Source organism: Halodesulfovibrio sp., from assembly GCF_015482765.1.
GTDB lineage: Bacteria > Desulfobacterota > Desulfovibrionia > Desulfovibrionales > Desulfovibrionaceae > Halodesulfovibrio.
In genome coordinates, this window is the sequence record NZ_JADMLB010000054.1 from 1 (window position 1) to 51,373 (window position 51,373).

General features: G+C 44.9%; 45 protein-coding genes and 3 tRNA genes. 23 read left to right on the forward strand and 25 right to left on the reverse strand.

The genetic code is table 11. The annotated features are described in order from the left end of the window. Positions 1-88 precede the first annotated feature (88 nt). Positions 89-790, reverse strand: coding sequence for a hypothetical protein (locus tag QZY95_RS08995; RefSeq protein ID WP_290922463.1), 702 nt, complete (start codon positions 788-790; stop codon positions 89-91). A 106-nt stretch (positions 791-896) separates the two neighbouring features. Here QZY95_RS08995 and QZY95_RS09000 point away from each other — a divergent pair. Then, positions 897-982: transfer RNA gene (locus tag QZY95_RS09000), tRNA-Tyr, on the forward strand. A 609-nt stretch (positions 983-1,591) separates the two neighbouring features. On the opposite strand, the gene QZY95_RS09005 is transcribed toward QZY95_RS09000, so the two are convergent. Further along, entirely contained in the window at positions 1,592-1,801 is a 210-nt protein-coding gene (locus tag QZY95_RS09005; RefSeq protein WP_290922465.1) for a hypothetical protein, read from the reverse strand. 395 nt (positions 1,802-2,196) lie between these two features. Here QZY95_RS09005 and QZY95_RS09010 point away from each other — a divergent pair. The 12 genes from QZY95_RS09010 (at position 2,197) to QZY95_RS09065 (ending at position 12,997) form a co-directional block, all read left to right on the forward strand. After that, positions 2,197-2,282, forward strand: a tRNA-Tyr gene (locus QZY95_RS09010). A gap of 182 nt (positions 2,283-2,464) precedes the next feature. Next, positions 2,465-2,644, forward strand: a complete 180-nt coding sequence (locus QZY95_RS09015; protein ID WP_290922468.1) for a hypothetical protein — start codon at positions 2,465-2,467, stop codon at positions 2,642-2,644. Between the two features lie 721 nt (positions 2,645-3,365). After that, positions 3,366-4,619, forward strand: coding sequence for an electron transfer complex subunit TmcD (gene tmcD, locus QZY95_RS09020; protein WP_290922470.1), 1,254 nt, complete (start codon positions 3,366-3,368; stop codon positions 4,617-4,619). Between the two features lie 18 nt (positions 4,620-4,637). Continuing rightward, the gene (gene tmcC / locus QZY95_RS09025; protein ID WP_290922473.1) at positions 4,638-5,294 is read left to right on the forward strand and encodes a TmcC family electron transfer complex membrane anchor subunit; all 657 of its coding nucleotides are present in this window, start codon (positions 4,638-4,640) and stop codon (positions 5,292-5,294) included. Positions 5,295-5,311: 17 nt separating this feature from the next. Next, positions 5,312-6,625 (forward strand): electron transfer complex ferredoxin TmcB, encoded by a 1,314-nt coding sequence (gene tmcB / locus QZY95_RS09030; protein WP_290922478.1) that lies wholly within the window; start codon positions 5,312-5,314, stop codon positions 6,623-6,625. A 12-nt stretch (positions 6,626-6,637) separates the two neighbouring features. Continuing rightward, complete coding sequence (gene tmcA / locus QZY95_RS09035; protein WP_290922483.1) at positions 6,638-7,030, forward strand: acidic tetraheme cytochrome c3 TmcA; 393 nt, start codon at positions 6,638-6,640, stop codon at positions 7,028-7,030. Between the two features lie 21 nt (positions 7,031-7,051). Further along, positions 7,052-7,585 (forward strand): hypothetical protein, encoded by a 534-nt coding sequence (locus QZY95_RS09040; protein WP_290922489.1) that lies wholly within the window; start codon positions 7,052-7,054, stop codon positions 7,583-7,585. 3 nt (positions 7,586-7,588) lie between these two features. Beyond that, a complete protein-coding gene (locus QZY95_RS09045) occupies positions 7,589-8,494 on the forward strand; it encodes a universal stress protein (protein WP_290922494.1) in 906 nt (301 codons plus the stop codon). A 28-nt stretch (positions 8,495-8,522) separates the two neighbouring features. Then, complete coding sequence (locus QZY95_RS09050) at positions 8,523-8,930, forward strand: response regulator (RefSeq protein ID WP_290922499.1); 408 nt, start codon at positions 8,523-8,525, stop codon at positions 8,928-8,930. A 26-nt stretch (positions 8,931-8,956) separates the two neighbouring features. Further along, positions 8,957-9,322 (forward strand): DVU0259 family response regulator domain-containing protein, encoded by a 366-nt coding sequence (gene divK / locus QZY95_RS09055; RefSeq protein WP_290922504.1) that lies wholly within the window; start codon positions 8,957-8,959, stop codon positions 9,320-9,322. A gap of 299 nt (positions 9,323-9,621) precedes the next feature. Beyond that, on the forward strand, positions 9,622-11,571 hold the full coding sequence (locus QZY95_RS09060) for a response regulator (RefSeq protein WP_290922507.1): 1,950 nt from the start codon (positions 9,622-9,624) through the stop codon (positions 11,569-11,571). Between the two features lie 298 nt (positions 11,572-11,869). Then, positions 11,870-12,997, forward strand: coding sequence for a hypothetical protein (locus tag QZY95_RS09065; RefSeq protein WP_290922510.1), 1,128 nt, complete (start codon positions 11,870-11,872; stop codon positions 12,995-12,997). A gap of 331 nt (positions 12,998-13,328) precedes the next feature. Here the strand turns inward: QZY95_RS09065 and QZY95_RS09070 are convergent, their stop codons facing one another. Beyond that, positions 13,329-13,934, reverse strand: a complete 606-nt coding sequence (locus QZY95_RS09070) for a hypothetical protein (RefSeq protein ID WP_290922513.1) — start codon at positions 13,932-13,934, stop codon at positions 13,329-13,331. A 493-nt stretch (positions 13,935-14,427) separates the two neighbouring features. Here QZY95_RS09070 and QZY95_RS09075 point away from each other — a divergent pair, with 493 nt between their 5' ends. Continuing rightward, positions 14,428-16,428, forward strand: a complete 2,001-nt coding sequence (locus tag QZY95_RS09075; RefSeq protein ID WP_290922516.1) for a DNA/RNA helicase domain-containing protein — start codon at positions 14,428-14,430, stop codon at positions 16,426-16,428. 67 nt (positions 16,429-16,495) lie between these two features. Here the strand turns inward: QZY95_RS09075 and QZY95_RS09080 are convergent, their stop codons facing one another. The 15 genes from QZY95_RS09080 to QZY95_RS09150 form a co-directional block, all read right to left on the reverse strand. Continuing rightward, positions 16,496-17,650: a hybrid sensor histidine kinase/response regulator gene (locus tag QZY95_RS09080; RefSeq protein WP_290922519.1), complete on the reverse strand. Its 1,155-nt coding sequence runs from the start codon at positions 17,648-17,650 to the stop codon at positions 16,496-16,498. Positions 17,651-17,674: 24 nt separating this feature from the next. Then, positions 17,675-19,948: a PAS domain S-box protein gene (locus tag QZY95_RS09085; RefSeq protein WP_290922522.1), complete on the reverse strand. Its 2,274-nt coding sequence runs from the start codon at positions 19,946-19,948 to the stop codon at positions 17,675-17,677. Between the two features lie 220 nt (positions 19,949-20,168). Then, entirely contained in the window at positions 20,169-20,705 is a 537-nt protein-coding gene (locus QZY95_RS09090) for an RrF2 family transcriptional regulator (protein WP_290922526.1), read from the reverse strand. Between the two features lie 755 nt (positions 20,706-21,460). After that, positions 21,461-21,709, reverse strand: a complete 249-nt coding sequence (locus QZY95_RS09095; protein ID WP_290922532.1) for a hypothetical protein — start codon at positions 21,707-21,709, stop codon at positions 21,461-21,463. A gap of 376 nt (positions 21,710-22,085) precedes the next feature. After that, complete coding sequence (locus QZY95_RS09100) at positions 22,086-24,551, reverse strand: ATP-binding protein (RefSeq protein WP_290922537.1); 2,466 nt, start codon at positions 24,549-24,551, stop codon at positions 22,086-22,088. Positions 24,552-24,563: 12 nt separating this feature from the next. After that, positions 24,564-24,992: an Hsp20/alpha crystallin family protein gene (locus tag QZY95_RS09105; RefSeq protein ID WP_290922541.1), complete on the reverse strand. Its 429-nt coding sequence runs from the start codon at positions 24,990-24,992 to the stop codon at positions 24,564-24,566. A gap of 266 nt (positions 24,993-25,258) precedes the next feature. After that, entirely contained in the window at positions 25,259-25,930 is a 672-nt protein-coding gene (locus QZY95_RS09110) for a GntR family transcriptional regulator (RefSeq protein ID WP_290922544.1), read from the reverse strand. Positions 25,931-26,198: 268 nt separating this feature from the next. Then, positions 26,199-27,422 carry a hypothetical protein gene (locus QZY95_RS09115; RefSeq protein ID WP_290922547.1) on the reverse strand — a complete coding sequence of 408 codons (1,224 nt, stop codon included), beginning with the start codon at positions 27,420-27,422 and terminating at the stop codon, positions 26,199-26,201. 57 nt (positions 27,423-27,479) lie between these two features. Further along, a complete protein-coding gene (locus tag QZY95_RS09120) occupies positions 27,480-28,751 on the reverse strand; it encodes a TRAP transporter large permease (protein WP_290922550.1) in 1,272 nt (423 codons plus the stop codon). Between the two features lie 11 nt (positions 28,752-28,762). Next, the gene (locus QZY95_RS09125) at positions 28,763-29,263 is read right to left on the reverse strand and encodes a TRAP transporter small permease (RefSeq protein WP_290922553.1); all 501 of its coding nucleotides are present in this window, start codon (positions 29,261-29,263) and stop codon (positions 28,763-28,765) included. A 54-nt stretch (positions 29,264-29,317) separates the two neighbouring features. After that, a complete protein-coding gene (locus QZY95_RS09130; RefSeq protein ID WP_290922556.1) occupies positions 29,318-30,310 on the reverse strand; it encodes a TRAP transporter substrate-binding protein in 993 nt (330 codons plus the stop codon). Positions 30,311-30,391: 81 nt separating this feature from the next. Beyond that, complete coding sequence (locus QZY95_RS09135; protein ID WP_290922559.1) at positions 30,392-31,393, reverse strand: D-cysteine desulfhydrase; 1,002 nt, start codon at positions 31,391-31,393, stop codon at positions 30,392-30,394. Between the two features lie 22 nt (positions 31,394-31,415). Further along, complete coding sequence (locus tag QZY95_RS09140) at positions 31,416-31,805, reverse strand: RidA family protein (protein ID WP_290922561.1); 390 nt, start codon at positions 31,803-31,805, stop codon at positions 31,416-31,418. Between the two features lie 561 nt (positions 31,806-32,366). Continuing rightward, complete coding sequence (locus QZY95_RS09145; RefSeq protein ID WP_290922564.1) at positions 32,367-33,368, reverse strand: D-cysteine desulfhydrase; 1,002 nt, start codon at positions 33,366-33,368, stop codon at positions 32,367-32,369. 925 nt (positions 33,369-34,293) lie between these two features. Next, a complete protein-coding gene (locus tag QZY95_RS09150; RefSeq protein WP_066857827.1) occupies positions 34,294-34,575 on the reverse strand; it encodes a peptidylprolyl isomerase in 282 nt (93 codons plus the stop codon). A gap of 317 nt (positions 34,576-34,892) precedes the next feature. Here QZY95_RS09150 and QZY95_RS09155 point away from each other — a divergent pair, with 317 nt between their 5' ends. The 4 genes from QZY95_RS09155 (at position 34,893) to argB (ending at position 40,643) form a co-directional block, all read left to right on the forward strand. Continuing rightward, complete coding sequence (locus tag QZY95_RS09155; RefSeq protein WP_290922571.1) at positions 34,893-36,359, forward strand: 30S ribosomal protein S1; 1,467 nt, start codon at positions 34,893-34,895, stop codon at positions 36,357-36,359. 219 nt (positions 36,360-36,578) lie between these two features. After that, complete coding sequence (locus QZY95_RS09160; protein ID WP_290922573.1) at positions 36,579-38,024, forward strand: DegQ family serine endoprotease; 1,446 nt, start codon at positions 36,579-36,581, stop codon at positions 38,022-38,024. A gap of 321 nt (positions 38,025-38,345) precedes the next feature. Beyond that, on the forward strand, positions 38,346-39,710 hold the full coding sequence (gene hslU, locus QZY95_RS09165) for an ATP-dependent protease ATPase subunit HslU (protein ID WP_290922609.1): 1,365 nt from the start codon (positions 38,346-38,348) through the stop codon (positions 39,708-39,710). A 39-nt stretch (positions 39,711-39,749) separates the two neighbouring features. After that, complete coding sequence (gene argB / locus QZY95_RS09170) at positions 39,750-40,643, forward strand: acetylglutamate kinase (RefSeq protein WP_290922576.1); 894 nt, start codon at positions 39,750-39,752, stop codon at positions 40,641-40,643. Positions 40,644-40,906: 263 nt separating this feature from the next. Here argB and QZY95_RS09175 read toward each other — a convergent pair whose 3' ends face one another. From QZY95_RS09175 to QZY95_RS09195, 5 genes are all read right to left on the reverse strand, one after another. Further along, positions 40,907-42,277, reverse strand: a complete 1,371-nt coding sequence (locus QZY95_RS09175; RefSeq protein ID WP_290922578.1) for a hypothetical protein — start codon at positions 42,275-42,277, stop codon at positions 40,907-40,909. Between the two features lie 283 nt (positions 42,278-42,560). After that, the gene (locus tag QZY95_RS09180) at positions 42,561-43,052 is read right to left on the reverse strand and encodes a nuclear transport factor 2 family protein (protein ID WP_290922581.1); all 492 of its coding nucleotides are present in this window, start codon (positions 43,050-43,052) and stop codon (positions 42,561-42,563) included. Positions 43,053-43,279: 227 nt separating this feature from the next. After that, positions 43,280-44,131 (reverse strand): 2-oxoacid:ferredoxin oxidoreductase subunit beta, encoded by an 852-nt coding sequence (locus tag QZY95_RS09185; protein WP_290922583.1) that lies wholly within the window; start codon positions 44,129-44,131, stop codon positions 43,280-43,282. 5 nt (positions 44,132-44,136) lie between these two features. Next, on the reverse strand, positions 44,137-45,825 hold the full coding sequence (locus QZY95_RS09190; RefSeq protein WP_290922586.1) for a 2-oxoacid:acceptor oxidoreductase subunit alpha: 1,689 nt from the start codon (positions 45,823-45,825) through the stop codon (positions 44,137-44,139). Positions 45,826-45,989: 164 nt separating this feature from the next. Beyond that, a complete protein-coding gene (locus QZY95_RS09195) occupies positions 45,990-46,346 on the reverse strand; it encodes a helix-turn-helix domain-containing protein (protein WP_290922589.1) in 357 nt (118 codons plus the stop codon). A gap of 435 nt (positions 46,347-46,781) precedes the next feature. On the opposite strand from QZY95_RS09195, the gene QZY95_RS09200 reads away from it, so the two are divergent. The 3 genes from QZY95_RS09200 to QZY95_RS09210 all read left to right on the forward strand — a co-directional run bounded on the left by QZY95_RS09200 (position 46,782) and on the right by QZY95_RS09210 (position 49,074). Continuing rightward, positions 46,782-47,936 (forward strand): iron-containing alcohol dehydrogenase, encoded by a 1,155-nt coding sequence (locus QZY95_RS09200; RefSeq protein ID WP_290922593.1) that lies wholly within the window; start codon positions 46,782-46,784, stop codon positions 47,934-47,936. A 200-nt stretch (positions 47,937-48,136) separates the two neighbouring features. After that, on the forward strand, positions 48,137-48,700 hold the full coding sequence (locus tag QZY95_RS09205) for a DJ-1/PfpI family protein (protein WP_290922596.1): 564 nt from the start codon (positions 48,137-48,139) through the stop codon (positions 48,698-48,700). Between the two features lie 92 nt (positions 48,701-48,792). After that, entirely contained in the window at positions 48,793-49,074 is a 282-nt protein-coding gene (locus QZY95_RS09210; RefSeq protein WP_290922599.1) for a ribbon-helix-helix domain-containing protein, read from the forward strand. A gap of 54 nt (positions 49,075-49,128) precedes the next feature. Here QZY95_RS09210 and QZY95_RS09215 read toward each other — a convergent pair whose 3' ends face one another. Continuing rightward, positions 49,129-49,635, reverse strand: coding sequence for a ferritin (locus QZY95_RS09215; protein WP_290922602.1), 507 nt, complete (start codon positions 49,633-49,635; stop codon positions 49,129-49,131). Between the two features lie 273 nt (positions 49,636-49,908). Between QZY95_RS09215 and QZY95_RS09220 the strand changes: the two genes are divergently transcribed. Next, complete coding sequence (locus QZY95_RS09220; protein WP_074217944.1) at positions 49,909-50,115, forward strand: dual CXXC motif small (seleno)protein; 207 nt, start codon at positions 49,909-49,911, stop codon at positions 50,113-50,115. Here the strand turns inward: QZY95_RS09220 and QZY95_RS09225 are convergent. Next, complete coding sequence (locus QZY95_RS09225) at positions 50,112-50,786, reverse strand: phosphoadenosine phosphosulfate reductase family protein (RefSeq protein WP_290922606.1); 675 nt, start codon at positions 50,784-50,786, stop codon at positions 50,112-50,114. The genes QZY95_RS09220 and QZY95_RS09225 overlap by 4 nt on opposite strands. A 508-nt stretch (positions 50,787-51,294) precedes the next feature. Between QZY95_RS09225 and QZY95_RS09230 the strand changes: the two genes are divergently transcribed. Continuing rightward, positions 51,295-51,371, forward strand: a tRNA-Arg gene (locus tag QZY95_RS09230). Positions 51,372-51,373: the final 2 nt, after the last annotated feature.

A 51,373-nucleotide genomic window follows, 5' to 3' on the forward strand; every position in this document is an offset into this window, starting at 1 on the left:
TTCCCGAGTGGCCAAAGGGAACAGACTGTAAATCTGTCGGCGTACGCCTTCGGAGGTTCAAATCCTCCCCCCACCACCACTCAAAAAGTTAGCCAGTCACTAGACTGGCTTTTTTTGTATCTTCTGAAAGCAACTCTTCAAAATTGCGCATCGCATATTGCAAAGCAGAAAAAGCAAACCGTACAAGATACGGAGACTCAGCTGCGATAACAACGACATCTAAATCGCTATCAGATAACATGACATATCGGTAACTGAAGTTATCTTCTGCTTCATAACAATAAAAGTCTTCTGCCTCTTCTGGATCATATCCCAGCCCTGCTACATAGCGTTCCAATTCTTCAGGCGTAATATCAGGCCGAAACGCCATTTGAGAAAGCATCGCCAAGAACTTTACGATAGTCTTACCACCAATCAACTGTACTTGCGTTATTTCCCCTGAACCTTGATCCGCAATCACATTGATTTGCGCATCACCATAGCTATAACTGGATACACCGTCTGAAGACTCATCTACAAACTCGAATGAGTATGGACTCGATTTTTCCTTCCCTAAAATCTCTACAACATCCAAGTAGCTTTCCTGTGGAATATTAAAAGTCTTGGCATCAATGAACAAAGATAAAAAAGAATAGTTTATGCTTCCCAGCAGATCTAAAACAGCCCCTGTTCCCAGCAACTGCGGAACACAACCGGATAAAGACACAACAAAAAATATTACAAGAACATTGTAACCACAAAAACGACTCAATCGTTTTGCCGGACTAACACCTTTCAGATCTCGAGACATACTTCATTTCCAATTAATCTGTTAACAAGATATTTTTGCTTGCAAAACTTACACGACCTGCGTAGAACCCGTCCCTGTTGTTAAAGAGATCTTTCAGCAACGAACAGGTGGGGTTCCCGAGTGGCCAAAGGGAACAGACTGTAAATCTGTCGGCGTACGCCTTCGGAGGTTCAAATCCTCCCCCCACCACCACTCAAAAAGCTAGCCAGTCGCAAGACTGGCTTTTTTTATAGAAAGCCTACTAAAAAAGTACGCTACTCCATCTTACACATGTCTTGTACAACCACTGCCACGCTCCATGTCATACACAACACAGGCCAGCATAAAACATACTCTACACAATATTATTCTTCATCATTAAAGCAATAAGCACAGCATGCCTCTTGCAAATAAGCAGCATCGTGCAATTTTCATTTTTTCTACGCAACTAAAATAGAGTAGGCAATAGTTAATATTGCTTTATGACATGTAAATCAATTACTCCATAGTGCCTAAAAATATTTTTCTTACTTTGTGTTCATATAAAATAAAAAAAGCCAGTCTAAGACTGGCTTTTTCTCATTTCTAAATACTCACTTCAATTTTTTCCGCAAATAACTTGTCTAAGCACTGACTATCGATGTCAAAACCGAAACAGTTACATTCATCGAAATAAGTAGCATGTTTTAACCAGTTCAACAGCAACAGAGATGGTAAACTGATTAAAATAAAAATTGGTACAAAATCATCGCCCCATGAATACGGTAGCTAAAAAATGACAGCCGTAAAATGTAGGGAATGGAACAACGATATGCTCTACAGTTATTGTGGACGTTGGGTTACCGGTACAGAACGTTCAAATTTAGCCTGACTGTATACTTCACTGAGAAGTTGATCAGCCACACCGTTTAAACGCTTTTGCAAGCCGGTTGGCAGTGCTTCAATCTCTTCTGCCAATTCAGCCATCAAACTGAATAAATTGTCCGAAAAGTATCTGCTCTTCGGCTCGGTCTTTTGTGTTGCTTTAGACATTTGCCCCTCCGTAAATTAATTTGGTTCTCCTCTCGTTAACGTCTAAATAATGCCATGCGTAGGGTATGCAGCAAAAAGAACTGGCGAATTCTGATTACCTGTGCAGCATGCCGAATCCGTTAAACGAGATGATGTGCGTTGCTTCTTTTTTATCGCTTCTAGTCTCTAATTTTTTTGATCAAAATCACATAACGAAAAATTCTAACGTGTTGGCTAAAGTTTCTAGTTTAAATTTGCAAACATTATTTTGCATTTTATTCATTTTTCTGTTGTAAACAGCGGTTACCCTAAGGGTAAAGTTTAGAAAAACAAACCTTTTCACTTGCCAAATTCCTCCACCATGCGTAGAGAACTATCCGTTGCCAAGGAACATTGCTCCTAGCAAGACCATACATGGTGGGGTTCCCGAGTGGCCAAAGGGAACAGACTGTAAATCTGTCGGCGTACGCCTTCGGAGGTTCAAATCCTCCCCCCACCACCATGGAACACGTTTGCGGTTAGTTAAAAACTAGCCGCTTTTTTTTGGCCTACTACCTACCTTACTTACACTCAAATCATGCTCTTTGAGCAACCGAGTAAGTCCCTCGAATACAGCCAATCCGGTTACCTTATAATAAAAATCTTTTTTCCGATGTGGCATAAGCAACACTTGGAGATTTTTTTATGCAACAACCTAAGCGCTCTACGGAAGAAGCTAAAAAGCTTATCTGCCCGTTTCAATTGGGAAATGCCGACTTTGCTTTTAGATTCAAGGATGAAAATTCTGATCACGGCAAATGTATGGCAGACCAATGCATGGCATGGAGTAAGGGACGCTGTTTGCTGATTCCATCCTCCACCTAATTCTAAGAAACCTGTATCCATAAGCCTGGACGTATCATTATATATACGCTTCAGGCTTTTTTTTTGCGTTTTATCTACTGCACCCAATATCAGTCAGCGGTCAACCACTAACACACTGAAATTTAATTCATTATTTGTATACCAGACTAGTGCACTTTATTTTTGTCACAGAAGAACTCTCTAATCCAATTTTTTTATTCATATTTCAGGTCACTATTTTGTATTCCAAACTCACTATTCGCTTTATTATACCGTGCTATTCTCTACCTCTTGTGTAGAAAAAAGCTTTTCTCTCTTACTCTTTTTACCAACTAATACAGTGTGATATTCTGTATAATAATGAGAATGTATTTTGTATTTCAAAATAGTTTACTGCATTTATTTACTACCATTATACTCCACTTTGTGCATTTGGTGTCAAAAAGAAACGTAGATCTAACTGCAGAAGGAGTTACATACTAAATAGGTATAGTTATAATCACAATAATAGAGTTTCTAACATGCTGTTTTCAGAGGTATTATAAAGCACCAGTACATAAAAAGGTATTCTCGACTAATTTCGTTACGTATTATTTTCATTTTTTTTGAACGTTTTTTCATACCTATGTGCTATGTTGTGAACGTAATAGGAAAATATAGTTTGCAACTATATTTTCCCCTTTTGCCGTGTGTGTTGGTAAAAGGCACGTCTGTTAACCCTTGGATGGCCAAGGAGGCCAGCATGTATAAAACGAAAACGTGGAATTGGGAGGTCGGTCAGCGCACCATTGCGGACATGACACCCAACAGCGACCACAAATGGCAGGAAGAGATTTTTATTTCTCCTGATGGGGAAAAGGCTTCTGCCGTAGTATGCTTAGATGATGCTGAGTTCTCAATACGGACGAATGACAGTGTTTCTGAGAACACATTCGAAAAATTGTGGGAACTTAACTACACTACCAACGGTGATTTGTGCTGCTATGCAATGCAGGACGAAGAATGGACCGTAATGGTAGCAGACAAACCATGGGAAGAAACTTACGGTTTTGTCTGGTCCCCATTGTTCAGTGCTGACGGCAAAAACGTTGCTACAGCAGTTCAGCAGGACATGGAGTATGGCATGTCTGTGAACGGAGCAATCTGGGAAACCCTTTTTGAAAACGCTAACAACTTCGCGATAAGCCCCGACGGGAAAAAATCTGCAGCTGTTGTTCAGGTCAAGTCTATGGGTCAGGCTGATCTTAAAACATTCCGCAGCGGCATTTTCTCTATCGCAGTAGACGGCGTTGCATGGGATAACAATCTCATGAATTTATGGACACCTGTTTTCGACAACAATGCCTACCGTGTTGCCGCTCAGGTGCGACTCACCCTCTACGATTACAGTATTATTGTAGATAACACTCTCTGGGAAAATACGTATCAGGGTGTATGGGAACCTCTTTTTACTCCGGACGGAAAGCATGTTGTTGCTCCTGTTCGTCAGGGTGGAAAATGGGGAATGGCTAAGGACGGACAACTCATTTGGCAAGCTACCTACGCTAACTGTTGGCACCACCAGTTCAGTGAAGATGGTGAAAACCTCTACGCTATTGTTGCTCCAGAATACGGAAAATTCACCGTTGCAGCTAACGATAAACCTTGGGAAATGCGCTCTCCTGTTGTTACAGATCTTGCTGTTTCTCCTGATGGTAAAAAGGCTGCTGCGTTGGCAAACACACTGAATAAAGACTGGCGTGTTTGTGTAAACGGTTCCGTTTGGGATGGCTCTTACGACATGGCGTGGAAACCGGTGTTCTGTCCGAACAGCGAAGCGGTTGCTGCAAAAGTGCGTAAAAACGGACGCTACAATGTTCTCGTAAACGGCAAACCAGTCGGTGGCGAGTTCGATATGTGTTTTGATCCTATCTTTAACGCAGACGGCAGCAAAGTTCTTGTTCGTGGCCTCCACGACGGAAAAGCTCTGCGTGTTGTCGCTAATGTGCCTAAATAACCGACCGGAGATTTCGCTATGAACAGTCTCTACAATTTTGCTGTAGGACCGTTAGCATGGGCAGCTTTTATTATTCTGGCTGTAACCGCAGTATGGCGCCTGTGGTCCATGTACACCCTTGCAAAACAAAAAGATGCGTCATCTGTAGCCTACATGAGCTGGAAATTTAGTCTCCGCTCAATTGCAAACTGGCTTATTCCCTACAAATCACTTGGTTGGAAGACAAACCCAGTTCTTACTGCAGTTACCTTTGTATTTCATATTTGCTTTGTTGTTCTGGTTATCTTTGTAACCCCTCATCAGATTTTGTTGGAAAACGCGTTCGGTATTACCTACCCGACATTGCCGACAGCTGCTGCTGATGCTCTTACTCTTATTGTTATCGCCTGTTGCTGTTACTTTGTTTACCGTCGCGTAACTAATAAGACTGTCCGCTTTGTTACCCGAACCAACGACTGGGTAAGCCTTGGTCTTGTTGCTGCACCGTTTGTTACAGCAATACTTGGTTCATGGGGCGTAGGCGGAGAAATTATGCCACTGCTGCACGTACTCACAGCAGAAGCTCTTATCGTTGCCATTCCGTTCACCCGTCTTGCTCATATCCTGTTTGCCCTGTTCACCAGAGCCTACATCGGATCTGAATTCGGCGGCGTACGCCACTGCAAAGACTGGTAACGGGACTGGAGGAAATAATGAGTATTCAAGACAGAAAAATTGAGGATGAAGGTCTTGCCTACGGTGTAAGCAAGCTTACTACTGATAAAATTCAGCAGACCTTTCAAGCTCTCATTGATAATGAAACCGGTGCCAAATTAAAGGCTTTTTCTGAAAGCTGCATGCGTTGCGGCATGTGCGCAGAGGCCTGTCACTTCTTCGTATCTCATGGCGATGATCCTTCCTACTCTCCAGTCGGTAAGGTCTCACAAACCATGACAAAGTTACTTGCCAACGACGGCAAAGTAACTCCTGATGACATCTACGGTATGGCACAGATTGCATACACTGAATGTAACCTGTGTCGCCGCTGTGTTCATTACTGCCCTATCGGTATTGATGTGGCATATATTATGACCACTATCCGCCGTTTCTGCCATAAACTTGGCGTAACTCCGCAGTACATTCAGGATACAGCACATTCTCACTCTGCTACCATGAACCAGATGTGGGTAAAAGATGACGAGTGGGTAGACAGCCTTTTCTGGCAGGAAGATGAAGCGCGTGAAGAATTCCCGAACCTTCGTATTCCAATGGATAAAGAAGGCGCAGACTTCTACTACTCCGTAATTGCACCGGAACCAAAATTCCGTACACAGCTCATTTATCAGGCTGCTGCAATTATGAATGAGGCTGGCTGCGACTGGACTATGCCGTCCATGCCGGGCTGGGATAACAGTGACATGTGCATGTATTCCGGTGACTTTGAAATGATGGGTCGCCTGAAGCGTCAGCACTTTGAACTTGCTCAGAAACTGAAAGTAAGCCGAATTGTTATGGGTGAGTGCGGTCACGCATTCCGCTCCATTTACGATAACGGTAACCGCTGGCTCGGTTGGAAAGATTATCCGGTACCTGTTGTACACTCTATTGAGTTCTTTGCTGAGCTCTTTGAACAGGGTCGCATCAAGCTTACTGGTAAAATTCAGGAACCAGTCACCATTCATGACCCTTGTAACATCATCCGCGGCTACGGCCTTATGGACAAACTGCGTTACGTTGCACACCAGTTGTGTGACAACATCGTAGAAATGTACCCTAACCGCGAACACAACTACTGTTGTTCAGCAGGCGGCGGTGTTATCAACTGTGGACCTCCATTCAAAAAAGTACGTGTAGAAGGCAACCTTGCTAAAGCAAACCAGCTTAAAGCAACCGGCGCTAAAATCTGCATTGCTCCGTGTCACAACTGTCACGGCGGTCTTGAGGATGTTATCCACCATTACGACCTTGGAATTGAACTGAAATTCCTCGGTGACCTCATTTATGAGTTAATGGAAAAACCGGAATAAATGGAGAGCACCATGAACAAAGTATTCACTTCGATACTGATGGTCTTCGCCTTGGTGCTGACCGTTCCGGTAGCATCCGCAATGGCTGAAGGCATGCCGGAAGGCAGAATGGATGTACCAGAGCTTGCTCCGTTTAAGTATGCACCAGCAGTATTTGACCATGACCCGCATAACGAAAAAGCCGGTCTGGATGAAAACTGCGAAGCATGCCACCACGGCAGCGAAGACGGTAAAAAAGTTCTTGAATATGACGAAGAACTTCCATGTGCAGATTGCCACACAGTGAAAAAGCAAAAAGGCGTAACTCCGTTGCGTAGAGCTTTCCACTTACAGTGCATCACCTGCCACGAACAACAGAATAAAGGCCCGGTACAGTGTAAAGCCTGTCACCAGCCGGAAAAATAGCATGTAAACAGGAGAAGCAGCATGGAAGAACTCACTCTTGCTCACGATGGATCTCTCCAGCTGAACGGCACTAAAATAACAGATGTTATCAGCTGCCTCAGCCACAAAGTGGTGCTTGAAGATGCAGTGACACTACGCTCGTTCTTCTCCTTGTTTTCTGCGTATCCAGATGTACTTCGCCTGAATCCTTTTTTGCAGGGAGCCTGCGACGACGCGGCTGCCTGCAAAGATTCAGGATGCACGACAGAGGAATTCACGCATTTGGAACTCTATAGACAACTGGAGATGACAGGTGCTCCCGGTACGCCGGAAATGAACATCCATACTCTGGTACGCGGCATAAACACCCAAGGCAGACACGAATTACGGTTCTTCCGTCTCGAAAGTCTGTTGGATATGCCATTTACACTTGGCCAAATGCGTCATGTACTATTCGGAGACAGAACAAGTGAGCTTTACTGTAACACCACGTTTTCTCTCTTCGAAGTAATCGAAGGAATTGCCTGGGAACTCAGTTTTCAAGGCGGCTCCCTTACATGCAGCCTTAGGAGGTAGCATATGTTTAAGAAAATTCTGTTCGCTACATCAGCTTCCCCCGCTTGCGATAACGCAGCCAAGGTTTCTTTTGATCTCGCACAAAAAAACAATGCTAAACTGTTTGCCCTGCATGTTCTTGGCGTTCCATCCCGAGGCTTCAGCAACACTGTTACCGACCTTCGCAGCGGCGAAGAGGAAACTGTAGATGCTGATTACCGTGACTGGGTGATGGAAGAACTCACTACAACATACTCAGCCCAGCTGGCCGATTACGAAAACACTGCGTTGGAACTTGCTGTAGGCGTTCCGGCTACCGAAATTCTGCGTTTTGCTCGCAAAGAAGGTGTAGACCTTATCGTTATGGGCGCCAATACCCGTGACGATGATCCAGAGTCTGCCCGCTCCCGCTCTATTGTTGGCCGCACTATGGAAAAAGTAGCCCGTCTGGCAAAATGTCCCGTACTTATCGTAAACAGACCATGCACAACCTGCTGGAAACTCTTCTCAAACATTGTCTACTGTACTGATTTCTCAGCAGCAGCCGATAATGCTTTCGAGTTTGCACGCACTACTGCTGAGCAAATCGGCGCAAAACTCAACATCTTCCACGCATTCGATATGTCCAGCTCTAAGATGGGTCTTTTCCCGTCTCAAACGGACATCGAACGCCAGCTTGAAACAGCACAGAAGAAAATTGATGAGCGTTATGTTTCCAAGCTGAAAGACTATGACAACTATGATGTAGAAATATGGGAAGGCACCCCGTACGTAGAAATTTTGAAATTCGCACGGGAAAAACAAGCCGACCTTATCATCATGGCACACCATACTGCTGAAGTTCCAGCAGAAGACGCAGAGCTAGGCAGCACCATTGAACAGGTGGTTGTCCGCTCTGCTTGCCCTGTCGCCAGTGTGTCGCGTGCATAAAAAGACACATGCTGGTTAGAGGTGAAACATGCATACACCGCGCGTACTTGTAGTAGATGACGAACTCAGTTTCAGGCTGTTCTTAAAGACGCTGTTCGAAACAAGTGGCATGCGGGTAGAAAGTGCCCGTAACGGCAGTGAGGGGTACGACAAAGCACGGGCAAACAAGCCTTCGCTTATCGTACTGGATGTGATGATGCCCGAATGGGGCGGAATCAATATGTACCGGAGAATTAGAACGACGCCGGAACTGGCAGATATACCAGTAGTAATGCTTTCTGCGGTGGCTCCGGAGGGTTTTACCCATGCGCTTAACATGATAGGCATATCGGAAACGGAATTACCGCCACCGGAAGCCTATGTGGAAAAACCCCCGAGTCCTGAAAAGCTACTTGCTACAGTTCGTGGTCTGCTAAATCAGAGTGTTTCCGAATAACCTGCTACTACCAAGGAGTGACGACAATGCCACATAAAGTCCTTGTAATTGATGACGATCCATATATTGTTAAATACCTCATCGATATTTTAACAGATAATGGCTACGCAACATGCTCAGCTTCTAACGGTGCCGAAGGTATCGAAGTGCTGAAACGTGAAAAACCAGATCTCGTAACCCTTGATCTGGAAATGCCTGAAGAATGGGGCCCACGTTTTTACCGCAAAATGGCAAAAGAGCCGGGTTTTGAAGAAACACCGGTTATTGTTATCAGCGGCTTGCCGGGTATCCATCTCGCAATCAAAAACGCTGTTGCGTCACTCAAAAAACCTTTTGACCCCAACGCTCTGCTTGAAATCATCAAGAAAGCGCTGGCTGAAAAAGACGCTTAGTAATTATTTTTGCCTTCGGCGGTTTTCCCAAATGCTTAGCGGTCAGGTTCGACGAGAAAAAATACTCTTTTCACCGCGAACCAGCTCCCCGTAGCTGCTTTGCTCAAAACTGCGTAACGGCGTCACCAATGGTTGCTACGGCACACTCCCTTTCCATACGGAAAAAGGTACCGCTGCTTCTGGAACGTTGTTAACAACTTTTGAAGGGGGTTGGGAGAAGCTTTTACAAAGTTTCCACCCAACCGCCGGAGGCAAAAAAGAACAAACAAGAAACTCCTCAACCCATGGCTGGAGGAATAATGTTATACACGATTCTGCTTGTGGACGATGAGGAAGGCATTCGAAAAATCTTAGGTCTGTCGCTGCGAGACTTAGGGTATACAGTTCATACAGCAGCAAGCGGTGAAGAGGGTATTGAGCTTTTTAATAAGTACGAACCCGAAATCGTACTTACAGATATTAAAATGCCCGGCATTACCGGCCTCGACCTCCTCGAACGCTTCAAATTTCAAGCTCCGGATACTGAAGTCATCATGATTACCGGCCACGGTGACATGGACCTTGCTATCCAGAGTATTAAGAACAACGCTACCGACTTCATCACAAAGCCTATCAACGAAGACGCTCTGGAAATTGCCCTCAAGCGTGCTCACGAACGCATTGATATGCGCCGTCAGATCAACCAGTATACCTGCGACCTCGAACGTCTTGTTGATGAACAGGCAACACAGATTGTGGAGCAAGAACGGCAACTGGCTGCGCTACAGATTGCAGAAGGATTTGCAGATGGCCTACGCACGATTGTAAGCCATATTGACGGTGGCTCCTCTATGTTCAACCAGCTCCCCTGCTTTGTTTCCGTGCACAACGCGAATAGTGAAATTATTTCAAGTAACCCGCTTTTCAACGAACGCATTGGTCCTGCCACTGGCAAGCCTAGCTGGTGGGCATACAAAGGCGAAACGATCCGTCGTCCAGACAGCTCACCTGTTGAGCGAGTACTTCTTTCCGGCGATGCGCAATCCTCTCAGGAAATTATTACCGATAAAAACGGTAACAAACTTCCTGTTCAGGTCAACGCTGTACCGATTCTTGATAACGACGGAACAATTGAACTCGTACTGGAACTTGCTGCGGACATGACTGAAATTCAGACCATGCAAGAAGAGCTGCGCATCACGCGTCACCGTTACCAGCAATTGTTTGAAGAGTCTCCATGCTATATCAGCGTACAGAATAAAGAATTGAAAATTATTGCGAACAACCGCCGCTTCCGTGAAGACTTTGGAAGTTCGCTAGGAAAAAGCTGTCATAAACTGTATGCGCACCGAGATACCCCGTGTGCGAACTGCCCTGTTCTGAAGACATTTGAAGACGGGAAAACTCATCAGTACGAAACGGTCATCACTACCAAAACTGGTGAGCAACGAAACGTACTTATATGGACAGCTCCTATCTGTGACGTTGAAGGGAATATTGCTGAAGTCATGGAAATGTCTACAGACATCACACAGCTTCGTGCTTTGCAGGATCGTCTCTCTACCCTCGGCCTGCTGCTTGGTTCCACAGCACACGGAATTAAAGGTCTGCTCACTGCCTTGGACGGCGGCATCTATCGCCTTGGTTCAGGCATCAAAATGGACAAGCCGGAACGCGTCCTAGACAGCTTCAATGACCTGACTCACCTTATCGACCGTTTACGCAAGATGGTGCTGGATATCCTGCACTATGCAAAAGAGCGTTCGTTAAATTGGGAAGTCATCATTTTACCAAACTTTGTGCGTGAAATTGAAAGCATCATCCGTCCAAAGGCTGAAGCCAAAAGTGTTACCTTCAACTGTATCGCGCCGGAAGACGGCACCATTGAGGCAGACTACGGCGGGCTTTCTTCAGCTCTTGTAAATATTTTAGAAAATGCTGTTGATTCGTGTGAAGCTGCACGGTCTTCCGCTGAATACTGTGTAGAGTTTACTGTGTGTACGGATGGTAAAACCGTTGATTTCACTGTAACTGACAACGGCACTGGAATGACACAGGAGACAAGGGAAAAACTGTTTACACTATTCTTTTCCTCCAAGGGGTCAGCGGGAACAGGAATTGGATTATTCGTCGCAAACCAAACGGTTCAGCAACATGGCGGAACCATTTCTGTATCATCTGAACCGGGAGAAGGCAGTAGTTTTGCAGTACGAATGCATGCAGCACTTCCTGAACATCTCAAAAAAGAAATCTCTGAAGGCAAGGACTAAGGGTTGTCTTTAAATCAATCCGCTCTGTAAAGAATACCGAGCTGGATTACTTTAGAAATAGCCCATAGCCCACTTACTCTGCAATAAACAGAGTGCCTGCTTGAGGCGGTGTGAAGCCCGCACCGCCTCATTTAGCGTTCTTTCGCACGCTTTATCTCCACAGTAGCCCGCCGCAACTCTCCTGCTATAAACCAATTGTTTTCCCTTGCTTTTCTCATTCTATTCTGCAAGGACACTCCTTCTTTATTTAGCTCTCAAGCTATGTTTGCTTTCATCATGTTCAAGGTGGTTCTACTTCATGTCCCAAAATAAGCTTATAGCCTATGTCTGCATTACAGCCCTCATACTTATTTGCGGAGTAATTGCAGATGACTTTTATTCCAAAAATTTTCTCGCTCCGCAAAACGGATACTATATTATCTCAGAAATACACACTGGTGAGTTTAAAACAGACTATGAAATTCGTCTCGAACGGCGTCCTTTCGAAAAATTTATTTACTCAGTAGAAAAGCAACTCTCCTTGGCCGACCCAATTCTCTATACTCTCATTCCTGGAAAGAATGATGGAATTCCACAGCTACATAACGCTGACAAAAAAGATTCCGCCAACCTTCGAAAAAACTTTTTCTTTTTTGACGGAGAAAACAAACAGATTCATCTGTTTCACAGAAATATCGAAACTATTGTTCCTATTGAGGATGGCAGAGCGCAAAATAAAGATCTTCCCTTCCCAGAAAAAGAATGCCGTTTCCAACGTGAAACCGAACGGTCTTTTACGCTCTTCTACACGTTTTGGTCACCGTCAGGCAGAATTGGCTGTAAAAAAGAGGTATTATTCATAAAAGTGGATAAAAATGACCCGCGTCTTTTGGCTCTCCAAAACTTACAACATCAAGAACATGCCGAAGACCTTGCCTACTACGCTTCTTTACAGGAAAAGTTACTTCCAATGGTCGTTGGAAGCAGCAAAATGCCGCAAATTACGGCTGGTAGCATTACATTGAATGCACCTGCCGGATCAGAGCTAATACGGTATGCATCTCACCCAGCACAACGATTTGAACAAGATCTTGTGCCAACCTACGACAGCGACTGGTATCTGCTTCGAGCAAGAAACTTTGATCTAGGTAATATTCATACCTTCTCTACTCGAAATCATGTTTTTGATTTCAACACAATCACAACCAAAATGATTCCTGATGAACTCATTCTGTTTCAAGATCAGCATGGGATTATCTACTTTGACCGCACGACAAAGAAAGTGGTTGCCATCTACCATGTGTACAATACATCGTCTAAAAAACATATTCTGGCAGAAACACGACTCCCTATTAAAAACATTACGTGGAAAGTACTTCAGCAAATCTACGCATGCTTCCTAACTCTTGATTCAAATTATACCCCACAACCCCATAAGGTTCGATAGCTCAAAAAAAGGCGGTGTTTCTACACCGCTTTTTCTTTGCCCACATAACGCATCATGCGTCCCCAAGAATGCTATACGACCAGATCTCTCTGAAAAAACACCACGGTTGTTTATATATATAAACAAGATGAAAAAAACCCACCTAAAAGCATTCTCATAAAAAAGGCTCCGTTGTGTACCGGTAAAAACACACGGTAGAACGGAGCCTAATTAAAAGGACTGGTAGAACATCATACAAGCCGTTTTTATAACGACAGGGATTTGCATAGGGTTTGCCATTCAAACCGTTACCGTTACGGCAACAGAGCATATAAAAACAGCTTGTACTGTTTTACGCTGTTACACGGATGCTCGATTGCGCAGTAGATGAAACCGCGCGGGAACTCATGGGTTTGTATCCCACAGCCCCGGAGGTACGCGGTACAGGCTGTACAGTCGAAACTGACTGCACACTCTGTACTGTTTGTACATCAAGTGCTGCTTGCGGAGTGGAAACACCCATCTGTGCTGCAATGGCTGCCTGCTTCACTGCACCGGCATGTTGATCGCCCCGGAAGAAAGCTTCATCAGCTGCGCGAGTCATCTTACGCAGTATCACTTTCTTAACGTCTTCCACTGTCGGGGACTCCGGCATGGCATTCATACGTGCCTCAGTGTAGCTGTCGCTCACTTCAACAAAGGTGGGAACCTCTCCCGCAGTACTCATAATTCCCGCATGCTGATTTACATCAAACTGCACACCGGCAACCTCTCCCGCCATCAACGCCTGATATTCATCAGACAACTCAACGGTATCTCTTACAGGAGATACTTCAGCTGAATTGAATTGCGCTGGCGAAAGTGCCTGTTGCTCTTCCTGCTTGGTCATCAACTGAGCGCCAGTCTGTACCAAGGGCTTAGCAAGTACATTTTCTGCATTCAATGTTGCGGTAATCATATTGAACCTCGCATGTATCACATTCTGTCCTACCTCCCTGATCGGCAGGTAGCACTTTTTTTTTATAGTGACTCACTCTTTTTATGTAGTTCATAAGCCACAAAAATCATTAGCTACACACGCATTTTTCATGAACTCCTCATCCCCCTAAGAGTATTTTCCACGATCACTTTATAAACGTTACCGCTTTTTTTTAACAAAAAATTAACCTTTGGATAACAACCAGTAACCATTCCCAAAGAAACAATAAAAAGAGCGACGCACCCCTGCGCCGCTCTTCCCCAACAGCTTTCACGCACAACGTGAAGCCATATGCCTACTTTTCAAGCTTCCTTCTAAAACATACCGAATAGACAAAGCGTAAGCTTCAAGCGAATTGAATTCTCATTACACTTTCGGATAAACACTTGTTGACTATAAAGGAGATTGCTAAAAGAATCCAACCAGCTATAAATATATGCTTTCTACTCACCTGCTGCTATGGAAGTCCACAATGCAACGCGCTTACTATTCTGCCACTCAAGAAGAATTTCTAAAAACTGAACCAAATGCTATTTTAGGCGCACTCGCCAGAAGCCACCCTTTCTCTCTTGAAGATCTTCAAAGAAACGCATGGCTTACCCAGATAAACATTCTTCAAAAACAACTTCACATTATTCCGGATAGCTATATTGCATTTGAATACGCCATTCCACGAATGGGAAAACGCGTAGACGCAGTCATACTACATGCAGGGGTTGTTTTCGTATTAGAATTCAAAGCTGGTGAAAAAAAATATACGCAACATGCCATAAGACAGGCTCTCGACTACGCGTTAGACTTAAAAAATTTCCATGCATTAAGCCACGCGATGCCGATTGTGCCAATTGTTGTAGCAACAGAAGGTGAAGAAAAAGAGCTTTGTTATGAGAAATACGAAGATGGTGTATCTCTTCCCATAAAAGCCAATAAATCTAATGTAGCTGCATGCATTCTTACTATCAGTCGCAAAGAACATGCCCAGCAAATTGATCCTGCTTTATGGTGTAATGCTCAATACCAGCCTACGCCGACCATTATTGAAGCGGCACAAGCTCTTTACAAGGGACATAGCGTCCGAGAAATATCCCGTTCCGATTCCGGAGCCATTAATCTTGAAAAAACATCTGCAGCTATTTCTAAAATCATCGAATCATCAAAACGTAATTCACAAAAATCCATATGTTTTATCACTGGTGTTCCAGGCGCAGGCAAAACACTGGCGGGGTTAACACTCGCAAATGAACGTAACAATACTGATAAAGGTGAACATGCTGTTTTCCTATCTGGGAACGGCCCCCTTGTTGAAGTACTTCAAGAAGCATTGGCAAGAAATGAAGTAGCAGAAAGTAAGAACACCAAAGAAGGCATGACCAAACGACGCGCACTGTCTAAAGTAAAAGCCTTTATTCAAAATATTCACCACTTCAGAGACGACAACCTTCGAACAACTGAAGCACCGATAGAACGAGTTACAATATTTGATGAAGCTCAGCGCGCATGGACAGCTGAACAGGCTTCCTCTTTTATGGCGCGAAAAAAAGGAATTGCAGACTTTTCTATGTCCGAACCTGAATTTCTTATCAGTGTTTTGGATAGACACAAGGATTGGGCTACAATTGTGTGTTTGATTGGTGGCGGGCAGGAAATCAACACAGGAGAAGCGGGACTGCCGGAATGGTTCTCTGCAATAAGTAAACAGTACCCTCATTGGAATGTCTACGTCTCCGACGCATTGTCAGAACATGAGTATACGAATGGAAAAGATATTTATTCCCTTCTCAAAACAAACCAGCTGACGATTAATAATAATCTGCACCTTGCAGTCTCTGTACGTTCTTTTCGATCTGAACAGGTTTCTGCTTGTATCGGAAAAGCGTTAGCGCTTAATCTCCATGAAGCTAAAGAACTCTTTTTGAAAGTACAGAAGACATACCCTATCGTTCTTACCAGAAGCCTTGAACGAGCCAAGCAGTGGCTTCAAGCTCATGCTCGAGGCAACGAACAATACGGCATTACTGCATACTCCGGCGCACTCAGGCTCAAACCTGAAGGCATACACATCAAAGCCAAGATTGATCCTAAGAACTGGTTTCTTAACCCTCGTGACGATGTACGCTCTTCCATGTTTCTGGAAGACGTCGCTACGGAATTCGACATTCAAGGGTTAGAACTGGATTGGACGTGTGTTGCGTGGGATGCCAGCTTGCGTTTAGAAAACGGCAAATGGGAATATAAAGCCTTTAAGGGAACCAAATGGCAGAATGTTAATGACAGCGTACGTCGGAGGTACTTGCTAAATGCATACCGAGTCCTGCTCACACGAGCGCGGCAAGGTATGGTCATATTTATTCCCGAAGGAAATCCGGATGACGAGACACATTTGCCTGAATTCTACTCACCCGTATATGAATATTTCTCAGCCTGCGGAGTGCCGGACATTGATATGGATCTCACCGCTGATAACAAATCATAAAAAAGTACGGCAGACGCAGCCATAAGGCATCAACCTGTTGTTTAGTGGTACATGGACTTCAGATTCTTTATTCTGCCGGAACAAACGGAAGCAAAATTATTGCACGGACTCCGCCTTCAATACCGTTTTCCAGAATGAGTTCACCACCCATTTCCCGAACGGCCTTACGAGTTGCCATAAGCCCGAAGCCGGAACCTCGATCTTTGGTGGTCACAAGCCCTTCTTCCAGCTGCTCGAACAATTCTGAAGAAAGCCCGCGACCATTGTCTTCAACGATGTACCGAACATGCAAAGAATCGCACTCTGTATGCAACATCACCTTGCCATCACCGAACTCTCGACGACCGGATTGAATAGCTTCCTCAACAGCCTCAACAGCATTAGTTGCAAGATTCATAAGGCAGGTATGAATCGCCTGTTCATCCAACAAAGCTGCGCGCTGCGGAACGCAGGCATGAATAATTTTCCCGCCCGCCTCATGCATACGTGCTGTAAGTAGTTCTGCAATTTCACACATCGGCGCACCCGGATCAACACGCTTCGGCTTCAGAGACAACGGACGCGAAAGCTGCAATAGATTCATCGTCAAATCGCGCACTCTGGTCACATCGCGTTTAACCATACCCCACCCTTGTTCAAGGTAGTCTTTACGGTCCAGCTCGAGCCCCTTTTCCAGCACAAACAGCGCACCTTCCAGCCCGCCGGCAATGTTTTTAATCGCATGTGCCAGTCCAGCTACTGTTTCACCCATCACAGCAAACCGCTCAGCACGTACAAGTTCTCTCGTTCGCTGCTCTACAAGGGATTCCAGATGCATTGTATGATCAACAAGCTGCCTACGCATAATGACCCGTTCAACTGCCCGCCGCAACGCAAACTCCAAGAGTTCCACATTTACTGGTTTCGTTATAAAATCCGTTGCGCCGAGCCGGAGACAGTCCACCGCAACAGAAACATCCGCATGCCCTGTTGTTATGATAACAGCAGTCTCAGGCCATCTGCGTTTAATCTCTTTCAGCAGCTCTACACCGTCCATACCGGGCATTCGCACATCTGTAACAACAACTTCGTACGCTTTTTTCTCAAGCTTCTCTAACGCTTCTTCACCACTGTGCACGGTATCCACAACATACCCTAAGTCGGTAATGTAGGCTCCGAGCACCAAGGTGATCCCCTTTTCATCATCAACCAGAAGAACTGAAGAACGCGATGCTACACTCATCTTTGCTGTGCCTCCTGCAATAACCTACCGGCGACTGCTGCTGCGAGGGAAGGTAAGCGTGAACTGTGCTCCATTACCCTCTTTCTTATTTTTAACCCGAATTGTGCCGCCGAAATCTTTTATCAGACCATATGTAATGGAAAGCCCCAAACCTGTTCCCTTACCAACCTTTTTAGTGGTAAAAAACGGTTCAAAAATCTTATCTATCAATCCTGCAGGAACACCTGTTCCGGTGTCATCAACCACCGCAACAACAGCACGTGGCGTGGAATACGTACGCAATGTAATAACTTTTTCTTCTGTGCTTCCGTCCGCTGCAGCTTCTTCTATAGAATCACGAGCATTCAACAGCAGGTTGATGAACACCTGCTCAAGCCTATTTGCAACACCAAGCATCGCAGGCAAGTTCTCTTTCAAGTTCATTTCTACAGAAATGCCACGCAACGTAAGCTGTGAAATAAACATATCCACAGAACGCTGAATCACATCATTCACATTCACCCGCTCGAGGGCATGGTCGGACTGCCTGCCGAAAGCACGCATGTGATCAATAATCTGACTGGCTCTGTCCACGTGAGAATCGATTTCCTCTGCCATAGTTTTCAATATGTCAGGATCAATCGGTTCAGAACGTTTCACCTTGCGCATAATAAACCCGCTGGCAGCTTTAATAACCGTTAACGGCTGATTCAGCTCGTGTGCAACCCCTGTTGCCATTTCACCCAGCGTTGCCATTTTACCGGCCTGAATAAGCTTCTGTTCTGTCTCAAGCCTGTCCGTTACATCAGTTGCCGTCACAAGCAATACGTTCCGTTCATTGTAAATGGCTGGAGACAATCTGAAGTCTACATACAATGTACTGCCGTCTTTTCTCTTCTGGCGAACACGGTTAAGCGCGGTAAAGGCTTTAATATAGGAGCGCGCCTTATCCTGCTCCTCTTTCGGGAACAGTTGGATAAAGGAAGTATTATGCATTTCTCCGGCATCATACCCATAACTTCGCTCTGCCATATCATTACAGTCGATAATGGTATTATCTTCCACGTCCAGAACAAATACCGCGTTAGGAATATGGTTAAAAATAGCATGATACTTTGCTTCTGATGTAAGAAGGCGTTCCTCGACCCGCTTACGGGCAGAAATATCAAGCGCCATCTCCATTGCCGCAACGACCTTTCCGTTTTCATCAAAAACCGGAGCCACATGCACAAGCCAATGCACTTTCGTCCCATCCGGATTGATACGACTTTCTTCGGAGCAATGAGGACGTCCAGACTGGAATGTTTTATCCAGTGGACAATTAACGCACTTTTCAGTCCGTCCTTTATACGCCTCATAACAAAAAGCGCCCGGCTTGGGATTAAACCGCTCTGCAAATTCTTTATTGTATTTGATGATACGCATATCAGCATCTTGAACAGTTATGCTGCATGGTACCTGTTCAAATAATTCCTGATATTCCCGACGCTTTTTATCTAACTCAGCCTGTTTTCCTGCTACGGATTTTTCCATTGCAAGAACAGATTCCACAAGCTGTCCAAGCTCATCTGTACGCGGCATCGCCTCAAGCCGTGACGGCTCGCCTTTACTGATTCTTTTTGTGGATTTGATGATTCGCCTGATTGGCGCCGTGATATACCGCCGCAACCCGAAAACCAGAAGCGATACGGACAAGATATAGATAAGCCCCGTGAGACTGAGAAGCTTGTTTTGAATTTCATCCAGCCCTACAAAAGCTTTGTCCGTCTGCAGGATCAACTCAAGCTCTCCAAGAACAGTATGTCCTGAATTATGGGCATGGCAGGGAGCAGACGAACAGCTCGGCTCATTCATTATCGGGGTAATAGTACCAAGCTGTTCCACACCATCCACAGTAAACGTTCTGGTTCGCTGCTTCAGGGTCAAAGCCGTTCTTGGCGGCTCTACCACATGGCAGGCAGAACAGGCTGGAGTATCCATTGAAACCTGTGTGCCCACTTCGTCTGCTCTGTTGGAAAACCGGATAACACCCTGCTTGTCATAAATCCTCACAGAGGTGATATCCGGATGTTTTGCGATATCAGAAACAATCTGATCTATCTCATTACGTGAATTTGCCATCATCGCATAGCGGGCGGAAAGCAAAATCGTCTTACTCAGTCTGTCTGCTTCTAGAGAAAGTTTAGAGGCGGTATGCTTCTTGAGAAAATGCATGGTTCCCCATGAGTGCAGTCCTAGACAGAGAATAAGTACTACGGCGATAAGCAGAAGAACTTTAGCAGCCAATGAATTGCGTAAACGGGAAAGCCAGAAATACATGCTCAACCCCCAGTAAGGCGGTACACACAAATGAATACTACAGGAACACTACACGATCAGTTTGTTACGATATCTTGACTCTGTCAGTCCTGCTGCCTGCACGCAAAGGTCGATCCCCCCTAAAGAGCGTTACCCAAGCCCCCCTTTTCTATAACTACTCAACTTTATTACAAAGAATTTCATTACCGAAAAAGTACACAGCAGCAAGAGCTTTGATCAATTAGAACGAATCTTCAAGTCCAGTCAGTGAGTACTCACGTAGCAAGTTGAGCCGTTTTTGCTCATCATCCATTGGAGCAGTATTTGCGTTCTGAACAGTACGCACACAGTAGTCACCGAACTTAACGCCTTTTTCTGAGTAGCTTACCAGCTCTGCAAAGGTAAACTTGTCCAAATGGGAATACATGGCAACACTTGCCTCTTTCCAAAGCAGCCTTGTCAGACACCCCGGAGCATCACAGCATGTAGCAGCATCTTGCCCGCACCCTACAATGTCTGTTCCCCCTTCTAACAACCTGACAACTTCGCCGACAGTAATGGAGGCAGGATCTACCGCAAGCCTGTGCCCACCACTAGGTCCGCGTCTGGTTTTCAAGTACCCGCCTGCACGCAGTTGTCTGGCAATTTTTTCAAGGTACTTCTGAGAAATACCTAATCGGGCGGACGATTCTTTCATCAGCACCGGTTTTTCCTGACCATGGGTTGCAATATCGAGCAACAATCTCGTGCCGTATCTGCTATTGGTTAACAGTCGCATAGCAAACTCCTTATGGTAATACCCTATAAAAAAAATATATATACACATTACAAATTCCGACAATATCAGTCGGCTAAGTAACTTCACACCTCCCTATACCCTACCGGAGAGTTTCTAACAACTAATGAATTTTTCAGACTATTTTAATCAACAATAAATTTTTCCAACACTTCTATTCAATTAGAGTGTGAGAAGGCTGAGCGAATATATTTTCTCATTTTACCCTTGAGAATTCGTATACACCTGCTACCTTAATAAGTGGTAATTTGTCTTCGGAGGAATAATGGCACGGTCAAACAACAACAGCTGTAACAGTTGTGTATATCATAGAGGCACTTGCACAATCGGTATTACAGCTAAATCAGGAAAGAGGTGCAGCAACTACCGTCCGCTCTGCGTTTCATGCCCGTATCCAGAATCTTTTTGCCATACTTGCAGCCTGCGACCATTTAATGACCTCAAAAACGCAGTTTATCAGGATACGGAACTGGGAAACCATATGTACGGATGTGTCTGGGACGACTCAACGCCCCTTAGAGCTATGCTAAAAAGTAAATGAAATTGTAACACCGCACAAAAAAGAGCAGCCTACCTTTACGTAGACTGCTCTTTTTTACACCCTATTCAGACGAATATTATAAAAGTAACACATCCTTTTACAAACACGTCCTGAACAAATAAATCTCTTTCGATGTGCCTGCATTCCCACCCTGCAGGTAGAAAACACATCGTTACGCCATGCGTATGCGTACGTCTTACTGCTCAACAAGCTTATCTAAATTATGCACCAGCCCTTCCAGCATCAGCTTTAAACATTCTTTCTGCTCAAGCGGTACTTCTTTCCAAGCCTCGGCATAATTCAGCGTACACTGTTTGTCAGATTCAACGTCAATGTAGAATAAGCCGTCCTTATCCACATTAACCTCAATCCGTTCCCCGCATGCTTTGGTTAAAACGATTTCAACGCGGTTAACTTCCTCAACAACTTTGCCATTGTTGCCCATAACTCACTCGCTCCGTTTGATTTGCCCGAATTCATCCGGTTGGTAAGTAACGTTTAAAATATGGTGTATCTCTTCTCTACTTGCACAACTACTACCGACTTTGCAAAGTAAAAAAATGCTTTGTCTATTCAATCAGTTTTTTATTGAACACTGATTATGAACTTTATCACTCTTCAATTCATCAATTTTGAAAATATCAGCAATTCTAATTACAAAAAAAGATGCTGTACGCAATTCTGCACAGCATCTTTTTTATAGGGCTGTTTCATACACTGTACACTGCTGCACCGACCATCACCAATCGGCAGCACCGCCGACATTATTCTGCCACGCAACAAGCACAGTGTGAGAAACAGCCCCTATTTCAGGAGTCAAGTTACTCTTCAGTATTTTCCTCGTCTTTACCTTTCGCAAAGTCTCTTAAGCCTTCTGCCAAGGTAACAAGACGGGCATCGACAAGACCGTAAATAGAGTCTTCAGGGTACTTGCCATTAGCATCACGCTCACCGGCCGGGACACCAGTCAGGATTTCAATACCTTCATGAACTGTTTTCACAGACCATATAAAGAATTTACCCTCTTTGACTGCATCCACAACTTCCTGCTTCAGCATCAGATCTTTAACATTAGCCTCAGGGATCATCACACCCTGATCGCCCGTTAACCCTTTTGCTTTGCAGACAGTGAAGAAGCCTTCAATCTTTTCGTTTGCTCCGCCAATAGGCTGTACTTCACCATTCTGGTTCACTGAACCGGTAACAGCTACTGACTGCTTGATCGGAACACCTGAAAGGCTGGAAAGAAGAGCATACAGCTCTGTCGTAGAAGCAGAATCGCCATCTACCCCGCCATACGATTGCTCAAAGGCAATGGATGCAGCAAGAGTAAGCGGTTTGTCCTGCGCAAAATTCTGCCGCAAGTAGCCGCTTAAAATGAGCATGCCCTTGTTATGTGTAGGGCCTGACATCTTAGCATCACGTTCGATGTTGATAATACCTTCTTTACCCATTGCAGTGGTGCAGGTAATACGTGAAGGTTTTCCGAACATCAGGTCTCCAGTGGAGTACACGGCAAGCCCGTTAATCTGGCCAACCTCAGCACCTTCTGTATCAATAAAGATACTGCCGCGATCAATCATTTCCTGAATTTTTTCTTCAATCAAACCATCGCGGAAAATCCGTGCCTCAAGTGCTTTCTGGACATGTTCGGCTTCGACCAAATCCGCCGACGCATCTTCAGCAAAGAAGTCTGCCTCGGCCATCACGTCACCTAGAACAGGGAAAGAAGTACTCAGTTTTTCCTGCCTGCCGCTTTTGCGCACACTATGTTCCAACAATGCAGCAACTGCACCATTGGTAAACGGCTTAAGCTTCCGTTTTTCAGCATACGTAGCAACCAGTCTGCATACTTCATTGATACCGTCATCGGTATTATCCATACTGGAATCAAAATCAGCACGTACCTTAAAGATCATTTCCACTTCAGGATCATAATGCTTCAGCATGTGGTACAACTGGCCTGTTGCCAGAACAACCACCTTAACATCCATTGAAATGGATTCCGGCTTAATGCCGGTTGAAGCCATAAAAGAGTATGGATCGAATGTCTGGATTTCCAGTTCTGAGGTTTTAAGAGCGCGTTTTAATGTCTGCCATACACCCGGCTCAGCAATAGCATCCAACAGGTTGATTACGAGGAACCCGCCGTTTGCTTTAATGAAGGAACCCGCTGTAATTTTTTGGAAGTCAGTACGCCAGAGACCGGATCTGTCCATCACGCGTTCGATAGAACCGAACAGATTTCGATAATTAGGGAATGATTCGATGATGACCGGAGGGCCGTCGCTCTCAGCGTTATCCACCAGCAGATTTACACCATACGGATGGAGAACGGCCTCTGCACTGACAGCAGGAAGCTGCATACCGGGCATAGGCCCAGCCTGAGGCTGACCAATCATCTTAATGAGATCAAGTTGCTCGGACATATTAGCAAGCATGTCTTTGATATGCTTAGAAGCTTTTTCATGGTCTTTCCATGCAGCAATCAAACCGACTGCAAGCTCGCTGGCAGTATTCATAAACATTAAGCGATCTACTTCTTCGCTTTTAGTTTTTACGTCCTTCTGCAAGCGGCGGACATCCATAAAAATAGTATCGATTTCGTCCTTAAGCTCTTTGTATTTTTCCTGTAAAGAATCATACTCTTCTTTCGGGAAACGGCCTTTTTCAACCATCTCTTCAAGCTTGAGTAAGTGTGTAGGTTCACCATCTACCACAGGAACGATATCCGGTCGCTGCACCTGCCCCATCTGCATGTTCACAAGCACAAAGCCGGCTTCTTTTACACGCTCTTCCAAACCTTTGAAGAAATCACGCGTTTTTTTATCGTGCTCTTCCAGTAAAGCATTTTTGCTGTTTATGTACTCCTGACTTTCAAACAGCTGTGGAATTTCACGTTTGATATCTTCCAAAAATTCTTCGATATCTTTTTTAAATTTCTGACCATTACCTGCTTCAAACGTAAGCAGAATAGGCTCTTCAGGCGTTTTAAAATTATTAACGTAACATAAGTCTTTAGGGGCGCACTGCTTGCGGACTGAATTCTCAAGCAGCTGCTTAACCATCCCCATAGTTCCTACATCCGCAGCGCCGGTTACGAAAATATTATACCCTTTGGCATCAATACCCATACCAAAGCGAAAAGCATCAACGCCACGCCGCTGACCGATAATTTCAGTCAATTCTTCCAAGTCTGTGGTTTTGGAAAACGGAAGCGTTGCCGGATCGACTTTCCACCGCAGCTTATCAAGAGGAACCAAATTGCGTTCTACAATCTCTGCCATGTGAGCCTCCTATTAATCTTTATCGCCGCGTGTTATTGGAATACTTCGTCTCTCCGGAATCGTGCAGCTAGGCAAAGAGATAATCAGCTTATTATCTTCAAGACTTGCTTCAACATCTTCAATCTTCACTTTGCAGGGCAAACGCATCTGGCTCTCAAATGAGCCTACGGATTCTGAATGCTCGCACTTTTCAGTATAGGTGCATCGTAAGGTAAGATATGCACCGTCTATATGAATCTCTAAATTGTCTTCTGTCACACCGGGAAGCTCTGCCTCGATGCGGTACCCTTCATCAGTTTCAACCAGTCGTAACTCTGTATCCATTAACGGCTGACAAACAGAAGGTAATCCAAACTCAGAACAAATCTGATTGAACATCCGGTCGCTGTCGAGCTTAAGCCGCTGTAGCTGCTGGTTTCTCCATGATTTTAGATTGGACATTGAGACCTCCTGCGCTAACGCGCTTTCATCAATTTCTCGTCGCTCCTTTAGGTTGTATCGCAACAACCACCTTGGTGATATGATTCTAGTAAGTTATATGACATAATACCCGCAAAATAAACAAGCCCCTCATAAAGAGGGGCTTGATACGTCACACCGCACAGAAAGAACATACGGGTGGACACTGAAATCATGGGCACAACAACTGTACCTGTTTCAAACAATTCCGTGCGGATATGACTAAATATAAAAATGGTATGGGCGAACTACGCCTCATCCTCCTCAAAAACATCAACTCCGTAACGCTCCATGCGTCTGCCGGATTCAATGTAGTGCTCACGAAGTGTGTTTTCGATAGCAACCACATCTTTGGTGCGTAGAACATCTAACAACAAGGCATGACGTTCGTACACAGCCTGCAGGGTGAACAGTTCTTTCCAGTAGCGGAAAAGTAAGAATTTAGAAATGCCCTGACAGGAGCGGCGTGCCAATTCTCCAATAAGCTCATTGGTATTCTTGGAAAACAGAATGTCATGAAAACGGTCATCAAGCTCAGCCATGGAAGTACCGTTTTCTCCACGCTCAGCAACCTTTTTCATATCATCTACAACCTTCTGAAGTGCAGAAAAATCTTTTTCTGTAAACTTAGAAATAGTTGAAGACACAGCGGCACCTTCCAGAACACCGCCTGTAAAGTAGCTGTCACGAATCTGTTTTGCAGTAAGTGCTGTGATAAACTTACCACGCTGCGGAATAGACGTAATGAGCCCTTCTTTAACCAACATCTGTAACGCTTCACGCACAGGTGCCCTGCTGATAGCAAGCTCGGTCGCCACTACAACTTCATTAACCTTATCTCCCGGATGTAATTTTCCGGTAAGAATGGCGTCTTTGATATAAACAATAATTTGTTCGCTATAAGTTTTTACGGCGGACATGCTCTTCCTTCTACCAAGCTCTGTTACGAGATTTTATTGCTCAAGTGCAGAAAACGCATTCATTCCCACCACGTTTCCTCTCAAAAATCTGACTTGAACAAGCATATGGTTTTGCCCACTATAAGGACTTGGTACTTATAATAAAGATACAATGCATACGCAAATATCTTCTATTGACGGCATGTTAGCACTCTGTTGGCATCTTGTGTACCGAAAATGCTGCAACCGGCGCACAAGAGAGTCTAACTCTACGTATCAACAGCAAAAATTAAAATGTGTCCGGCGGCATGGCAACTTGCCGCTCACGTACATATCGTGCTGCTTCGTCAATGTTGGCAACCAAATGTGTGATTGATGCGGTTACAACCCGCAAATACTGTTTAACATCCATCGGGGATACTGCCGGGATGTGCCATCGTCGTATATTAACACCGGATACGGCCATGGAGAGCACAGCAGCCATGCCGGGCTGCAACCCTCCACCACCGACAATAGAGTTCAAGTCTGAACTCATAAACGTTACCCCGCCAGCGTCCTGGCTGACGAGCTCGGCCAGCTCGCCAATAAGGGAAACCTTTTCAACTGAGGTTTGCGCGGCAGACAGCGCAATACCCAGTTTTTCGATACGCTCGCCTAAGCGATGCGTCATTGAAGCTAATTCTGTTGTACCGCGAGGGTATGCCGTGTTGGAGCACATGGTAACCACACTCACATCATGTGCTCCACAACACAGAGCTTTACCTACAGCGGGATTATCGGCTTCTTCATTATACCGCACCCACAGCACATCCGCACTTAACTCGCTACATACGGACGGCACATAGGCTTTGCTTTCAAGAATAATGGTAGGCAGCAAATCTAGCCCGAGGCGTTGCATCACAACCCTCTTGCCACCATACGCAAGATTCCCTTCAGCGTCTTCAATAGGCCCCATTCCACCTGTTGTGGCATTCAGCGTTGCCATTACAGATGCATGGTGCCCGTCGATGGTAAGAACTGTACCAAGACAACCACCGCAAGTCCCCGCGAGGCGTTCATCTTCGTACAAAAAATTTTCTGGATACTGCACAAGGAATGTATTCAACACCGCATGACACATAGCGGTTTGCAAAGCGACAGGAACTTCAGTCACGCCCTGTCCGTAAATTCTTCCGAAAGACTCAAGCGTCAATTTCTGGGAAAAGATAGCATCGCCGCCTACCGCGCGCTGTGCAAGCTCGGTTTCGTAGGGGGAAATTCCCCTGCGGGCCTGTGCCTTACCGGTTCCGCCATCTTCTGTTGTAACGGTAACCCAATCCCCTTCCACTACAATTGACTTAATTGCAGTATTTACCGGATACGCTTGCGCCATAAGGGTAACAACAACAGCAAAACCTGCTGTGTCATCCTGAATAAAGCCTGAATGGCTATGAACATGACCCGCGCCTGCGTGCCCCATAATGCCAAAACAGCCTTTGTCCTCGGAAGATCTGGATATTGAATAAGTATGCATAATCCCTTCAAACGGGGAGGACAAAATCCTCCCCGTATATATGCAGTTCGGTCGTTTCTAGAGAAGTCCCAGAGACAGAGCCGGAATAAAGGTGATTGCAAGCAATGCAATACACATGGTGAACAGGAACGGAAGTACAGCTACGCTGAGACGTTCAATGCTCAAGTTACTAATGCTACAACCGACAAAGAGGTTTACGCCAACCGGTGGAGTAAGGAAGCCCATGGAAGCTGCAACAATCATAACAATACCAAAATGGATCGGATCCATACCAAGATGCTTCATTACTGGCAGAAGAAGCGGAGTAAGAATAAGGATGTTTGCCAGTGCGTCCATAAAGGTACCCATAATAAGAAGGAATACCAGAATGATTGGGATCAGGACGTATTTGTTATCAGAGATACCGACAAGAACGTCTACGAGCATGTCAGGTACATTGTAGAATAACAGAATCTGCCCCAATGCGGTAGCGGTTGCTACTACAATAAAGATAGATGCAGAGGTAATAGCAGTATTACGGAATACATCCCATACTTTGCCCCATGTAAGGGTGCGCAATACAAGACCTTCAGCAACAAATGCGTACACTACTGCGATAACGCCTGCTTCTGTAGGAGTAGTAAGACCACCGTAGATACCGCCAAGTACGATAAGCGGAACCATAAGTGCCACAAGTGCTTCGCGAAGAGCAGTCATGCGTTCCATAAAGGAAGCACGTTTACCTCCGCCGTAACCGTGACGACGAGCGATAACATAGCTGCAGATCATAAGGCAGACGCCAACAAAAAGCCCCGGACCGACACCTGCGATGAACAAGTCACCAACAGAAACACCAGCAGTTGTACCGTAAATAATAAGCGGAACACTAGGTGGAATCATAACGCCAAGACAGCCGGCAGATGTGTTTACAGCAGCAGCAAAGCGACGGCTGTAGCCTTCTTTAACCATAGACGGAACCATGATGCCGCCTACAGCAGCTACGGTAGCCGGAGAAGAACCGGACAATGCACCGTAGAACATACTGGTCAGAACGGAGATGTGAGCCATACCGCCGGTAACGTGACCAACAAATGTGTGAGAAACTTTAAGCAGACGTTGCGCCATACTCCCCTTCTGCATAATTTCCCCTGCCATAATAAAGAACGGCACAGCCATAAGTGGGAAAACATCAAGGGAAGTGATCATTTTTTGAACAAGAAAAGCTGGTGGAAGAATATCGCCGAAGACGATGCCCACCGCAACGCAAAGCCCGATAGCGATGCCGATCGGCACGCTAAGTAACAGAAAGAATGCAAGCGATGCAAAAATAATTAAGATAGTAAATTCCATGAGATAAGCCTCTATACTTCTGCGGATGGAACTGGATCGATTTTACCAGTTGCTACGCCGATCATTCTTTCAACGGTACGTAATCCCATCAGGAACATACCGAACGGAAGGCTAAGGAAAACCCAGTACATTCTGATTTCCAATGCTGGAGTTTTCTGGCCGGTAGTTACGAGAAATTGAATCATCTCCACGCCCCACCAAGCACAGGCGAAGCAGAACACTGCTGTAAACGCGTAAGACAAAAGCGTAACCGGTTTTGCAAGACGGCCGCCAGCAATTGTTCGGAAGATAGTAACCTCGAGGTGTTTGTCTTCCTTGGTTGCGTAGCTACAGCCAACATATACAGCCCAGATGAACAAGTAACGGGCTAACTCTTCTGACCATTCGAAAGAATACTCAAGTACGTATCGAGTAAACACCTGAACAGCGATGAGCACTGTCATCACTATAAGACAGGATGATGAGAAAATTTCTTCAAAACGGGCCAAAAACGATTTTCCTTTGTGAGACATGTACTCTCCTTAAGTCTGCCGGTCGAAAAAATTCGACCGGCAGCACCAAGTACTTTATTCTGCTACTGTTGCTTTAATTTTCTCGATAAGTTCTTTACCGATACGTTCTTCAAACTCTTTGTATACACCTGCAGATGCAGCAGCCCAGCGAGCGCGCTCTTCAGGAGTGAGTTTTACAACAGTAACGCCTTTATCAGCGAGCTTAGAAAGAATTTCTTTCTCGCCATCACGGATGAGTTTGCGTTCGTAAAGCTTGGATTCTTCAAACGCTGCAAGAATCATAGCTTTGTCTTCAGCATTGAGGCTGTCGAGGAAACGCTTAGAAATCATTACGAGATGCGGGCTGTAGAGGCTGTTAACAATGGTAACGTTGTTGTTAACTTCAGGGAAGTTGTTGTGCCAAGCAAGGTTGAGGTCGATGTCGATGCCATCAACTGTTTTCTGCTGAAGTGCAGTGTAAACTTCGCCCCAAGACACAGGAGTCGGGTTCATACCAAGCGCACGAAGAGTAGAGATGTGTGCTTTGGAAGGAGTAGAACGAATTTTAAGGTTTTTCGCATCTTCAAGAGTCTTAACTGGCTTCTGGTTGTTCCAAAGGTTACGGAAACCAATTTCGTAGTAACCAAGACCTACGATACCGGAAGGCTCGAGAGCTTTTGTGGCATGCATACCGATAGGACCATCGGTAATTTTGTCAGCAGCTTCGTAGGAAGGGAACAGGAACGGAAGGTCAAAGATAAGGAACTCATCAGAAAACGGTGCAAGGTTTGGAGTCGCAGCGGAACCCATCTGCAGCATGTTGAGCTGAAGACCCTGAACAACACTGTCAAAGTTACCGAACTTAGAGCTGTCGTAGATATCTACTTTGTATTTACCGCCGGAACGTTCTTCAACAAGCTGTTTGAATTTTTCAAACGCCATACCCATCGGGTGCTGAGGTACGTTCGGGTGAGCAAGTTTAATCACTTTAGGTGCCGCAAAAGCGGAGGTTGCGCCAATCAAAAGAACAGCAACAAGCGCAAGAATGATCACTCTAACATTTCTCATACTTCTCTCCTCACTAGGATGTTTATTTACAAAAAGCCGTGCGAAGTCCACGAGCTTCGCACGGCGAAAGGACAATACTTTCTATTTGAAGGTATCGAGGTATGCGTACAGCGCTGGTGAACCACCAGTGTGCAAGAATACTACGTTTGAACCTTCAGGGAAATGGCCTTTACGAACGAGATCGATAAGACCAGCCATTGCTTTACCGGAGTATACTGGGTCAAGCAGGATACCTTCGGTCTGAGCAAGAAGTTTAACAGCTTCAATCATAGAATCGGTCGGGAGGGAGTAACCTGGTCCAACGTAAGAATCGAAGCATTCAACTGCGTCACTAGGAACGCCGCCTTTGATGTCGCCGATGAGTTCAACGGTTTCTTCAACAAGCTTGTATACGTGTGCTTCCTGAACGTCTTTAGGACGGCTTACGTTGATACCGGATACTGGGATACCGGAGTTGGTTGCGTGCATACCAATAGCCATGCCTGCATGGGTACCAGCGCTACCGGAAGGAACAACAACGTGATCAACTTTGAGTTTCATGTCGAAGAACTGCTGCTGAAGTTCCTGAGCACAAGAAACGTAACCAAGAGCACCGATGGAGTTAGAAGCGCCACCAGGAATGATGTATGGCTTTTTGCCTTCTGCACGGAGTGCTTCAGCAACTTTTTCCATTTCGCCCATCATGTCGGAACCACCAGAAACAACTTTAGTGCTCTTCACGCCGAGGAGGTTGAAGAGGAAGTTGTTACCGGAACCTTCAGGTTTGTAGCTGCCTTTTACGCGTTCTTCGAGAACGAGGTGACAATCCATGCCTTCTTTAACAGCCCATGCGAGGGTAAGACAGCAGTGGTTAGACTGAACAGCACCACAAGTAATAATGGTGTCAGCGCCTTTTTCGATAGCATCAGCCATGCTAAAGTCAAGCTTACGTGTTTTGTTACCACCGGAAGTACCAGGAAGCAGGTCATCACGTTTGATGAAGATGTTAACTTTGCCACCTAAAGCTTCAGAAAAAGCAGGAACAGCTTCAAGCGGAGTTGGGGTAGTAACGTAGCCACGACGAGCAAATTTTGCGAGATTCATAATTTTTCTCTTTTAGAAGTAATTAGTTTTTTTTGCGGAAAATAACTTCGATTTCGATGTCTGCTCCAAGTGGAAGAGCAGCAACCTGAAATGCGCTACGAGCAGGGAAAGGCTCGTTGAAATACTCAGCGTAAACGGCATTAACTTCTTTAAAGTCGTTAACGTCGGTAAGAAATACGGTTGTCTTCACAATGTCATCAAGTGTGCAGCCTGCAGCTTCCGCTACAGCTTTGATGTTTGTGAGAGCCTGATGCGCTCTATCTGCAATAGAACCTTCACGCATGTTGCCGGTTGCAGGATCAATCGGAAGCATGCCGGAAGCGAACACAAAGCCGTCAGACTCGATCGCTTGAGAGTATGGACCTACCGCTGCTGGCAGCTGGTCTGTAAAAATTACGTTTTTTGTAGACATGTTGTCTCCAGTCTAACTGGTGTTAAATATATTTGCCATTTTGCGACATGTAAAATGTCGACATTTCACATGGCGTGAATTCGTCTTAAAAAGAATTTACAGAGCTTGTCAAATACATTTTGCGAACTTTTTTGAATTCGTTCTAACGTATGCCAAAAAAGTGGCGCTCCCCCTCTCTGTTGCAATCTCTAACAACTACAAATAAAAGAAAAATTCAGCAGTGCAGCCTACGTGATATTTGCTAACAGAATATTATACGAATTTTGTATATTTCAAGATGGTTATCTGCGGTTTTCGTCACAAAAACCACTAACAATTAAAAAGACTACGCTGAATCTCTACTCTGCTTCTCTTCTATGAGCTTTTGTGGACGTAACAAACAGAAACCAACCCTAGTCTAAGGCTGTTCATTCTCCGCATCTGTGTAATCTTCTCCTACGCTCTCTGTGCCCTATTCAAATCTTCAACGAATCCTGCATAGCATTGTGCTTTTTTTCACATTTCTTGTTAAAAAAAGCCGTGCGAAGTCCACGAGCTTCGCACGGCTTAAGTAACGAGAGATTATTTGAAGGTATCGAGGTAAGCGTAGAGAGCTGGGGAGCCACCTGTGTGCAGGAATACTACGTTAGAACCTTCAGGGAAGTGACCTTTACGAACGAGGTCAATAAGGCCAGCCATAGCTTTACCAGAGTAAACCGGATCGAGCAGGATGCCTTCAGTCTGAGCAAGCAGTTTTACTGCTTCTACCATTGAATCAGTTGGCAGGGAGTAGCCTGGTCCAACGTAAGAATCGAAGCATTCGATAGCATCGCTCGGTACGCCGCCTTTAATATCGCCGATAAGCTCAACGGTATCCTCAACGAGTTTGTACACGTGTGCTTCCTGCACATCTTTAGGACGGCTTACGTTGATACCGGATACTGGAATGCCAGTGTTGTTAGCGTACATACCGATAGCCATACCAGCGTGGGTACCAGCACTACCGGAAGGAACTACAACATGGTCAACTTTAAGTTTCATGTCGAAGAACTGCTGCTGAAGTTCCTGAGCACAAGAAACGTAACCGAGTGCGCCGATTGCGTTAGAAGCACCACCTGGAACGATGTACGGTTTTTTGCCTTCAGCACGGAGTGCTTCAGCAACTTTTTCCATTTCACCCATCATGTCAGAACCACCAGGAACAACTTTTGTGCTCTTCACGCCGAGAAGGTTAAAGAGGAAGTTGTTACCGGAAGCTTCCGGACTGTAGCTACCTTTTACGCGTTCTTCGAGAACAAGGTGACAATCCAAGCCTTCTTTTACAGCCCAAGCAAGTGTGAGACGGCAATGGTTAGACTGAACAGCACCGCAAGTGATGATGGTATCTGCACCTTTCTCAAGAGCGTCAGCAATGCTGAAGTCGAGTTTACGGGTTTTGTTACCGCCGGAAGTACCCGGAAGAAGGTCATCACGTTTGATGAAGATATTTACCTTGCCACCCAAAGCTTCAGAAAATGCTGGAACAGCTTCGAGAGGAGTTGGAGAAGAAACGTAGCCACGACGAGCAAATTTAGCGAGATTCATGATAATTCTCTTTTAAACAAACAGTTAGATTTTGTTATTCCACTGCCCTGCCAGACCTTTTACAGGTATCAAACAAGACAGCTTCACACATGGTTCACTAAAGAACGCGGACAAACGGTATTAACTTCGGTTTGTTGGTTAATATCGATGTAAATTTGTGCTCATGCACCCTGCACCACTAAGCATTCTGTCGCTTTGTACACACTGACCGACTCAAGTGGACAAAGGAATAGCTCCGACAGCAGACACGCTCAACGTTGCAAAAGCCTCTTTGTAAGAGTCAATCAGCCTGCGCAGTAAACGCTCACTTCCAGACTCAAAAAAATTACGTCGCATAGTCATGCTTATGCGGCACATGTATCGACATGTGAAATGTCGACATTTTGCATGTCGCAAACCCCTCTTAATGAGATTCCGCAAAGACTGTCAAATGGATTTTCGGAATTTTCTGCGGCTGTCAATAGATCTCGACCCTAAAAGGCGTAGGAAAATACTTTTAAAGTTCTCGTTAACTTTCTGTAAAAAAAAGACTTTACGAAAAGGAATTTTGTCGCAAGAAGGAAAGAAAAAAGAAGGAATTTTTTTCTGTAAACTTTGACTATCAAGTCATAATCACTTGAAATATCGCACATTGTAGTAGCAACGCTGTCCATAACACAGGCTGTGGTCACAACAAAGAAATACTGACTCGAATGCTGCCCTCTACTTTCTCAGTTATTTTTCTCTACGTTCCGTTAGTATGGTAGATGTTATTCCACATCATAATTCACGCCTATATGCTCTTGAACACATACGAATATACCATTTGCATACAAAAACCCCGTATGCTGGCAGCAATACGGGGCAAAATTAACAAGATAATCAAGGCAGAGTATCTTGCTTCGTGCGATACAGCGAGTATCACTAAGTTTTTACGTATGAAGTACTAATCCTGACGTTCAGTCACTTCAACGAGATGGTAACCGAATTGAGTTTGAACAGGACCATGAACAACACCTACTTCTTCGTTGAAGCAAACAGTGTCGAATTCCGGAACCATCTGACCAGGGAAGAATTCACCGAGTTCTCCGCCACGGCGACCGGATGGGCACTTAGAGTACTCTTTTGCGATAGCGGCAAAATCTTCTCCGCCAACGATACGCGCCTTAAGTTCGTTACAGGTATCCTCAGAATCAACGAGGATATGACGTGCTTTAGCTTTTGCCATGGTAAAACTCCTAATGTATGATATAAGAGGACATATCATGCCAGATGATACAAAATGAATCAACTTAGTAAATGCATACTGCTATTGTGTACAGCGTTACCCAAAAAAATCAGGTTTAGTACCACCTTGCCCTTGTCTGCTTCTATTCCCCTAATACTGAATGTTTTCAAGGCAAAAACAGCATATGCTTTCGCTCGGCGTTATAATTAAGTGACGTCCGGTGCGTTTTCTTTCTTGTATATAAAACAAATGAACGATATAGCGCCCAAAGCGTATTGTGCATCAACCATCTAACCCCCTCTTTCAAGGAGAACTGGATGACCGGTTCCGAAGATAGCCGTCAGAACGGCACAATGGAAAATTTTGAAGAAATGCTGGAAGCGTACACCGGCGCTGACAAAGCTCTGTCTGTTGGCGACAAAGTTTCCGGCCCGATCATCGGCATGTCCGGTGACAACCTTTTCGTAGACGTTGGAGCAAAAATCGACGGCATTGCTGATCGTACTGAGTTCCTCGGCGAAGAAGGTGAACTTACCGTTGCTGAAGGCGATACCGTAGAACTCTACGTTACTGCTGTTAAAGCTGATGCAATCCATCTTTCTAAAGCAATCAGCGGCCCTGCTGGCGCAGCAATGCTCGAAGAAGCTTTCAACGCAAAACTTCCTGTAGAAGGTAAAGTTCTTGCTACCCGTAAGGGCGGCTTTGATGTTGAAGTTTCTAAACGTCGCGTATTCTGTCCAGTAAGCCAGATCGACACCAAGTTCGTTGAAGATGCAGAAGAGTATGTTGGTAAAACATTCTCCTTTGCTATCATCAAATTCGAACAGCGCGGTCGTAACATTGTTGTATCCCGTCGTGCTCTGCTCGAACAGGAACAGCAGGCTGCTCGTGATGAATTCCTCAAAAACGTTAACGAAGGCGATCTTGTTGATGTTACCATCACACGCCTTACTAACTTTGGCGCATTTGCAGAACTTGCTGCTGGCGTTGAGGGTCTCATCCACGTTTCCGAACTGTCATGGTCTCGCATTGCTCAGGCAGACGAAGCTGTTTCCGTTGGTGACAAACTGCGCGTTAAACTGCTCGGCGTAGAAACTGACAAAAAAGGTCAGCTGCGTATTTCTCTTTCTGCTAAACAGGTTCAGGAAAACCCTTGGAACCGTGTTGAGTCAGAACTTACCGCTGGTGAAGTTCGCGAAGGCAAAGTCGTTCGCACTACCCCATTCGGTGCTTTTGTAGAAGTACTCCCAGGTATTGACGGTCTGGTGCACATTTCTGAAATGTCTTACACCAAACGCGTTCATAAAGCAGAAGATGTTGTTTCCGTTGGCGACACCGTTTCTGTTAAAATTAAGTCCATCGACTTAAGCTCCCGTCGTATCTCCCTCAGCATGCGTGATGCTGAAGGCGACCCTTGGGCAGACGTTGAAGAACGTTTCCCTACCGGTGCTGTAGTTGAAGGCACTGTAGAGTCTTCTTCTGATTTCGGTCTGTTTATCAACATTGCTCCGGGCGTTACCGGTCTTATGCCGAAATCTCTCATGGCAAAAGCTGACAAAGCAGCAAACCTTGACGCTCTCAAAGCAGGCGACAAAGTTGAAGTTACTGTTTCTCAGCTGCGCACTGCTGAACGCAAGGTTACTCTTGCTCCTAAAGGCATTGCTGCCTCTGAAGACAATTCCTGGAAAGCGCATCGCAAAACACAGACTGCTAAAGCAGAACCTCAGAACAGCTTCGGCTCCTTAGGTTCTCTCTTGCAGGACGCGCTCAACAAGAAAAAATAATCTGTTGATGCACACGCTCATTGAAAAGGATCAGTACTAACTGATCCTTTTTTTTGTCCAATTTTTCTTCTGTTCAAAAAGCTCCTGAATAAAAAATAACCATCTCTTATACTTTTTTTCGTTTACAATGACGAAATAAATATTATGTAAATGGTCGGTATGGTTTATTCCTACCGCACGGATAGAGTGCCCACCTGAGCATTTAGGAGATATTGAATAATGACACTTCGTAACAGGCATATTTTACTACCTATTTTTGTATTAGTTTTTACACTAACGTCTCTCCCTGCCCTGGCGGAATTACCTAATTTTACTGAGTTGGCAAAAACAGCAGGCCCTGCTGTTGTTAACATCAGCACCCAGAAAAAGGTTGCGCCACCACAGCAAAACCAACCGGGAATGGAAAAGTTTTTTAACGAAAATCCACGCACCCCGTTTGACGACTTCTTTAAACAATTTGAACGCTACTTCAGAAACGGACGTCCTAATCCACGGCCTCAGCGTTCCCTCGGTTCCGGCTTCATTCTTTCTTCAGACGGTTTCATTGCTACAAACAACCATGTTGTTGAAGGCGCAGATGAAATCAAAGTAAATATTCTGGATGAAAAAGGTGAATACGAATCTTACGACGCAAAAATCATCGGAACAGACCCGTTAACCGATCTGGCATTATTAAAAATTGATGCAAAACGTGATCTGCCAACCCTTGAACTTGCAGACTTCTCAGAAGTAGAAGTTGGTCAATGGGTTTTAGCAATCGGTAACCCGTTCGGTCTTGACCACACAGTAACCAGCGGGATCGTAAGTGCCCTTGGTCGTAACATCAGCAACAACCCGTACGACAACTTCCTTCAGACAGACGCATCAATTAACCCCGGTAACTCCGGTGGCCCGCTTCTTAACCTGAAAGGCGAAGTAATCGGCATTAACACAGCGATTATTGCTCGCGGCCAAGGCATCGGCTTTGCAATCCCTAGTTCTATCGTAAAAGAAATCATCACCAAGCTTAAGTCCGACAAAAAGATTCGTCGCGGCTGGATCGGTGTCTCCATTACAAACGTAGACCCGAACATGGCGCAGGCTCTTGGACTGAAAGAAGCTAAAGGTGCCTTTATCGCACAGGTCGTACCGGGACAGCCGGCAGCTAAAGCCGGTTTGCTCGAAGGCGACATTATCCTTAAAGTTAACGGTGAAGATGTAGCAGATTCTACAGAGCTTATCCGCGCTGTTTCTGCGCTCACTCCGGGCAGCACCGCCAAATTTACAGTCTACCGCAAAGACAAAACAGTTACGGTAAAAGTAAAACTTGGCGAACGCGGTGCCGATGAACAGGCTCAGTCTCCTCAGGGCGGTTCAAAGGCTCCTGACAGCGACATGAAAGGACTTGGACTCACCATTACCCCGCTTACCGTTGAAACAGCACAGAGCCTTGGTCTTACCGACATCAAAGGGCTTCTTGTAACCAACGTAGCAAACGACAGCGCTGCGTCTCGCGCAGACCTGCGTGCCGGTGATGTCATTCTTGAAGCAAACCTCACACCGGTTAACAGCGTAAAAGAGTTCCGAAACATTATCAAAACGCAAGGCGAAAAACGTGGAGCAGTGCTCCTGAAAATAGTACGCCAGCAACAGGCAATGTTCAGAACAATGACTCTGAAAAAATAACAACCTAACGGAAAAGGGCACCGTACGGTGCCCTTTTTCTGTGGCTGAACTCTGGACTTACTGCCCTTCCGACCTTAAAGGAATATAATACAAATTCCTTTCAGTAACCGAAGGACAGTCTGTCGCATAACAGCGAACAATAGTAACGTGTTTCACATGTTGAAGATATTCTATAAAAAAGAAACGTTCTTTCCCGTAACAACGTTTCTATACACCGCCACTACAGTGAACAGCGGTAACAACAAGTGCATCTAATTTGAGATTGGCAATTAAAACGGGGCTTGATAGTATAGTCCGTTATTGCCTCATATAAATCAGGAGATTGAAAACGTGCTTACACCACGTGAGATTGTATCCGAACTGGATAAATACATTATTGGACAGCATGGTGCCAAACGCATGGTAGCAGTTGCAATGCGTAACCGCTGGCGCCGCCAGCAGATTGAGCCGTCTTTACGAGACGAGATTGCACCTAAAAATATTATCATGATGGGCCCTACCGGCGTTGGTAAAACAGAAATTGCCCGACGCCTTGCGAAGCTTTCCGCTTCTCCTTTTGTAAAAGTAGAGGCTACAAAATTTACTGAAGTCGGGTACGTTGGACGCGATGTAGAGTCCATGGTTCGTGACCTGATGGAATTAAGCGTAGCGCTTGTACGCGACGAAGAAACCACCCGTGTACGTGCTCAGGCAGAGATGAACGCAGAAGAACGCCTTCTTGACCTTCTTCTCCCAGGTTCTGCGCCAAAGCCGATCCACGATCCTGTAACCACTTTCGACAGCCCAACCGCTGAAACAGAAAAAGCTAACTCCACCCGTGAGAAAATGCGTAAAATGTTCCGCGAAGGCAAACTGGACGACAGAGAAGTGGAAATGGAGCTTGAAATCGCTCCTCAGGGCATTGAAGTAATGGCAGTACCCGGCATGGAAGACATGGGCAGCCAGTTCAAAGATCTTTTCAGCAAAGCGTTTCCTTCCAAGAAAAAGAAAAAACGCATGAAAATCGGCGAAGCTCTTCCTCTGTTAATTGAAGAAGAAGCTGCACGCCTTGTTGATGAAGAAAAAGTCACAGAACTGGCAAAAGAACGTGTTGAACAGTCCGGTATTATCTTTATCGACGAAATCGATAAAGTTGCCAGCTCTCAGCATGGCGGCAAATCCGCAGACATCTCACGCGAAGGTGTTCAGCGCGACTTGCTCCCGATTGTTGAAGGCAGCGTTGTTAACACCAAATACGGAATGATCAAAACAGACCACATTCTGTTTATCGGTGCGGGTGCATTCCATCACTCCAAACCGGCAGACCTTATTCCGGAATTACAGGGTCGTTTCCCTCTTCGCGCAGAATTAACTGCACTTGGCAAAGATGAATTCCTGCGCATTCTTAAAGAGCCGCACAACGCTCTTACCATTCAGTACTCTGCCCTGCTGGCAACTGAAGGTGTAACCATCACCTTTGCTGAAGACGGACTGGATGAAATTGCAGCGTTTGCAGAAATGACCAACCAAGAGACTGAAAACATCGGCGCGCGTCGTCTCTACACCATTATGGAAAAAATCCTGAGTGACATTTCCTTTGAAGCTCCGGATCGTTCAGGTGAAGAAATCGTCATTGACCGCGCATTTGTAGAAAAGCACTTAGAAGATGTCCGCGAGGATAGAGACTTAAGTCGCTACATTCTCTAATACTTTGGCGGAGCCTTTTCCGCCCTAGGAACGACGTACATGAAAGACTACGCTAAAGCACAGCTTACATCACGAATTCTTATTGAATCTCTGCCGTATATAAAAAAATTCCACGGTGAAATCGTGGTAATTAAGTACGGCGGGCACGCAATGAAAGACGAAGAACTTGGTCGTGCCTTTGCCCAGAACATCGCTTTGTTAAAATACGTAGGATTACAGCCTGTCATCGTACATGGCGGCGGTCCACAGATTGGCAAAATGCTTGATGCGCTCAACATTACCTGCCAGTTCCGCGAAGGACACCGCGTGACAGACGATGCCACCATGGATGTTGTTGAAATGGTGCTTGTAGGCAAAGTTAACAAAGAGATCGTTAACAAGCTCAATCTGTCAGATTGTAAAGCAGTCGGCCTTTCTGGAAAAGACGGCACTCTGCTTCGCGCGCGCAAGCTCAAAATGGTTGTTGATAACCACAACAAGACCCCTGAAATTATCGATCTCGGTAAAGTAGGCGAAGTTGTGGGAGTCGAATCCGGTTTAATCAAAGGATTACTTTCTGAAGGGTACACCCCTGTAATCGCACCGGTTGGTGTTGATGAGGAAGGAAACACCTACAACATCAATGCTGACTCAGTAGCCGGTGCTGTAGCTGGCGCTTTGCGCGCTAAACGCCTTCTGCTGCTTACAGACGTTGCAGGCATCCTTGATGCAGATAAAAATCTGCTGGAAGAGCTTACCATCAAAGAAACATTAGAGCTCTTTGATGACGGTACTCTTCAAGGTGGTATGATTCCGAAAGTAAAGTGCTGCCTTCAAGCCATCAATGATGGGGTTGGGCGTGCAACAATTCTTGATGGTCGTGTTGAAAACTCCGTACTGCTTGAGCTGTTTACAAACAGCGGCATCGGAACACAGATTCTCGGCAACCAATAGTTCGACCATCTGATACGCAATCGAATAAAAAAAGCGTGGGTGAAATCCCACGCTTTTTTTATTCTCAATAGAAGGCTCAGATAGTCAACCGTATTTAAAACATAAAGCAGCTTGAATGAATTAACCGTCTGTAGGCTAAAAAGCATATGCCTAACTACCTGACGAAAAAGACCTTTAAAATAGTTAGCATACCGAAAATAGTACCAACGTAGTTAGCCCAGAATCTTTGTAAGCCTTCATACTTCCCTTTAAAGAATACAAAACTACTCTGCTTTCGAATCAGCGCTGTCTTGATTGCTATTACTGTTGCTAAGCAGTTCTTTAGATGCCGCAGCATTTTGTTGTCCATTGCTGCCCGCAACAGCCATTTTTGCTGAAATATTGTTTGCGTTATTCAACATTGCATTACGGGCTGCTTCTGCCCGTTTCTTAATTGCATCTTCAATCTTAGCAATTTCAATTTCTAACTCTTTTCTTTCACGCTCTTTCTCTTCAGCTGCGAACTCTGGAGATTTATTATCTTCCCCTATTGAAACAAAATCTGTTTTCTTATCATAAAGCACTCTGGTGTTGTATGCTTTACCAATATAGACAGTATCTTTACCATCTCCTGTGTCAATTTCTCCTCCCAAGGTATCGTTATCAACATTGGACTGTGAACCAACACGATTTATGTGCATCACATCATTACCGTCTCCACCACTAATATTGGTCATTCCTATGGTCTGAGAACTATCTTCTTGCCGATCTACATCAATACGATCATTCCCATCACCAGCTTTAATGTCCAATTCCGCTCCGCCGGAAGTTGCTACATTTAATTCGTCACTACCGCCGTCTCCTCGGACAGAAACTTTTTCACCGGAAGAATTGGCCTTAACAATATCTTCTCCGGCTCCACCTTCAATATTCAAACGTTTACCACTGGTATTGGCATTAATATAATCATGACCATCTCCACCTATAATGCTTGTATTTTTAACATTACTTAGTGAATAAATGATGTCATCCCCTGAACCAGCATCAATAGAGACGCGCCCTTCCCGTCTCAAATTGCCTTCCGCCGCAACGGATACAATAAAATCATCTCCAGCACCGGACTCAACATTACCGGAAAAATCTACAATGATGTCGTCGGCAGCACCACTTATGCCAGAAAATTTACTGAAAACCAGATTTCCGTCTTGGTCTTCATTTATTATAGTGTCTTCATCTACGGTTACAGAAAATTGCTCACCTTTATTGCTTACAACCTCAATAAATACAAACGGTTTGTTTTTATTATTAATACCTTGTGTAAAGGTTAGGCTGTTCCCATGTTTTGTAACCGTCGTTGCGACATCTGAATTGTTTGAGGTATCGATATCTTGGACAAGAAATTCAAGCCCTTTTTTTTCACGCTCCATACTACTTGCTTCAAGTGCTCGTCGTGAGAGCTCTTTACCTTCTGGAGACAGACTTAACTTAAACGCAGGGTCTTTGGTGGCCTTGTCTGGATTACTACTGTTTGTTGCGGATGGCACACGGTTCTGGCGCTTACTTGCAACCCGCCCCTTGGCGTAGTCGATTCCCATCTTTAAATTCAAATCATGAATCGTCATACCAGACATTTTTTGCACTCCTTCATCGGTCATAGTGAATTGCGCAGAACCTTCTATGTGACGTAACTTGTTTATGCTCTGCCTCTAACTATTTAATCGTCAATACTACTGAAAGCTTTACAAATTAAACACACAACTATTCTTATTCTTTATATTTATTTATAAAAAAGACATCATCTTATCCGACCTATTAAGTAGAAAACACCATCAAAACTTACTCAAAACGCTTTCCCTATTTTTTTATTCTATCTCTGCCATAAAAAAACTGCGCCGTTTACACTACGACGCAGCTCCATATTTTAAAAAGTACTCTGCTTTATTCATTCATATTGCATTTACCTTTTTTCTCAACCAATTCACGTGCCTTTGCCAAAATGTCACGGGTACCTTTTTCACTTTCAAACATGAATTCAAGGTGATTTACCTTCCAGCCCTCAGCCGTAAAGCGGCAACCGAATTTATAGCGCCCCCTACCTTCCCATATATGCTCATTCAGAAAATATGTTGCTGTAGCATCAGCTTTTACAAACGCTTCTTGTCCCTTCAGTTCCACTACTATGTTTTCCAACTTGTGCCGTGTTGCATCAAATCCGCATAATGACTCTTTCCAACGGCGAATCACGCCTTCAGGCGTTGCTTCATGAGGTTCACCACCAAGTAATGACGTGTAGTCCACCGTAATGTCGTCATCCAGTAATGTTTTGAGAACACTGAACAACCGTAAATCCGGCAACACCCCCATGCTTTCAACAAGGGTTTCAATAAGAGCAATGTCCGTTTTTTCTCTTCGCTCAATATATGTCAGCATACGCACCCTTCCTTTCTGGTTATGCATCGTAAAAACCGTACTGAAATCCACTTCAGTATAGCTAAAAAGAAACAGGAAAGAATGGATATCTTCCGACGATACCAACGGCATGCCCAGCGTTATGAATCAAAATTCTCTCAACCTGCTAGAATAAAAAAAGAGCTGCTCCCGTAAGGAAACAGCTCTTTTGGATTTAACTACTCACACCTTGCGGGCGGTACAATATACTAAGCATATTTTTTCATCACATGATCCAACGCTTCCGAATTTACCTTACCCGTACCCAACGGATACGTAAGATCTTTCGGTAAGTGTCCGCCATATGCAGGGCGGTTATTCGTGTACAACACGCCAATTGGAATTTGTTCACCAAATTCACTTGCTTTTTTAATCGCAACATCCCAATCAGAAGGATCGTATTCTTCTCCCAGTTCGTAGCATCGTTTTTTGTACCAACCGAATGTATTCACCTTGTTAAAGGAAACACACGGCTGAAAAACATCCACAAGAGAAAATCCGGGATGTGCAATAGCTGCTTTAAGCGTTTCAACTAGATGGGGTACGTTACCGGAAAAACCGCGTGCTACAAAGTTCGCCCGCATAGCAACAGCAACTTCCACAGGGTTAAACGGAGCATTAGTAACACCGGAAGGCTGTGTTTTTGTCACCTGCCCTTCCAGCGTGGTCGGACTAGCCTGTCCTTTGGTCAGCCCGTATACTTGGTTGTCATGCACAAGTGCAACCATATCTACATTACGCCTAATGGCAGCAAGAAAATGGTTACCACCTTCACCGTATGTGCACCCATCTCCACTGGTAGCCAGCACTGTAAGCTCTGGATTCACTATTTTCACAGCCTGCGCAGGTGGCAAAGCCCTGCCGTGCAGCCCATTAAAACCGTTTGCTGTTATGTAATGAGGCAACTTTGCTGCCTGTCCGATACCTGAAATTATAGCCGCTTTATGCGGTGGAATATCCAGTTCTGCAAGGGTCTGTTTTACTGCCTTTAAAATATCAAAGTTACCGCAACCGGGGCACCACGCTTCATTGTAGTGACCATATTCATTAATATCGCGCATTGTGCCTACTCCTCGTACATCTTACGGATAATATACCCTGCGGTTAGCGGACGTCCGTCATACCTGCTGACAATTTTTTCTATAGGAACACACGTCAGCCCTTTTAACAGCCAAGCAAATTGAGCATTGGAGTTTCCTTCAATACACACACGCTCTTTGGCATTTTCAAGATACGGCATGAACTGTTCTTTATCCAACGGCCAGACTTGTGAGAAGCTGAGTACAGCCACATTCTCACCACGCTCTTTCATATTAGCAGCCGCTTCCCGAACCGCGCCTTCGGCAGAGCCCCAACAAATAAGCAACTTGTCAGCATCCTTATCACCAAAGTAGCGAGGTGGAATAACATCTTTACGGATGCAGGCTTCTTTAAGAAGCATCTTCTCGACCATTGCGTTACGCAACTGCTTGTCTTCCGTAATATTACCGCGTTCATTATGTGCATGACTGTCAGCGAGAATTACGGATTTTCCCATACCGGGAATTCGGCGAGGAGAGATACCGTCATTGGTCAAAAGGTAACGTTTATACGACTCAGAATGTGTGTCTGTGTAGTCAGGAGTCGCAACTTCCGGCAGCTCATGCATGTCGTAAGTTTCCACACTCTGTAAGCCGTCAGCAAGAAACTGGTCTGTGAGCAAAATTACTGGTGTCTGATATTTTTCTGCATCATGAATCGCTCTATGACCCATCTCAAAACATTCTTCCACAGTGCTTGGAGCAAAAATGATACGTGGAAATTCACCATGACCACCGAACATGGAAAAGAGGAGATCTCCTTGCTCAGTCCGTGTAGGCAAGCCGGTTGCCGGTCCAGGACGCTGTGCAATCACGACGACTATCGGCTGTTCCATAATTCCGGCAAGACTGACAGCCTCTGTCATAAGCGCAAATCCACCACCGGAAGTAGGAACAAGCGACGCGGCTCCGGCATAGGATGCTCCGAGAGCCATATTCAAAGCGGCAATTTCATCTTCCACCTGTTCAACTACAACGCCCATTTCTTCGGAGTGATTAATAAGGGTTTGTGCTACCGATGACCCCGGAGTCATAGGGTAAAATGAACAGAAACGGACACCCGCCGCCATTGCTCCCATCGCAATACTAGTGTTTCCATTTACCAAAATACGTTCCGGATGAGCGTGCATCTTCGGCAACTGTGCACATTTATCCGCGTATTCCAAACTCCACGCATACGCTTCACGCAACGTTGCAACATTTTCCTCGATAACTTTGTCACCTTTTGCTGCAAAACGCTCCGTCAACAGCTGTTCAGGCAATGAAATATCGAGTCCCAAAAGTGAACAAAGAACACCTAACGCAACTGTGTTCTCATATAAGGGCTTCGGTGCAAGCGTATTAAAAGGAATACTTACACACTGCTTATTCATGGCATTAAGTTTATCGCTTAAAATAACTGTTCCGCCCTCATGCAGCATTTCAAAATGCTGTGCAACGGCGTCCTGATTAAAGGCAAACAGAATGTCGCATTCATCTGCAGAGGCATACTGCGGCATATCACTTATTCGGAGTCTAAACGAGTTATGTCCCCCGCGAATACGGGACATATAATACTGAGTAGCAAAAACTTCATACCCTGCACGAGTTAAAATCTTGCTGAGCAACTCTCCGACTGTTACCAGTCCCTGACCAGCCGCTCCGGCGATAATTATCGTTCTGTCGAATGTGGACACAAAACCTCCAATACAGAAATAAAACTGAGGTTGTAGAATTAGATACTCTACAATAGCAGATAAGCTTCTTTGACAAAAGGTATTATGCACCCTGAAGGTAAGTCTTCACTTCTACATATCACAGGCAGTTACATTGTATATTCTTCTTCCCCTTGCGAGGCAAATTATTTCCCTTCCTGCTCGCGAACCTTCAGGTATTCCACGGCCCAATCATCAAGGCTATTGAATGAAGGAATCAGCTTTCTCCCAATTTCTGTGAGAGAATACTCAACAACTGGGGGTACTTCCGGATACGCCTTCCTGTTGATTATTCCGTTCTTCTCAAGACTTCTAAGCTGTTGCGTCAACATTTTCTGAGTAACTTTCGGCATTAACTTTCTTAGCTGACCAAAACGTTGAGCCCCTTCTGCCAAGTGCCAGATAATTTGCGGCACCCATTTCCCTGAAAGAATCTCAAATGCCACTTCCAGTTCATATGTGTAGCTGCTGCAACTAATTTTATTTGTTCTATCTTCAGGCACAATTCATCCTTTTTTATTCACTACATAATTTTCAATTATTTCAACATGTATCGATTGAAAATTGCGAGTATTTTATTATCTCATCTTCATTTTACCCCCTGTGGGGTTCGAGCTCTCCTGTATAGCACTTTCTACTGGTATTGGACACCCCTGCAGCTTTTTTTACTATGGTTACCTTTTGTATACCAGTACCCAACTCTACACTACTGCACCAAAAAGTGCGTACTTTACACAATTCGCAGAATATTGTTTATACAAAACCGTCCACCTGAACTGGGTAGACACTATGAATCCTCTTTATGCATTGAATAGATATTGAACGTCCTTTCTTCACACAAATGAAATGATGCATCAGTTCGTTATTTGTCATCATCGATTCATGCATAAAGAGGTTTTCACAGTTACTTTTTTACATACTACTTACAGGAGATATACATGGCTCGTTTTACTATCCCAAGAGATGTTTACTTTGGTGAAAACACCATTGAAGAACTTAAAAACATTGCAGGCAATAAAGCTTTTATTGTTATCAGTGGCGGTTCCATCAAACGGAATGGCGGTCTGGATAAAATTGAAGGCTACCTCAAAGAAGCAGGCATCGAGACTCGTCTTTTTGAAGGTGTAGAAGCTGACCCTTCTGACGAAACCGTAATGCGCGGTGTCGCTGAAATGAACGACTTCCAGCCAGATCTCATCATTGGCGTTGGTGGCGGTTCCCCTATTGATGCTGCAAAAGCAATGTGGATCTTCTACGAAAACCCAGAGTTTACGTTTGAAGAAGCTGCAGTGCCATTCAACTTGCCAGAACTTCGTCGTAAAGCACGCTTTATTGCTATTCCGACAACAAGCGGTACCGGTACAGAAGTTACAGCATTCTCCATTATCACCAGCAAAGAAACTGAGCTGAAGTACCCGATTGCTGACTTCAACATTACACCGGATGTAGCAATTGTGGACACTAATCTTGCCCAGACCATGCCTGCACATCTTGTTGCACACACCGGCATGGATGCTCTCACCCATTCTCTGGAAGCATATGTTTCCATTATGGCAAACGAGCTTACTGATGCTCTTGCAATGAAATCAATTGAAATGATTCAGGAACACCTTGTTGAATCTTTCAAAGGAAACGAAGAAGCACGTGCTAAAATGCATCTTTCCCAGTGCCTTGCAGGTATGTCCTTCTCAAACGCTATTCTCGGCATTGTGCACAGCATGGCGCACAAAACAGGCAGAATGTTCAACATCCCTCACGGTTGTGCTAACGCAATCTACCTCCCTGCTGCTATCCGCTTCAACGCTGAAGTAGCTGGCGAAAAATACGCTGACATCGCAAAACGCCTTGGTTTGCAGGGCACAACCACCGCTGAACTTGTAGATGCGTTGGTTGGCTTTGTTGAATTCCTCAATCGTTCCATGGAAATTCCAGCTTCCTTACAGGAATTCGGCGTGCCGGAAAAAGCCTTCCTTGAGAATCTCGACATTATTGCAGAAGGCGCTGTGGGTGACCCTTGCACCAGCACTAACCCTCGAGAAATCTCTGTTGAACAGATGAAAGAGCTCTTCGTAGCAGCGTACTACGGAAAATAGTAGTACAGAAAATAGCGCAGCAAGATATAAAAGCTCTGCAACCACTCGGTTGCAGAGCTTTTTATTTACTCACAGAAAAGATGTGTATTGTTTGGCTGCCCGATGTAGTACGTGGATGCTACCCATAGAGTCTTAAAAGCGGATATACAAAGTATTCGAGATGAACCCATACATACTGCGTATCCCAAAAGGAGAATTCCATGGGTAAAAAAATATTACTGATCTGCGGTGATTTCGTAGAAGACTATGAATTAATGGTGCCGTTTCAGGCATTACAGGCTATGGGATTTGAAGTAGATGCTGTTTGCCCTGACAAAAAATCCGGTGAATTCATTGCAACAGCAATTCACGATTTTGAAGGACATCAGACATACACAGAAAAACCCGGTCACAATTTCATGCTGAATAAAGATTTTTCTGCCGTTGATGTTAATGAATATATCGGATTAGTTGTTCCGGGTGGTCGCGCACCGGAGTACCTTCGTTTAAATGAGGATGTTCTGGCAATGGTTCGTCACTTTGACGAAACCGGAAAGCCTATTGCCGCGATCTGCCACGGCCCGCAACTACTCGTTGCTGCCGATATCCTTAAAGGCCGTAAAGTATCTGCCTATCCGGCTTGTGCGCCTGAAGTTACCGCAGCAGGCGGCGAATTCTGCACTATTGAGTTGGATTCTGCTCTTACAGACGGTCATCTTGTAACTGCTCCTGCATGGCCTGCGCATCCCGCATGGCTGAAGCAGTTTGTAGCTTTGCTTGGCTAGTTTACCCAACAAGAGAACACACTCTTCCATGCAGTAGATAATCATCATAAAAAGCGCTACACTATGTGGAATTCTTAGATGAGGGAAAACATATGTGTCAAATTTATGCGTCTACTCCACCGGAAGAATATATGCAACATACCCGCTCCATACGCCTAAACGGAGCAGTAACGAGCATACGCCTTGAAGTACGTTTCTGGAGTATTCTAGAACGAATTTCTGAACAGGAAAATACGACTCTCGGTCGTTTCCTGTCCACGCTGCATAACGAAGCCACATCAATTCATGGCGAGATAGATAATTTTGCCTCATTGTTACGCGTTGTGTGCACGACCTCGCTCGAGCCCAAACTAGCCAAAAAAGCTACAGCATAAAAAAATCCCCGCATATAACCAAATATGCGGGGATAATTTTTTTGAAGTAGTGGACTAAGCAACAGGCGGAGTAAATACGCGCTGGCCAAGTTCAGAGTCGAGCATAAGCATGCCCTGTCCTTCCCCACCGATCATTTTAAGCTTACCGAGAACATCGTTAACAGAATCTTCTTCTTCAACCTGTTCAGAAACAAACCACTGAAGGAAGATATTTGTTGCGTGATCGCGCTCATCAATTGCGAGGTTTACAAGATCGTTGATGCGGGAAGTAACGAGCTGTTCATGTTTCAACGTTTCTTCAAACACTTCAAGAGTATTTGCCCAATCGTTTTCAGGAGCTTCGATTGGCTGAAGAATTACACGACCGCCGCGCTCGTTAATGTAATCATAAAATTTAGTAGCGTGGAAAAGTTCTTCCTGAGCCTGTGAACGCATCCACTGAGCAAAACCGCCCATGCCTTTATCTGCAAAGTAAGCAGACATGGAGAGGTACAGGTAGCTGGAGAACATTTCCCATTTTACCTGATCATTCAAAGCTTGATTCATTTTTTCAGACAACATCAGAATTCTCCTTATAGTAACTGGTAGTGCACAATATCATGTTTTGATGAACCAGTCTTGTTGTGCAACGTGGGTCTGTCATCAAATATACGGACAATTTTTGTGGCATGATGCGTTGTAAAAAGCAATAACTGAAGCTGATTGTCAGTAGTTTTTAAAAAAGTGGCGCATAAGCCAATTGCAGTGACAACCATTATGCGGTATCAGCGTAGCTCTCAAACAATCATCGAAATCAGACCAAGGCGTACCTAGGGGTCTGACAAGGAGTTATATATGTGGGGTTCCAGCTGGAAGCGAAGCGCAGAGACAACCATTCCGTGCAAAAAATGCAAAAAACCGCTTACCGTTAAACGCAGTTGCCAGCACGTGTACATGGAATGCACACATTGCGGCGATAAGAGCGATATCGCTGCGTACCTACGTGAAATGGATGACGCGCTGGAAGCCTTTATGGAAGGCGTTTACTGCGACAGGATCTAAAAATACCCCAGACTTCGCAACATATCCATTTTTGCTTCTTTATCACTGTCACGTCCGGCACGCTCGCCTGCCTGCTCATCAAACCCGCACGGTTTGGTACACGGCATACACCCTAAAGAACGATAGCCGCTATCGTACAGCGGGCAATACGGCAGGTTATACTGCATTGTATACGCCCAGATATCCATCTCACTAAAGTCCAGAACAGGATGCATCATGAGGCAGTCGGGCCGCTCTCTTTGCTCACGCATAGGTCGGTCCCTGTCCGGATGCTCATCCTTACGGATTCCTGTCAGCAGAACTTCTATGTCCTGCTGTCTTACACCGCGACTCAGCGGCTCCACCTTTAAATCAGCGCAGCAGGTCACTTTATTCTCAGCAATCGGGTATTGGGACATGTCCACTTCAGGACGCATGATGGTAAGATCTATTCCCCAGTCCTGCGCCAACGTATCACGCTGATGCAATACTTCCGGAAATTTACAGCCGGTATCGATGTTTAACGCAGTAACACGTTCCACACCCATTTCTGCAAGAATGTCCTTCCAAAGATGAAGGGTAACGGTAGAATCCTTACCGCCTGTCCACGCTACAGAAATATTATCAGCACCGTATTCGGCAGCAATTTGCCTAAGCTCATTTCGAGCTACTTCGATTTTTCTCTCGAGCATAATATTCTCTAGTTCAAATCTCATGATAATTGAATGTCGCGATACACTGTACCACAAGTTGTCATACAATCAAGATGAGATATCAGATTGAAAGCAAACCGGTCTTATAATTTGAACGGTTTTATTAAATACATCATGCAAGTTGCGTAAAAAACCGCGGAAAAATTATTGCACAATGCAGCTTGCTGCAGTGTGAAACCATGTGCACACGCCAAGCAACGAGCCTGTAACGTGTATGCCTGCCAACTGGCTGTAGCGGGATACACATCAAGCGCATTGTTCCCCTACTCACTTCTTACGTTCTAGGCAATAGACAAAAAAGGTAAAATCCGATTCGTACACACAAAAACGAGATAGGCACAGTCGTGTTCAGTAAACACATCATTATATACGTTGTCGGGAATCACACATTATTCGGGGAACATTCAAGTTTTTTTCATTTTCGCCTTGACTGCCTGAACAATGCTGCATATAACCCTCCTCACGTTGTTAGCAACGCACCCAATGCGGGGATGTAGCTCAGTTGGATAGAGTACCTGGCTACGAACCAGTTGGTCGGGAGTTCGAATCTTCCCATCCCCGCCATT

Bases quoted from the DNA above. Each gene is read 5' to 3' on its own strand.
- QZY95_RS09205 (WP_290922596.1), top strand. From the start codon at position 48,137: ATGGGTAAAAAAATATTACTGATCTGCGGTGATTTCGTAGAAGACTAT.
- QZY95_RS09015 (WP_290922468.1), top strand. From the start codon at position 2,465: ATGCAACAACCTAAGCGCTCTACGGAAGAAGCTAAAAAGCTTATCTGC.
- QZY95_RS09005 (WP_290922465.1), bottom strand. From the start codon at position 1,801: ATGTCTAAAGCAACACAAAAGACCGAGCCGAAGAGCAGATACTTTTCG.
- QZY95_RS09125 (WP_290922553.1), bottom strand. From the start codon at position 29,263: ATGTCTCACAAAGGAAAATCGTTTTTGGCCCGTTTTGAAGAAATTTTC.
- QZY95_RS09120 (WP_290922550.1), bottom strand. From the start codon at position 28,751: ATGGAATTTACTATCTTAATTATTTTTGCATCGCTTGCATTCTTTCTG.
- QZY95_RS09085 (WP_290922522.1), bottom strand. From the start codon at position 19,948: ATGTATTTCTGGCTTTCCCGTTTACGCAATTCATTGGCTGCTAAAGTT.
- QZY95_RS09150 (WP_066857827.1), bottom strand. From the start codon at position 34,575: ATGGCAAAAGCTAAAGCACGTCATATCCTCGTTGATTCTGAGGATACC.
- QZY95_RS09175 (WP_290922578.1), bottom strand. From the start codon at position 42,277: ATGACCGATGAAGGAGTGCAAAAAATGTCTGGTATGACGATTCATGAT.
- QZY95_RS09115 (WP_290922547.1), bottom strand. From the start codon at position 27,422: ATGCATACTTATTCAATATCCAGATCTTCCGAGGACAAAGGCTGTTTT.
- QZY95_RS09215 (WP_290922602.1), bottom strand. From the start codon at position 49,635: ATGTTGTCTGAAAAAATGAATCAAGCTTTGAATGATCAGGTAAAATGG.
- QZY95_RS09145 (WP_290922564.1), bottom strand. From the start codon at position 33,368: ATGAATCTCGCTAAATTTGCTCGTCGTGGCTACGTTTCTTCTCCAACT.
- QZY95_RS09080 (WP_290922519.1), bottom strand. From the start codon at position 17,650: ATGAGTGTAGCATCGCGTTCTTCAGTTCTTCTGGTTGATGATGAAAAG.
- QZY95_RS09220 (WP_074217944.1), top strand. From the start codon at position 49,909: ATGTGGGGTTCCAGCTGGAAGCGAAGCGCAGAGACAACCATTCCGTGC.
- QZY95_RS09130 (WP_290922556.1), bottom strand. From the start codon at position 30,310: ATGAGAAATGTTAGAGTGATCATTCTTGCGCTTGTTGCTGTTCTTTTG.
- QZY95_RS09065 (WP_290922510.1), top strand. From the start codon at position 11,870: ATGTCCCAAAATAAGCTTATAGCCTATGTCTGCATTACAGCCCTCATA.
- QZY95_RS09090 (WP_290922526.1), bottom strand. From the start codon at position 20,705: ATGCGACTGTTAACCAATAGCAGATACGGCACGAGATTGTTGCTCGAT.
- QZY95_RS09105 (WP_290922541.1), bottom strand. From the start codon at position 24,992: ATGTCCAATCTAAAATCATGGAGAAACCAGCAGCTACAGCGGCTTAAG.
- divK (WP_290922504.1), top strand. From the start codon at position 8,957: ATGCCACATAAAGTCCTTGTAATTGATGACGATCCATATATTGTTAAA.
- QZY95_RS09155 (WP_290922571.1), top strand. From the start codon at position 34,893: ATGACCGGTTCCGAAGATAGCCGTCAGAACGGCACAATGGAAAATTTT.
- QZY95_RS09210 (WP_290922599.1), top strand. From the start codon at position 48,793: ATGTGTCAAATTTATGCGTCTACTCCACCGGAAGAATATATGCAACAT.
- QZY95_RS09070 (WP_290922513.1), bottom strand. From the start codon at position 13,934: ATGATTACCGCAACATTGAATGCAGAAAATGTACTTGCTAAGCCCTTG.
- tmcC (WP_290922473.1), top strand. From the start codon at position 4,638: ATGAACAGTCTCTACAATTTTGCTGTAGGACCGTTAGCATGGGCAGCT.
- QZY95_RS09045 (WP_290922494.1), top strand. From the start codon at position 7,589: ATGTTTAAGAAAATTCTGTTCGCTACATCAGCTTCCCCCGCTTGCGAT.
- tmcB (WP_290922478.1), top strand. From the start codon at position 5,312: ATGAGTATTCAAGACAGAAAAATTGAGGATGAAGGTCTTGCCTACGGT.
- QZY95_RS09095 (WP_290922532.1), bottom strand. From the start codon at position 21,709: ATGGGCAACAATGGCAAAGTTGTTGAGGAAGTTAACCGCGTTGAAATC.
- QZY95_RS09140 (WP_290922561.1), bottom strand. From the start codon at position 31,805: ATGTCTACAAAAAACGTAATTTTTACAGACCAGCTGCCAGCAGCGGTA.
- argB (WP_290922576.1), top strand. From the start codon at position 39,750: ATGAAAGACTACGCTAAAGCACAGCTTACATCACGAATTCTTATTGAA.
- QZY95_RS08995 (WP_290922463.1), bottom strand. From the start codon at position 790: ATGTCTCGAGATCTGAAAGGTGTTAGTCCGGCAAAACGATTGAGTCGT.
- QZY95_RS09200 (WP_290922593.1), top strand. From the start codon at position 46,782: ATGGCTCGTTTTACTATCCCAAGAGATGTTTACTTTGGTGAAAACACC.
- tmcD (WP_290922470.1), top strand. From the start codon at position 3,366: ATGTATAAAACGAAAACGTGGAATTGGGAGGTCGGTCAGCGCACCATT.
- QZY95_RS09100 (WP_290922537.1), bottom strand. From the start codon at position 24,551: ATGGCAGAGATTGTAGAACGCAATTTGGTTCCTCTTGATAAGCTGCGG.
- QZY95_RS09050 (WP_290922499.1), top strand. From the start codon at position 8,523: ATGCATACACCGCGCGTACTTGTAGTAGATGACGAACTCAGTTTCAGG.
- tmcA (WP_290922483.1), top strand. From the start codon at position 6,638: ATGAACAAAGTATTCACTTCGATACTGATGGTCTTCGCCTTGGTGCTG.
- QZY95_RS09075 (WP_290922516.1), top strand. From the start codon at position 14,428: ATGCAACGCGCTTACTATTCTGCCACTCAAGAAGAATTTCTAAAAACT.
- QZY95_RS09185 (WP_290922583.1), bottom strand. From the start codon at position 44,131: ATGCGCGATATTAATGAATATGGTCACTACAATGAAGCGTGGTGCCCC.
- QZY95_RS09135 (WP_290922559.1), bottom strand. From the start codon at position 31,393: ATGAATCTCGCAAAATTTGCTCGTCGTGGCTACGTTACTACCCCAACT.
- QZY95_RS09110 (WP_290922544.1), bottom strand. From the start codon at position 25,930: ATGTCCGCCGTAAAAACTTATAGCGAACAAATTATTGTTTATATCAAA.
- QZY95_RS09180 (WP_290922581.1), bottom strand. From the start codon at position 43,052: ATGCTGACATATATTGAGCGAAGAGAAAAAACGGACATTGCTCTTATT.
- QZY95_RS09060 (WP_290922507.1), top strand. From the start codon at position 9,622: ATGTTATACACGATTCTGCTTGTGGACGATGAGGAAGGCATTCGAAAA.
- QZY95_RS09160 (WP_290922573.1), top strand. From the start codon at position 36,579: ATGACACTTCGTAACAGGCATATTTTACTACCTATTTTTGTATTAGTT.
- QZY95_RS09040 (WP_290922489.1), top strand. From the start codon at position 7,052: ATGGAAGAACTCACTCTTGCTCACGATGGATCTCTCCAGCTGAACGGC.
- QZY95_RS09225 (WP_290922606.1), bottom strand. From the start codon at position 50,786: ATGCTCGAGAGAAAAATCGAAGTAGCTCGAAATGAGCTTAGGCAAATT.